The sequence below is a fragment of the Paenibacillus sp. J22P15 genome, from assembly GCF_056269345.1.
On sequence record NZ_JBWDNT010000009.1, the window covers coordinates 57,672 to 115,342 of the forward strand.

Sequence of the window (57,671 nt, forward strand, 5' to 3'; positions counted from 1 at the left end):
GACATGGTTTCTTAGTTATGCGACTATGGCTACAAGCGCGGCATATATTACGGTGTGGGTTGCCATACGTTATATGGGTATCGGCTTCAGCAACATGCCGGTGACGAATGCCGCGATGTCTGCTGTGCCAAGCGTGAACTCGGGACACGCTTCGGCAGTGATGAACTGGATTAGGCAGGGAACCTCTGCGCTATCTATTAGTTTATTCAGCTCGATATTGTCATCTCAGACGGTTGCTCATCTGCGAGAGGGTGAAACGTCCCAGACTATGGCACTTTCACTGAGCATTCAAGATGTTTTTCATTTGGGTACGATTATTATCATTGTATCCATACCGCTCACCTTATTGCTGCGGAAAAGGAAGTCAGCTGCAGTGCAATAACTAAAAAAAGAGCGCCAATTGCGGCGCTCTTTCTTATTGCATGACTGCTAAGATACAATTGCACCTTCCAAGGCGACCTTAATTTTTCCGTTAGTCTCGAGCACCTTAACCTTAACTTTACGGCCAGGCTGGTACTGAGGAATATTAACCATGTAAATGACGGTTTTAATGAGGGCGCGATACGGATCAGCATGCTCTCTTGGAATGGTTAAGCCAATGAAAACTTCGGGATGGCCGTTAATCTCCGTGTTGGCTTGTCGAATAGAGCTGACTATCGCATCAAAAGGTATGCCATATTTCAAAATATGCTTATTTTCCCGATTATCCTTAAACGAATGTCGAATGACGATGAAGGCAAGCAGGAAGAGCGGTACGGAAAGAAGAAGGACAACCACTAAGGTGATACTCTCATTTGTACTCACGAATCACCAACTTTCATGGATCATATACAGTATTGCTGCATGCTGATATTTTGCTTATATATATTCATACAAAAATCATAACACAACCTTTATTTTATGAAAATATTTCCAAAGCCTTATAACGGAATAGGTACTTTAGCAGCTATCAAAGTGGTAAATAGTTAGTTTCGTCCGAAAAAAAAGGCTGTTTCATGGGGTCATTTGACCTGAAACAGCCTTCGTGCTAATTGCTTATATATGTTGTTAAAGGAAAGTTGTTTTTCTTACAAAGCTTTGGGCGAGATGGTCAGCATGGAGATCCTTATCATTTTTCTTATAGTTTTCAAGAACATCGATCAAATAATCGTCTGCAGGATCGTTAGAGCGGAAAATAAACTGCTCTGTATTCTCAATATGTACATCATGTCCACATTGCTTCAGGCATTCCTGATAATCCTCAACAGTCGGCTTCGTGTTCTCTTCTAAGTAGATGAGCCCGGTTAGGTGCTTGGTTTCCGTTCCATGTATAATCTTAAAATGAACGGTATGTTCTTTTTTCATACCTATTTCCTCCTAAGTCTAATAACGAAGTTTTGTTATTACTATATTATGCTCCAAAAAGCTCATGAAAGTATGCAAATTGTGAAAGCTTCATGAAATTCTTACTATTGTCAGCTAGAAATACTCACCGATATGTGAAAAAAGCTGCATCGTTCTCAGACGACACAGCTTTTTGGTATGTTGTGAATTGGCAGTAGTCTATACTTGGGCAACTTTGATTAGGTTGGTAGCACCAGCTTGGCCAATTGGAACGCCGGCAGAGAGGACAATAATGTCGCCTGCCTCAATTAATCCAGTCAGCTTGGCATTGCGTGTTGCAGACTCGAACATTTCGTCAGTTGTCTTTACTGCATCACCCTTAACCGGGATAACGCCGGAGAGCAAGCAAATCTTTGGCAGTACATGATCATGCTGTGTGATAGCGATAATTGGCGCCATCGGACGATACTTGGAAACCATGCGTGCAGTAAAGCCGCTTTCCGTTGAAGTAAGAATTGCTTTGGCACTCAGCTCAAGTGAGGAGCTTACGACGCCTTGGCTAATTACTTCGGTAATATTCGTGCTGTGTTGCGATCTTCTTTTCTCGAATTGCTCTTGGTAATCGATCATAGATTCAGCTTTTTTCGCAATGGAAGCCATCATCTGTACGGACGGGATCGGATATTTTCCAGCAGCTGTCTCACCGGAGAGCATCACGACGTCAGCGCCTTGAATAACCGCGTTTGCTACGTCACTTACTTCTGCTCTGGTTGGACGAGGGTTAACCTGCATCGATTCCAACATATGTGTAGCGACGATAACCGGCTTACCTACAAGATTACATTTGTTGATCATTTCACGCTGCATCATCGGTACGTCTTCAATCGGCACTTCAACGCCCAAGTCACCACGCGCGACCATAATGCCATCGGAAGCTTCAATGATAGCATCGAGATTGAGCATACCCTCTTCATTTTCAATTTTGGAAATAATTTGCACATGACTTGCATTCGCTTCTTCAAGAATGTTGCGAATTTCCAAAATATCTTCTGCTTTTCTAACGAAGGAAGCAGCAATGATCTCAATATTATGCTTGATACCAAATTGGATATGCACCACGTCACGTTCAGTTACACCTGGAAGTGTCGTTTTGATACCTGGCAGGTTGACACCCTTGCGAGGCTTCAGCGTACCGCCGCTAATAATTTTGCAACGAATGTCATTGCCTTCTACTGACAAGACAGTGAGGTCCACGAGACCATCATCGATTAGAATCCGGTCATTTGTTTTGACAACGAGCGGAAGCTCAGCGTAATTAACAGGTAGACGAGCTGCATCACCCAGTACATCTTCAGTCGTTAGAATCAATTCTTCTCCAACAACCAGCTCGCAAGAAGCTTCTTTCAGCTTGCCGATGCGAACCTCTGGTCCTTTAATATCCATCATAATCGGCACGAAGGTATTCAGCTCGTGTGCAGCCTGTCTTATATTATTCATTCGCATGACGTGATCTTCTAATTCGCCGTGAGCCATATTCAGTCTACCAACGGTCATACCTGCTTGGATCATCTCTTTAATCGTCGAAACGGAGTCGCAAGCGGGCCCCATTGTACAAATAATTTTTGTTTTTAGCATGTTGTAGGCCTCCTCGTTTTTTCCATTGTAGCGTGAATTCTCGAAAGAGATTAAGAACTATAGTACAATGAATGTACAATAGTACGATTCAAAGGGGCGTTCATTATGCTTGCAATTTTGGATGTGCATCAAGACAATGGGGCGGATTGGTATGAAGAGGGGGCGGGGCGAAAGCTATCCTTTCATCTCTCGCTAGTGACTTATGGGAAATGTGTATATTGGGTGAACGAGGAGAAGGTGATTTTGGAGAAAGGCGATTTACTCCTTATTCCAGGCCATATTCCGTACTATGGGAAAAGCATTCCAACGGTCGTACATACGAAATATGTAGTCAATTTTTGCAAAAAAGCAGCGGAGAGCGAGCTGCCTTTGCTTCAACTGCAAGAGCCGCTTAAGCAGAAGCTTGGACGCTTTGAGGTTATACAGGAGCGGATTCGGGGGGTTATGGCACAATATAAGGAGAGACCCGCCTATTTTAAACTCATGGCAGAGGCGCTTCTGACAGAAGCCTTGGTCTTGCTAAATCAAGAGAAGGATCGCGGTATGATATCCTCTGAGAAGCATCGGCGAGTAGACAGCATGAAACAATATATTTCGACGCATTATCGCGAGAGGGTGACGAAAGAGGAGCTTGGGGATGTCATCAACACGACACCGAATTATGCTGCGACGTTGTTCAAAATGGTCACTAACCAAACGATCAGTGAATACGTGCACAATCAGCGAATGAAAACGGCGATCTACATGCTGACGGAATCGCAGCTGATGATTAGTGAGATCGCGGACTATTTGGGTTATAGCGATGTCTCTTACTTTTATCGCATATTTAAGCGTAATATCGGCAGCTCGCCATCCGATTTCTTGCATGAACGTTCTTCAACAGTTTAAAGCGGTTATCTGCCGGTATTGACTTATATATTTTTTGGAATTACACTTTATCCATAAATAGGCTTTGACCAAAGACATGATTACCTTGTGCGGGCTGTCCAGAGAGAGAGGCTAAGGCTGAGAGCTTCTCCAGCAACCGATTGTGTAATTACCCCTTTGTAGCCGTGTTATTGAACCCGCTGCTTCTACTTAGCGACTGTAAATAACACCGATTCATCCTCGTTATCGGATGCTCAATAAGGATCTTGCTTTAGCTTAGGATCTGGCTTGTTTAGCCAGTAACATACAGCAGCAGATCGAATGAGGGTGGAACCACGAGCTGAACGCACTCGTCCCTTGGTGGGAGAGATGTGTTTTTTTTGCGTTCAACTAAATTCGATCGGAGGCTGCATAATGAGTATTGCAATTACATTACCAGATGGAACAGTTAAGGAGTATCCGCAAGGGACAACCGCTGCACAAGTTGCCGAATCAATCAGTATGGGACTGAGAAAAAATGCAGTAGCCGGAAAAGTCGATGGCAAGGTTGTTGATCTGAACCAGCCGATTCTTGCAAGCAGCAGTGTTGAGATTATTACGCTCGATGGTGCGGAGGGGCTTAAGCTTTACCGTCATAGTACAGCTCATGTCATGGCACAAGCGATCAAACGCATCTACGGGGAGAAGACGGTTAAGCTCGGAATCGGCCCTGTCATTGAGGACGGTTTCTATTATGACGTTGATATCGAGAAGCCGTTATCAAGCGATGATCTTGTTGCTATTGAAGCTGAGATGAACAAAGTTATTCAAGAAAATCTGCCGATACTGCGTCGTGAGGTAAGCCGCGAGGAAGCGACAGCGCTTTTTGTGAAGTCGGATGAGCCGCTGAAGATGGAATTAATTCGTGATTTGCCGGATGAAGCAGTGATTACGCTGTATGAGCAGGGTGAGTTCGTTGATCTTTGCCGCGGTCCACATTTACCGTCCACTGGACGTATAAAGGCGTTTAAGCTGCAAAGTGTAGCAGGTGCTTATTGGCGCGGCAATTCGGATAATAAAATGCTGCAGCGGATATACGGAACGTCCTTCCCTAAGAAGTCGCAGCTTGATGAGCATTTGCAGCTGCTGGAGGAAGCGAAGAAGCGTGATCACCGCAAGCTTGGCAAAGAGCTGGAGCTGTTTATGTTCTCGGAGGAAGCGCCGGGCATGCCTTTCTATTTGCCGAACGGCATGACGATTAGAACGGAGCTGGAGAGTCTGATTCGCGAGCAGCAGCGCCAGCGGGATTATGAGGAAGTTCGCACGCCGTTTATGATGAATCAGCGTTTATGGGAGCAATCGGGACACTGGGATCATTACAAGGACAATATGTATTTTACAAATGTTGACGATACGGCTTATGCGCTTAAACCGATGAACTGCCCAGGGCATATGCTGATTTTCAAAAATAACCTGCACTCCTACAGGGAGCTGCCGATTCGCATGTCGGAATTTGGTCAGGTTCATCGGCATGAGTACTCAGGGGCGCTGAACGGTATGATGCGGGTGCGCACGTTCTGTCAGGATGATGCGCATATATTCGTCCGTCCCGATCAGATTGAATCGGAGATTAGTCATGCAATTGCCTTGATCGATTATATCTATGGTGTATTCGGTTTTGATTTCAAGATCGAGCTGTCGACTAGACCGGAAGACTCCATGGGCTCAGAGGAGCTGTGGGATCAAGCGGAGCAATCGCTGCGCAGCGTGCTTGATAGCCGCAATATTCAATATCGTGTGAATGAGGGCGACGGTGCATTTTATGGACCGAAAATTGACTTTCATATTCTCGATGCCTTGAAGCGCAGCTGGCAATGCGGTACGATCCAACTTGATTTCCAAATGCCGGAGAAGTTCGATTTGTCTTATATTGGCGAAGATAACCAGAAGCATCGCCCTGTCGTCATTCACCGTGCAGTGTATGGGTCGATTGATCGTTTTATCGGCATTTTGACAGAACATTATTCGGGGGCGTTCCCGCTATGGCTTGCACCTGTTCAGGTTAAGCTGCTGCCTGTCTCGGAGAAGTATATCGACTATGCCTTGCAGGTGAAGGAAGCACTCGCTGTTGCGGGTATTCGTACGAAGGTGGATACACGGAATGAGAAGTTAGGATACAAGATTCGCGAGGCAGGTCTGGAGAAAGTGCCTTACACGCTTGTTTTAGGAGAGAATGAAAAAAATGCGGGTACAGTTGCCATTAGGAAACGAGGCGAGGGGGACCTCGGATCACAATCGATTGCCGAGATTGTACAGCGCATAATTGATGAGATTGCAGCTAAAGCTTAGTGTGGTTTGAGAGATTTTCAGAACCATCCAATAGGATGACAAAGGGATGCTCTAAAGTAGATTTTTCTACTTGAGGGGCATCCCTTTTTCTGTTAGCTGGAACAACGCCAACGCCTTAAAGTAGGCTTACAGGGCATAAACACAAAGAGAAGCAGCTTCATATGATGAAGGGTATAGCCCCATTTAAGGATGCGCGTAGGAGGAAATAGGAGTCGTGGGAGGGATTGCAAATGGCGTTGTATCAGAATGTCCATGCACTAATTGGCAATACGCCGCTAGTTGAGCTTACAAGTTATGCGCTGCCGGAAGACGTAAGGCTTTATGCGAAGCTTGAGTATAAAAATCCGGGAGGAAGCGTCAAGGATCGGCTTGGCGTCGAGCTATTGAATGCTGCATTCGCGAGTGGACAATTGCAGCCTGGGGGTACCGTTATAGAAGCAACGGCGGGCAATACGGGAATAGGGCTCGCATTAGCCGCAATAGGTCGGGGAATTTCCACGATCTTCGTTGTTCCAGACAAATTTAGCACAGAAAAACAGCAGTTAATGAGAGCGCTTGGCGCGCGAATTGTAAATACGCCGACTGAGCTTGGCATAGTAGGTGCGGTGCAAAGAGCGGAAGAGCTTATTAAGGAAATACCGGGCGCATATTCACCTAGACAATTCTCTAATGCAGCTAACCCGCTCACATACTATAAAACGCTGGGCCCTGAGCTTTGGCAGGATTTGAATGGGGCAGTTGATGTTTTTGTTGCTGGAGCGGGAACTGGAGGCACATTCATGGGAACGGCACAATATTTGAAGGAACAGAATCCAAAAGTGAAGACAGTCATCGTTGAGCCGGAAGGCTCTATACTTGCTGGTGGAGCTCTGGGCCCCCACAGGACAGAGGGAATTGGCGTAGAGTCGCTGGCTCCGTTTATGGACAGCAGTTATTTCGATGCTATCCACACGATTAAGGATGAGGATGCTTTTGCAAGAGTGAAGGAGCTGGCACAGCTCGAGGGGATGCTTGTGGGCAGTTCATCAGGCGCTGCGCTGCATGCGGCCTTGCTTGAAGCAAAGATCGCTTCGCCGGGCAGCCGAATCGTTACTATTTTTCCAGATGGAAGTGAGAGGTACTTAAGCAAACAGATTTACAAAGGAGGTGCTTAAGCTGAGGCGAAAAACAAGGCTCATTCATGGAGGCAGCTCATTTGATCCATTTACAGGTGCAGTCAGCGTACCGATTTATCAGGTCAGCACCTATAAGCAGGACGATATAGGTGTTCATAAGGGCTATGAATATTCACGTACCGGCAATCCGACGCGTCATGCACTGGAGCAGTATATTGCTGAGCTGGAGGAAGGTGCAAGAGGATTTGCATTTAGCTCGGGCATGGCGGCTATCCATGCTGTATTTTCGATGCTGAGCACAGGCGATCATATTATTTTGACGGATGATGTGTATGGGGGGACGTATCGGATTGTTACGAAGGTGCTGAGCCGGCTTGGCATTGAAGCGACCTTTGCAGATACGACAAGTCTAGAAGAAATAGTGAAGGCGGTTCAACCAAATACGAAGGCGTTGTTTGTGGAAACACCGACGAATCCGCTGCTTAAAGTAACGGACATTGCGGCTGTAGCGACATGGGCTAAAGCTAGGCAGCTGCTATTTATCGTGGATAACACGTTTAGCACGCCCTATTGGCAAAACCCGATTGCACTGGGAGCCGATATCGTGCTTCATTCGGCTACGAAATACATCGGCGGGCATAGTGATGTTGTTGCCGGACTTGTTGTCGTTAGCAACGATAAGCTGGGCGAGGAGCTTCATTTTCTGCAAAATGCGACAGGCGGAATACTCGGTCCACAGGACTCGTGGCTGCTCATCCGCGGTTTGAAGACACTTGGACTGCGCATGGAAGCACATGAGGAGAACGCCAAGGCAATCGTCTCTTATTTATCAGGACAAGAAGCCGTTCAAAGCATTTATTACCCTGGTCTGCTGAGCCATCCGCAGCACGAGCTGACCAAGCGGCAGGCGCGCGGCTTCGGCGGAATGCTATCATTTGACGTAGGCAGTGCGGAGAAAGCGGCTGCGATGATCCGAAAGTTGAGATATTTCACACTTGCTGAGAGCTTAGGTGCAGTAGAGAGTCTCATATCTGTGCCTGCAAGAATGACGCATGCATCTATTCCTAGCGAGCGGCGTGCGCAGCTTGGCATTACGGACGGATTAGTACGCATATCGGTCGGCATTGAAGATAGTGAAGATCTGCTTGAAGATCTAGAGCAGAGCTTGAAGACATGAGGGAGCGAAACATTGTCCCTCATTGTTAATTATTCCGCAACTTATTTTCAGCTTTGTTCGTTAGTTAGAGTAAATCATATGATTAATGACAAAGAATGACAGACGGGTGACCTTTATTAATGATGTGGAACAACCCGAACGTTGACGTTCTATTTTCATCCTGGCATCCCAAATATATAACTGATGTTATAATTAGAAAGAGAAACACTAATAATGTTCTTTTCATCAAAATCCTCCATTTTTAGATAACCATACCATACCCCCAAATTTGGGGGTAGCAATTATTTAATAGAAAAATGCAGTAGTATTATGACCATACGCACCGAAAATAAACCAGGGGTTTGGCCTGGTGATACATCTTTAGCGAATATTTGTGTTCTTTTTGATGGTAAATGTAGATATTAAGTGAATTTTAATAAAAATGGGAAGGAATGTGAGAGGTAGAGCTAGAATATGGGATAATGTTCAACAAAATGGAATCTAGCTGTTCTAGAAAGGTTAGTTGGTACATCATATGATCAATAACGATTTAATTATAGAATCAAATAGACAAAGCCGGTTGAGAGGTCTGAATCCTGATGTGCTGCCTGTCTTTACACAGCGGTTCTCTGATGAGGAGCTTAAAGCCCGGCAAGGACATTACAAAGAAATTATTGAGGTTATTAGTGTTTTTGTTGAAAAGTTTTTATCGACAGTTGCAAATGACCCCTTTTTCCTTGCCATATCGGACAATGAAGGTTACATCCTTGAATTCAGAGGAAATGCCTCAATTATTAGTCAGGTTCGAACGCTGGGTGTTGTTGAAGGTGTACGATACTCTGAAGATATTGGTACGAGTGCGATTGAACTAAGCTTACGTCAGCAGCTGCCTATTCAACTTGTAGGTGATGACCATTACCATAAAGTATTGCACGAGACCGCTTGTTATACCGCGCCTTTCTTTATGGAGGACAACGGTCAGCTGCTAGGTACGGTTTCTATCATGACCACTACGGAGTTTGCTCATCCTCATTTGCTTGCGCTCTTATGTACGATTGTGGATTCTATTGAGCGTGAGCTTATATTGCGGAAGCATAATACACAGCTTCAAATCTTGAACCAGGTTCTTCTGGATACAAACTATTATGGTGTCATCATTGCAGATGTGCAGGGTGTTATTGTAGAAATCAACGATTATTGCGAATCGATATTGAACAATTCCCTTCATGAAGAGAGCAGCTGCCTAGGCACGAGTGTATTTCAAGTAGGCATCATTGGATCTTATTTCGAGCGTGTATTGAAACGTGATGAATCCTGTGTAGGCATAGAGTTATCTATTCCAGTAGAAGATAAGCTGCGTTACTTTATGCTTGATGTGGTTCCTATCTACGATAATGAGTGCAAGCTAACCCGGGTAGTCGGAAGTTTGCGGGATATTACAGAGATGAAGATAGCGGAGGAGCTGCTTCGCAATAACGAGAAGCTCGTGTTTGCAGGCCAGCTTGCTGTCAGCATTGCGCATGAAATTCGTAATCCGATGACTACGGTGAAGGGCATGCTTCAATTGTCCAGCAAAACAACCAATCCACAGCACTACAACTTGATGATGTCGGAGCTGGAGCGGATGAATGCGATTGTGGGTGAGTATTTAATATTAGGCAGACCGCAAGCGGTTCAGTATAAGGAAGAATATTGTGACGAGATTTTGCAAGAGGTCGTTTCGGTATTCGAATTGCAATTCGAGATGAACGGCATTAGGCTGCGTAGTGAGATGGTTGAGAAGGTAAAAATTATGTGTGATCGTGATCAAGTGAAGCAGGTATTTTTGAATATTTTAAAAAATGCTTTGGAAGCTCTGCCCTATGGCGGTGAAGTTAACATCGTACTTGATGTTGCGAACAGCTTTCAACGTATTCGGTTCACCGATAATGGTGTTGGAATGACGGATGAAGTGATGGAGCGTATCGGACAGCCCTTTCATACAACAAGGCGTGATGGGAACGGGCTAGGTATGATGATTGTGGATAAAATTATGTCCTCGCATGGCGGCCGCTTGTCGCTATCCAGCAAGCTTGGAGAGGGCACGATTGTTGAGGTGCAGTTCCCTGCAATATAAAGTATAGAAGACGACCAAGACGTGGCGTTCACGATCTGCGGTCGTCTTTTTTTGCTGGATGCTTATATTACTTATTGGCTGCTATTTGTGCGTCGACTTTAGCAATAATGATCTTCGTTTGCTGCTCATATGTATATGTCTTTTGCTTCTGCTCGTTAATTTGTTTCGTGTATGCGAGCATTCTAATAAAGGAGCTTAAAGTGGCTGACACGTCCCCTTTTTTCAACATCTGATTTAAAATCGAGCTCTCCGTCGCAAACTGTTTCTTTGTGCTGCTGATTACACTCTTGGAAGATTTAATTTTTACCTTAAGCGGGTCGATACCGCTCAGAAGCTCACGTAATTTTTTGATCGTTTTGGCTTTGTTCGCTTTCGCTGTCTTTAGGGCGGTCTCTTTGCTGCGTATATCCAGCTTGGCAAGCGAAACGGCAGCTTTGGTCGTTTCAACCTGAGGCTTTAGCACATTCGTCAGCATCTTATCCTTGAATGATTTGGCTATTTTAAGCTGTTGGTTCAACGTATCATAGAGATGGAACAGGGGCTCGTATTTCTTTTTTGTTTGCGTAACAGCTGCTTCTAGGCGGATCAGTTTCTCCGCGTCCACTTTTTTTATTCGCTTCCGCGTAGCGAGCACAGCCTCCTCATTCTGATAATGCAGTTTGTCTATTCGCACATCCCATTCAACGGTCTGATTCTGGCTAGCCTGCAATTCAGTGTAATGCGACGTTAATTTGGCGGAGGTCCCTTTATCCGCAGCTGCTTTCATTTTGTCAAAAGCGGTTTTGGCGGTAACGCTAAACTCAAACGATGCAGCGGCAAGAGCGGCTGGACTAACAAGCACGAGTACGAGCACAAGCAGGATTGCGGTTGCTTTGGTAACGGATTGCATGATCAATAAAACCTCCTTTGGTTTAGGCAAACAACGCAAAAAAAGCACCTGCAAGATAGGCGTAATACGCCATCTCTTACGGGTGCTTCCATCGTAAGCCGTACTTATTGAACTGGTTTCTATAAATATACAGGATGCTCCAGGCCGCAGTCAAGCGATGTTTGTGCTACAAAACTAGCGTTTTGGCATACTCATCTGGCGTTTTACCGATAATGGATTTGAAATCCTTTATGAAATGAGATTGATCATAGTAGCCGAGCTCGGCAGACAGCTTTAAAGTGTCATAATGACTGTTCTTATCGATAGCTTCTGCCGCATTTTGCAATCGATATAGCTTAATAACCCACTTTGGGCTTATGCCGATATATTGGTTAAATAGGCGCTGAAGTGTTCTTTTGTTTATATTGAAGCTCTCGCACAGCTGCTCCACCCGGGTCAGCTCATGGTCCTCTAGAATTTTTGCGATGATTGAATTTATAAACGTAATCGAATCATCCTGTTGTGGGAGATGACGTCGAAATAAAGCTTCCGTAAGTGCGACTAATTCAGCAGGGTTCACTGCGGACCGTAGCTGCTGCTCGTATTCTATAGCCTCTATACCGAAAACAGCTTCAATCGACATCGCTTGATCAGTAAGATTCGAAAGAGGTGTTTTTACGAAAGGATAAAACCCTCCAGGCTGGAATTTCACGCCGAATACTTGTCCTTTTCCTTCAATTGTCTTCGTATACATCCGGCTGGCAACGCCATAAATGCCGCTTTTATCGTTTTCTATAACTAAATTGACACAAGGATTCGGAACAACATCCTGCAAATATGGTGCTTGTTCTTCCAAATTCCAGCTCACGATCCAATAGTGCTTAACGAAATGCTGGAGAGACTCGGAAGGGGCATAACGGGCAATATGAAATTTTTTCTCGGCCTCGTTCATCTGCAAAATACCCATGCTGCGCTTTTGCTCGATAGCTTTCATCTATCAATCTCTCCTAATGATCGAATTGTCGCGTTTTTACAATACTATCCATTCAAATAGCTTTATACTACGGTTAGAAAACGTCAGCTATTTACTGCTGCAAACATGAAATGAAATCAAAAAAGGAGTGTAACACATGGAGTTTAAATATGAGTTTTATATCGGTGCAGCGCCTGAGAAGGTATGGGATGCGTTAGTATCGCCGGAGGGAACGCGGCAAACTTTTTTTGGCTGCGTCATTAATTCCGCCTTTGAAGCGGGTTCTTCCTTTCAATACGTTGGTCCCGGTACGGAAGGTGATGAGACGGTTCACATTTATGGTACTATTTTAGCATATGAAACGAATAAAATATTTAGCGTATTGGAGCATCCAGGCCCCTCTTACCGTCCGAACCATGCGGAGCTGGAGTCCAGAATTACCTTTACGTTAGAAGAGGTTGGAGCAACAACGAAATTAACTCTAGTCAATGATCAGTTTACTGAAAATCACCCTTCGCTCGCAACAGTGGATAGTCAGTGGTGGATGATTATTAGTAATTTGAAGACCTTTGTCGAGACGGGCAAAGGGCTAGACTTTGGCTGGTAACCCTATGAATAACGAAGAAGCATCAGCCGCAGCTGGTGCTTCTTTTTATTCCGGTATACGGTCAATGATTTCTTTTCCGAGTCGGATTCTTTATACTATATAAAAAGGACAGGCGCCGGACGTCTGCGACTACGGATTGGAGAGAAGAGAAGATGGGGTACAAAATTGTATTTTTTGATATCGACGGAACATTGATCAACGAGCATAAAGAAATACCAGCAGATACGATTAAGGCGATTGCTGAGCTGAAGGAAAGCGGCGTTGAGCCAGTAATTGCAACAGGCAGAGCACCTTACTTTATTAAGCCGCTCGCTGAGCAGCTCGGAATCGAGTCATTCGTATGTCTAAATGGCGGATATGTTGTCTACAAGGGAACTCCGCTTTATCGACGTGAGATTGAGAAGGGTCGACTGGAGAGACTCGTTAAGGTTGCAGCTGAGCATAATCACGGGCTTGTTTTTGAAGGGGAGCATAACTTCTTTGCTGACAAAGAGGATCATCCTTTTATTATAGATTCCGTTAATTCTTTGAAAGTGGATTTGCCGGGCTATAATCCAGAGTTCTGGAAGACGGACGATATTTTCCAAGTGTTCCTGCACTGTGAGAGCCACGATGAGCATCTGTATGATGGACTGCATGACGAGCTGAAGCTTATTCGTTGGCATCCTCAAGCCATTGATGTTCTTCCTGCTGGAGGCTCGAAGGCACAAGGAATTGAGGCTTTGCTTGATAAGCTAGGCATGACGACTGCGGATGCGGTTGCTTTTGGCGATGGGCTGAATGATATTGAAATGCTGGAAACAGTCGGCTTCGGCGTTGCTATGGGCAACTCACATCCGAACCTGCTGCCATTTGCGGATTATGTGACGACGCATGTTGATGAGCAAGGGATTCGGAACGGCTTGGTGAAGGCTGGTTTGCTCGAGAAATAATGCACGAATGAGTGTGAATCTGCTTTGTGTGTAAATATGCAAAAAAAAGATGCAGAGCTGGTCCTTATTTAAGGGTCAGCTCTTTTCTTGTTCTGTGCAGAGCAGCTATAGCTGTTCTTTACCTTGCCACCAATCCTCTCTCCATTCTAAGATGAATATGAAATATATGGATGAAGAACCCCGCTGTTTGGAGGTAATCGAAAATGAATATTCCCATGAAACAATATTGGAAATTGTTAAACACTTATTTAAAGCATGAGCGGCGCAAGTTAGTGCTGCTGTCGGGACTGCTTCTTGCCAGTATTGGTTTACAGCTTTGGAATCCACAAATCATTCGGCATTTTATTGATAGCGCCCTACAGCCAGGCGTTCAAATTAATGACCTGATAGGCAGTGCGTTGCTGTTCATTTCAGTTGCGCTTCTGTATCAGCTTGCCAGTGTTTCTTCTGGTTATATCGGAGAACAGGTTGGCTGGACAGCAACGAATGAGCTGAGAGGCGATTTGGCGAAGCATTGCCTTCACCTCGATCAATCTTTTCACAAAGAACGAACGAGCGGTGAGATGATTCAAAGGATTGATGGCGATGTGAATGAGCTGTCGCATTTCTTCTCCAACTTCATATTTATGTTGGTTGCCAACCTTTTGCTTATCGCAGGTGTACTCGTGTTGATGTTTCGGGAGGATTGGCGATTAGGAGCAGGCATGACTGTATTCGTCATATTAACGATATTTGTGCTCCAACGAATTCGGACGGCGTTCTCGCCATTTTGGGTAAAATCAAGCGAAGCACACGCAGAGTTTTATGGATTTGTTGGCGAGCATCTGGCTGGTACTGAGGATACACGGGCAAATGGAGCGAGTGAATTTGTTATGAGGCGGTTTCATGGACTGCTCCGCAAAATATTGCCGATTACTCTGAAAGCAAGTATTGGCGGTTATTCGATGTGGGTATCGACGATCTTTGTATTCACTCTTGGTCGATCGTTGGCTTTATTATATTGCGCCTATTTGTGGACAACGGATGCGATGAGCCTAGGCACGATTTATTTGGTCTTTACGTATACGGAGCTGCTCAATCATCCGCTAGAGCAAATTCGCACTCAAATTCAAGATTTACAGCGGGCGGATGCTAGTATTGTAAGGGTTAGCGGACTATTTGCGACCGAATCTAAGCTTAAAGAGAAAGAAAAAGCTGATGTATTGTCTGAAGGCGCTCTTTCTGTTGATTATCAGAATGTGTCATTTGCTTATTCTGGCGAGGGCGGCGACGGTAACGAGGAGTATGTGCTCCAAAATGTTCAGTTTGAGCTTAAGCCTGGGCGAGTGCTCGGATTGCTAGGGCGGACAGGGAGCGGAAAAAGCACATTAGCGCGGCTGCTCGTTCGTTTCTATGATGTAAAAGAAGGTGCGATCCAGCTGAATGGAACGGATATTCGACATGTTTCGTTGCCAAACCTGCGCAGCCGAATTGCAATGGTTTCTCAAAATATTCAGCTGTTTCAAGCGTCTGTGCGTGATAACCTCACCCTTTACGATAAATCGATTTCAGATGAACGGCTTCATGAAGTGCTCGATGATCTCGGGTTAGGAAGCTGGCTGGCTTCACTTGGGGAAGGGCTGGATACACAGCTTGCCTCGGGGGGAAGCGGCTTGTCGGCAGGCGAGGCGCAGCTGCTTGCATTCGCTCGTGCTTTTCTCTCTAATCCCGGTATCGTCATTCTCGATGAGGCAACTTCAAGGCTTGATCCAGCGACTGAATTGCATATTGAGAGAGCAATCGACAAGCTGCTGGCAGGTCGCACTGCAATTATAATTGCCCACCGGCTTGCCACGATTAAACGAGCAGATGACATTCTCATTCTGGATGCAGGAACGACCGTGGAATCAGGCGTAAGATCACAGCTCGCGGCTGATCCCAATTCGAGGTTATACCAATTACTACAAATCGGAGCAGCGGAGGTGCTTGTATGAACAGCAAAGAAATGTCTACGATACAAGCGATGTGGCGTCTCATTTGTTACCGCCCGGTGCTCTATACAGCAAACGCTATACTTTGGGCAGGCATTCATCTTTTCCCGCTGCTGCCCGGGTTAATTATTCAGCAGTTTTTTGATTCGCTGACAGGTCAAGCGAGTTGGTCGCTTAGCGCTTCAAACTTGGCTGTCCTGCTGATGGCCGTAGCGGTGGCTAGAATCGTCATGATCTATGGCGGCGCATTAACGGATACGATTCATCGCTTTAACATGAGCTCCTTGCTGCGGTGGAACATGCTGCGCTGGATTTTGCGACAGCCGGCAGCGGCGGCGATTCCGTGCTCGCCAGGCGAGGCGGCTACACAATTTCGCGACGATGCCAATCAAGCAGAGGACGCGATCAGCTGGACGCTTGATTTCATTGGAAAATTGTTATTTGCTGCTGCTGCAATCATTATTTTGCTGCGTGTTAACGTTAGTATTACCTGTTATGTTTTTCTTCCGCTGGTTCTCGTTGTATCGGTCACTCAGATTGCCTCAAAGCGCCTGCAATCCTACCGTGCTACCAGTCGTGATGCAACGGGCAAAGTAACGGGTATGGTGGGTGAAATGTTCAGCTCGGTGCAGGCTATTCAGCTTGCTGGTGCTGAGAATCGGTTTATCGAGAGACTGCGTCTATTAAATAAGCAGCGTAGACAGGCTGCGCTCAAGGATCGATTATTTACCTCTATACTGGATTCTGTATTTGCGAATATCGTTAATTTAGGAACAGGATTTATTTTGCTTCTAGGCGCTTCCGCCATGCAGCGCTCGGAGCTGAGTGTCGGTGACTTTGCGTTATTTGTCTACTATTTGACGTTCGTGACTGATTTCACTGCTTTTTTTGGCAGGTTTTTAGCTACTGTACAGCAAACAGGCATTTCCTTTAAGCGGATGGTGCAGTTGTTACAAGGCGCATCAACCGATAAGCTTACTGAGCATCGCTCTTTGCAGCTAAATGGTTCATTTCCGGAGGAGAGCGGGGATACAATGCAAGGTGCAAATGACGCCCGGTTTCACACACTTTCGATACGAGGACTCAGCTATCATTATAAAGATTCAGGCAGAGGAATTGAGGATATCAGCATGGAGCTTACAAGGGGCAGCTTTACTGTTGTAACAGGGCGAATTGGCTCTGGCAAAACAACGCTGCTCCGCTCCGTGCTGGGGCTGCTGCCGCTGCAAGCGGGAGAAATATGGTGGAATGATAGGCTTGTGTCGAATCCGGACACTTTTTTTGCTCCGCCGCGAAGCGCCTATACTTCGCAGGTGCCTAATTTGTTTAGCGAGACGCTGCAAACGAATATTTTGCTCGGATTGCCTGATGATCTAGACCGTAAGCAGAGAGCAATCCATACGGCTGTGCTGGACAAAGATATTTTGCAGCTTGAGCAGGGCCTCGAAACGATGATCGGCCAGCGCGGCGTGAAGCTGTCTGGGGGGCAGGCACAGCGAACAGCTGCTGCTCGGATGTTCATCCGTGAGCCGGAGCTGCTCGTATTCGATGACTTATCGAGCGCGCTGGATGTGACAACAGAGAAGCTGCTTTGGGAGCGAGTGGAGAAAATGCCGCATGCAGCATGCCTAATTGTTTCTCATCGCAAGACAGCTCTGCAGCGAGCTGACCATATTATCGTTATGAAAGATGGGAAAATAGAAGCTCAAGGAACGCTGAATCATTTGCTCGCGGTTTCCGCGGAAATGAGGCTGTTATGGGATGAAGAGAATACAGAAGAAACAGATAAATGAGCAAAGAGGTATGAACGATTCCTAGATGTTGGTACTTCCATCCTAACAAGGGCAGGTTTCCGCGAACAACAGCGATCGGAAGAACATTCGACTGTGTAGTGAATTTGGGAACCATATTTGTTCTGAATAGAAAGGGGCTATCCCATCGTCATCTTTGATGACTTTTGGGACAGCCCCTTCTGCTGCTTGTGAAACTATTTGACAGCAATCAATCTAGCTTGCTCATTCAGCTTTTTCGACGGCATGCGCGCAGGTTCAGCTTGATCACTACTCACCAATTTTTATTTTATACGTACAATAACCTATACGATTATGAATGAAATGGAGGAAACCGAAGGTGATACTTGTATCAGGCAGTCCGACGTTTACGCTTAATCCTCTAACGTTGACGGAAATTGAAAGGAAAATACTGAAAGAAAAGCAGAACAGTCAGATTGTCTATCGCTATCCGTCTGATGATGCATTGGAGTTCGAACTGAAAATGCGAATGCATACCGTTGAGGCAGCAAAAGCGCTGTATGCGAGCGGAGTGAGCTTTGCGACCTTTGCCGGCTCGAAGTGCAATGAGCAATATTGGACGCGTACGGAGAATGGCGGCTTTCAGCTAAAGGGAGGCGTGCTGCCTTCTGTTGGCATAAATGATATTTTTGAGAATGGACATTTGTACGGCTTCGAGTGTGCGGGTGCAATTATTATTATTTTTTATAAGGCGGTACTGGATACGGTTGGCGATGCTGTGTTTAACGCTTATTTTAAAAACTTATTTTTGCGCGACTGGCAATACGACCGTGATTTGAGCTTGATTACAACTTTTAATAAAAACGAAGCCTACCCCGGCGATGCACTTTATTTCAAAAACCCGGAGCATGATCCGGAAACACCTGAATGGCAGGGCGAAAACGTCATCATGCTGGACGATGACTTGTACTTTGGGCATGGAATCGGTATTGAATCCGGTAAAGATATTATTCGTGCGCTGAACCGCATGCGGTTTGAGAACGCCAGCATATCGGCATATTTGCAAGATATCGTCGTTCATCCAGACTACGAATATTTGCGCGGCTTATCGGTGAGGGACGTGTGGTGGGAGGGTGAAAGTACAGAGGAGCGGCTTGGCATTGCGGCAAGGATAGGCATAGGTACGGTTATCTATTAAAATGTTTTGTATGGGCGCTATATGCGAATGACACCGGTAGGAGATGCGTTTACCGCCTTCGAATACGGGTGTTTTCTTGTTGCTTGCATAGAGGAGTATAATAGAGCCAATAACGATAAATAAGATTATCTATAGGGAGCAAGCAAATGCGAATGCACGTGTTAATTGTAGACGATGATTCCTCCATTCGAGAGCTGCTGCGATTCGTCTTAGGGAAGGACGGCTACGTCGTGCTCGAAGCGGAGGATGGACAAGCGGCGTCTGTGCTGCTTGAGAACGAGCAGGTTCATCTTGCTGTCGTCGATATTATGATGCCTGGAAAAAATGGTTACGAGCTGTGCCGTGAAATAAGAGACCATTATGACATTCCCGTCATTATGCTGACTGCAAGAGGGGAGATGGAGGATAAGGAGCAAGGGTTTGATTCCGGAACGGACGATTATTTGGTCAAGCCATTTGAACCGAAGGAGCTTTTGTTTCGAATAAAAGCACTGCTGCGCCGCTATCGCCTTGTATCCTCCGAGGTGATCAAGCTCGGGAGCGTATCTATTGATCGCAGAGGTTATGAAATCAAAATAGGCGATGAAATAATTACGCTGCCGCTGCGTGAATTTGAGCTGCTGTCGCAGCTCGCCAGCCATCCAGGCCGTATTTATACGAGGGAGCAGCTTATTCAGCTGATTTGGAGCGCAGATTTCAAAGGGGACAGCCGCACGGTTGATGTTCATATAAAACGACTGCGCGAGCGGTTCGCGGACTGCCAGAATGATTTTACGATTACTACGATTCGAGGTCTCGGCTACAAGCTGGAGGTGCACGAGGGATGAAATCGTTATATGTACGTATCGTCTTCACGTTTGTGATGGTCGCTATGATCAGCCTCATTCTTGGTTTGCTGTTCACAAGCCTGTACTATCAAAATAATCAACAATCAAGCAATGAACAAAAAATGATCGCAATTGCCCAAAATATAAGTGCCCAATATGAGCAAAATCCGGAAATGGATTTGGATAGCTATTTGACACATATTGCCGCGCTTGGTTATCAGATTTTTTTGGTTCGAGAAGATATGCAGGAACAAGTCTATGGCTCGCCCTTTAAGCATGGGAAGCTGAGCGAGGAGCAAATACAATCCGTGTTGAACGGGACTATGTACAGAGGATTGGAGGAACAGAAGGGCAGACTGGAGCTGTTTTCCTATTTCAAAAATAGTATTTTGAATACAGCGGGTTTGAGGATTCAGACGCAGGAGGGGAAAGCAGCTCTGTTTATCCGTCCTGATTTGCAGCAGCAAATTGGAGAAATTCGTATTATTGCAGCTGTATTGATCGGCGCTACTTTTATAATTAGTTTGCTGCTTATCGTTTTCTTATCACGCCTTATTGTAAAGCCGGTCAATGAGCTGACAAGAGCAACGAAGAAGATTGTTGCAGGTGATTTTGAAGCAGGGCTGCAGCTGTCACGCAAGGATGAGATTGGAGAACTGGCACGCAATTTCTCGGCCATGGCGGTGGCAATTAAGCAGCTGGATCAGATGAGGCAAGAGTTTGTTGCGAACGTCTCCCATGAATTTCAAACGCCGCTTACTTCCATGCAGGGCTTAGCTCGGGCGGTGCTTGATAAGGAAACGACACCGGAACAGACGGATAGCTATTTGACCATTATTGAGAAGGAAAGCAAGCGTCTATCTCGTTTAAGCAAGCAGCTGCTAACGCTGGCTGCTCTAGACAAAGATAGTAAGCCGCTCCATAAGACTGACTTTCGCCTAGACGAACAAATACGCCAGCTATTAATTACGCTGGAATGGCAATGGACGGAGAAGGATCTGCAATTGGAGCTTGAACTGCCGGACATCGTCATTCATGCCGATCAAGAGCTTCTCTATGAGGTATGGCTGAATCTGATCGCCAACAGTATTAAGTTCTCTGATGCAGGGCAGCCAATTAGCATTAAAATAACGGAGAGTGACGTTATTACCGTCGTGATAGAGGATAAGGGAATGGGAATACCAGAAGAGGACCTTCCGTTTGTTTTTGATCGATTCTATAAGGCGGATAAAGCCCGTAATTATACTTCCGCAGGAAGCGGGCTAGGACTATCTATTGTGCAAAAAATGGTGGCTCTGCATCGAGGCAGCATTATTTTGCAAAGCCAGCCCGCAGCGGGTACGACGGTTACAGTCACACTGCCGCGAGCGTAATATCGTTTCCAGCAAAGTCTCATTCCTTTGAGTTTTAAGGGAATGAGTTTTTTTCTAGATTTTTGTGTTACCTCGGTTTAATCTACGGGCGCGGAATTGCTTGTAAATACAAAAGAAATACAAATAAGCAAGCAGCTGGCGCCATGGATAGGCGACGAGTGCTTGCTTATTTGCTGTTGTCTGGGAGGGAAAAGGAAGCTAAGGTTTTGTGAATATTCCGCTCTTTAATAAAAACGCACGATTAAAAGTTAAATATTTCATAGTCAACCTCCAATTAAAATAAGTGATAGCGGTTCCAAGACAGCAGCCTCTATTTAATGAAACATACATAGATGGCATAGCCGACAGCTATAGCTATCAAACCAATTGCTGCCGTGGATGAAAGAGTGCAAAAAAATATTTCCCACTTATCTTTTTTGGTGCTCCGAATGTCCTTTTCCTCATTTCCCTGCGTCTCATGATATGTTGGATTATCTCGACGAGGCTTAATGATAGGATCACCCGCTTTCTTTATTCTTTTTCTTTATTTTGCTTATAGACGACCAGAATAGTGCTGCGTTGATAGGCGTTTCCTGATGTCGTTGTTTTGATCATGGAGCCATAACAAATATTAATGACTTGATCGTCGTTCAGCTCTGCCAAAAACTCATTAGCTCTTTTTTCTGCAAAAACCGAATCTGTATCAATAAATTCTTTAACCTGAATCATACTCGAAGTATCCTCCCTTACCAACCATACAGATAGGCATCCCGCGTCAATAGCAGAATGCCTTCTGACGTCCACCATAGCATTGAGGGTCGAAAGTGTCAACCGTCATTGCCCAGTGCTTAAATCTATGCGCAAAAAAAGAGGAACGGTCTCGTAATAATGACGAAGCGTCCCTTGTTTTTTAAAGCAGCTCATATAAATTAGAGCCCTGCTTGAAATAATAGCTGTGCGGTTTCAACTGGATGTGAGAGGGGAAAGTGGTGACCGCTCGTTATAAGCTGAGTAGGGACTGTGCTATATGCTTTGGGCATTGCGTATACACGATCCTGTGTACCCCAAATAATACTAATTTGTTTGCCGTTCCACCGTTCTGGCTGGAGCTCGAAGTGTTCGGCTTTCGATAACGCAGCCATCGTATCAGCGAGCGTCGTTCTCACGCGCGGTGAGCTAAGCTCGCTCATGACATATTCGGTGTAGCTCTTAGGTATTTGATTTAAGCTCTCGAAACATCCCTGTGATACAAGCTTCTTGGTGAAGGCGGCCTGAGATAAATGGGGCAAAATCATTCGATTAACGAGCTGATTTTTAAACTGAGCGTTTGCAGGGTGAAGCGCGGGCTGCAGCAAATATACCGCATGAATGCGATCCGGCATTCGTTCCATCACCTTGGCTGCTAGTAAAGCGCCATAGGAGTGGCCAATTAAAGTAACGGATTGTTGCTGCGCCGCAACTGCCGACATAATGGCATCTACGTGACTCTCGACTACGTTTGCGGGATGATGGTGATAGGGGGAGCGCCCAAAGCCAGGCAGATCAGCAATCCACACCTGCCGACCATGCAGCTCCGAAGCTAACGGAAGAAGACAGTCCGCGCCGCTGAAGGTGCCGGGCAGCAGCAATATTGGATTCCCGCTGCCTGTTTTCTCAAGAGTAGCGAGCGGGCCTCGTTTGCTGCGTTGGAAGTGAGGGTGGTTCAGCGAGCCATGTGATAGACGATAGTCTAAGTCGGCGATCACATGCGGGAGGATTGAAGCATTCACAGATCTGGGCAGGGAATACTTTTGCTGAATATGCTGAGTGCTTTGTACCTGGAAATTGTGATCGACAATAAAGCTGAGCGACTCCTTTGGAATGCCTAGCTTGCGGCCAATACGGGTTTTTAACAGCTTTGCTAGTAGTGCAAGAGGGATAGAACTGATTGGAGCAGGAACGCGGAGTTCCTTGTTAATGAGTTTAATAAGCTGGGTCATATTAGGGCTGGCTGATTGTTCATCAAGTAAATAATAGGTTTGGTTCAAAGGATGTTGTTCGTTTGCTAGAGCTGCGATGAAAGCGGCTGTATGATCCACATGGACGAGCGGGAGCCAGTGCTTCTTGCCTCCAGGCACCCCCCCATAAGCTTTCTTCTAGATGCTGCGATTAAAATACCGAGTCCTCCGGTTTGCTCTGTGCTGCCAGTGGCAGATTCGCCGATGACCACGCTTGGATGAACGACCGAAAGTGAATATCCGCTTTGCTTAGCTTGATGACGAATGTGGAGATCGGCAGTAATCTTCATTTTCTCATAAGGCGATTCATGCTCTAACAGCTTCATTATAGCTGTGGTTTCATTTAAATTTTGATCCGTTACAGGGCTCTTGTAGCCAACGACATGGATGAAATGGCGGAAACTTCCGCTTTGGTAAAGCTCGTTTGCGAGTGTTGCTAAATAGTCAGCTGCATCCAGAAAAACCTGCTTGGCCTGCTGCTCAGTTAGCAGAATATCCATCGGTCCGCCAGCGTGAATGATGACGTCAACGCTTTGTAGGGCAAGGCGGTCGCTTGCGGACAAGCCGAGTCCTTGTTTCGTCAGGTCTCCAATAACAACGGATAGGAAGTTGTAATCCTTCGTATTGGTTTGCTCCATGAGCTTAGCGGCCTTGCTATGGGAGCGGACTAAAGCGGTAATGTGATGGCCGCTTGCTGCAAGCTGTTTGACAACCTGCGAGCCAACAAAACCAGTTCCGCCCGTAATGAATACATTTGCCATGATGAATACACTCCTTCAAATTTATTAGTAATACTACTTAGTACTAATTTGAGTAAAAAAATTACTTCAGCATAGAAGCTAAAGTATGAAGCGATTGCTGTAGGATGGTTGAATCCTGTTTGGCATGCTGCAGGAACAGTCCGCCTTCGATCGTGGACAAAATTAAGGAAGCCGTCGGCTGCGGAGACAGGTTTCTGTTAATTTCATTTCTAGCGATGCCCTCTGTAATAAGCTGTTCGAGAATCGTCAGTTGTCTGGTGAAAAAAAGGCTGATTTGTTCACGGATCGCAGCTGCTTCCATAGGTGTCTGTGTGTAAAGTGTAAGAAAAGGACAGCCTCCGAGACAATCGATGTCTTGATCGATAAGCACATGCATCAGCTTAGTGAGTCTCTCCATGATCGGCAGCTCAGTTTGGGAGGCGATATGGGCGATAAGTGTTTCGTATCGCTCAGTCATCTGCTCAATAATGGTGGACAACAGCTCCTCCTTACTCTTGAAATAGTAATAAATATTAGTCTTGGATACTTTGCTCGCAGCAACGATATCATCCATGCTGGTAACTAGATAACCTTTGCTCAAAAAAAGGCTGGTAGCTGTCTGGAGCGCAATCTCGCGATTGGATAATTTTGAATTAGTTTTCATATTAGTACTATATAGTACTAATTATTGCGATGTCAATTATAAAAAAAGAGAAGGGCTTAGCCCTTCTCTCAAATTCTGCTGTTAATTTGTTTTGGTTGGTTCTTCAAACGTCATGCCGAGCGTATCTACGGTTACTTTTTTCATGGAGATCGGTGTTTTTGGTCTATCACTTGCATCAGTCTCTTGATTGACGATTTCATCGACGGCGTCCATGCCTTCTGTTACTTTACCGAAAGAGGCGTATTCGTTATCGAGCGAAGGAGCATCTGCCACCATGATGAAAAATTGCGAACCGCCTGTATCTGGATCGTTAGTACGAGCCATGGAGAGTATCCCGCGTGTATGCTTCAATTTATTCTCGAAGCCGTTGCTTTGGAACTCGCCTGGAATGCTGTAACCTGGGCCGCCCATTCCGGAACCTTCGGGATCCCCGCCTTGAATCATGAAACCTGGAATAACACGGTGGAAAATAACGCCGTCATAAAAGTTTTTGTTAATAAGGGAGATAAAGTTGTTTACGGTATTAGGTGCAACCTCTGGATATAGCTCAAGTTTAATGATTTTGTCATTGCTTAGTTGAATGGTTACAACGGGATGCTTGTCCGAGCCAAGAAGCTCAGGGCCGTCCTCCGCAGGTGTTTCCGTCGGGGTAGTTGTGTTTGCGCTGCCGCCCCCTGATCCGGCGTTTTTGTTCCCTTCTTTACTTCCATTAGCGCCGCAGCCCGATGCCACAACGAGCAGGGCGAGCATGAGGAGCATCATCATCCCTAGACGTTTGTTTTTAAACAACATTTCAATATCCTCCTTAAATTTGCGAATGCAAATGACTTCGGATCGAACCGATTTGCGCAGCATCCGCCTTGGTTTTCCAACTTTTATAATAGCATATAGATTGATTTAAATGCGAATCCATCGTAATTACCTGCTGCTAGATAGTTAAGGGTATAATTAGCTGAATTTATATTTCATTGAGTTAGTTATTAACCTAACAAAATAACAAAAGGCTACCGTTGTTTAAGAGAGCGGCGAAGATACTGCGCTCAGTACTGTGGAACGAAGGTGTTGCACGATAAGCGATGATTCGCTATAATCACATTAATTCAGTCGAAGGGATTGGGTCATATGTACACATTCCAATTGAATCAGCTTCATCATTTCACCAAGCGTTAGCACCCCTGATCAACATTCAGGGTGGGCTAGCGCTTCTCGCGTTGGCCTCCCTGCAGCATACGATGCGCGCAGGACCATGAGGTCCTGCGCGTTTTTTTTATTCCAATAAACCGAGAGAGGAATGATCGTGATGCAAAATGTAAAAGGGACCTATAATTATTTTGGCAAAGAGCAGGCGATTAGAAGGAAGATACAGGAGACGTTATGGGAAAAGTTTGAGCTCTATGACTTTGATGAAATGGTGACTACTGAGCTAACTGATCTTGTTGAATTGCCCTTTAAACGATATGTAATGGGAAAGGTTTTCCGAGATGGACCTGTTAAGCGCGGGAGACTGCGTGAATTTATGCAATGTGATGCAGACGTTGTTGGGGTGAGCGGCCCGCAGGCTGAGGTAGAATTGATGCAGCTGGCGGTTGATGTGTTTAGTACGCTCAAGCTGGATATCCAATTGAAATGGAATAATAGGCGATTTCTAGGCGAGGTGCTCACTGCCATTGGTATTCCGGACAAGGACTCTCTGTCTGTCATGCTGTCTTTAGATAAGCTTGCGAAAATCGGAGATGATGGCGTGAAGGAGGAGCTTATCGCGAAAGGGTTGGCTTTCGAAATGACTGCTTCGATTATGGAGTTGATTACGATGGAGGAACCGACTTTGGATGCGGTGCTGGACAAATATGAGCTGCAAAACAGTGCGGGGGCGCAAGAGACCATTGCTGTACGAGATATTCTTCGTAAGCTCGGATTAGAGTCGGTCTGTACGTTTGATCCTTTTCTTGCGTGCGGGTTATCGTTCTACACGGGTACGGTTTATGAAGTATTTGATGTATCAAAAGGTTTTTCATCGAGCTTGGGCGGCGGCGGACGTTATGAAGCAATAATTGGACAACTAGTCGGCACAGACGATGTTGAATATGGTGCGGTCGGATTATCGTTTGGCATGGAGTCTATGATGGCATTGCTTGAGGAACGTGAAAAAGAAACGGTTGCAGCAGCAGCTTCCGTTATTCTTATTCCTATAGGAGTGACAGCTGCGGAGCTGCTGCAAACTGCAGCGGAGCTCCGCGCTGGCGGCATTAGAGTGAAGATAGATACAAGCGGGCGGAAACCTGAAAATATTCTTGCATCGGCAGCGAGCAGCAGAACTCGTTATGCGCTGATGGTAGGAGAAACAGCATGGCAGGCCGGCTTGGTGCGGCTGAAGGATATGAAGGAGCAGGTAGAGCGGGAGATGAGCGTGGATGAGGTTATTTATATTTTAGAGAATCAATGAGAATGGGCTTAATTTAGAATTAGAAATCAAAAGTTAAGATATTTGCAGCAGCTTCTGGATATGGCCTTCGATTTTCTCGGGCGTATCCTTGGAGCCGAAGCGCTTTAATACCTTTCCGTTCTGATCGACAAGAAACTTAGTGAAATTCCACTTGATTGATCTTGTACCTAGAAAACCGCGCGCTTCATTCGTTAAATGCCGGAAAAGAGGGTGGGCAGTACTGCCGTTTACATCGATCTTTGCGAATAACGGGAACGATACTCCGAAATTGAGCTCACATGCTTCTGCGACCTTGCTATCGTCGGCTAATTCTTGGTTAGCGAATTGTGAGGAGGGAAAACCAAGGACGGAAAATCCCTGCTTGTTATACGTATCGTGTAGCTTCTGAAGACCCTTGAACTGCGTCGCGAAGCCGCATTTGGTTGCGGTATTCACGATCAGCATCACTTGTCCTTTATAGGGAGCGAGTGTCTGAGCTTCACCTCTAATAGTCGATACTTCGATATTGTATAAGGACATTTGAAAACCTCCAAAAACCGAATTTTATATTTTTTAATCGAGAGGATGACTTACCGAGCTGCTAATTTTGAAGCTTCGCTGATTTCACGGATTTCATCTGCTGTCAGCTTGAAGTGCATTGCTTTCACGTTCTGCTCGGCATGATGAATTTTTGATGCTCCCGGAATAGCAAACACCGTGTCGCCATGCGCGTGGATAAGCCAGTTTAGCGCGACTTGTGTTGCAGTAGCCTCGTAACGGACAGCCACCTGCTCTAATGAATCGATCAACGGCTTTGAGCGTTTGAGGCCGCTGGCTTGAAATGCAGGTGTCCATTTGCGAGGGCCGCTAATAGCACTGATCAGTGCGGGATCATGATGAAACTTTCCGCTTAATATGCCCTGCTCCAGCGGAGAATAAGCGATAATCGCACAACCTAGCTCTTGTGCTGTTTCGAGTATGCCGTTGTGCTCAATGCGACGATCCAGCAAATTATATTTCACTTGATTTGAAGCGAGCTGCAAGCCGTGCTCCCGAAGTACTCGGTCAGCCTCGCGCATTTGCTTAGCGGAAAAATTACTTACACCGACATGCTGGATTTTACCGGCAGCAGCCAGCTTCGCCATTTCCTTCATCTCGCTGCTCACGGTGGAGAAGGAGAAGGGCTGATGCACCTGATGAAGATGGATGGTACGCCCTTCAAGCAGCTTAATTCTTTCATCAATCGTACGTCCGATGCTGCTGGCGGTACGCAGGATTGGCCACCATTTTGTTGCGATAAAGACGGGATCATCCGCAGGAATCGTCTCCCGTAAGGCTTGAGCGAGCAGCTGCTCAGATTGGCCATTTCCGTAAATTTCAGCGGTGTCGAACCAGTTAATACCGCCTTCATAGCTTGTTTTGACGATATCATTAATGATTTCGCCCTTCAGAACAGGCCAAAACCTTCCGACAAGACCTTTGCCATTGCTGAATTGCCAGCAGCCAAGGCCAAGTGGAGATAACTGCAAATCCGTCTGGCCAAAGCGCCGGTGAATAGGTGTAGCCATGGTTAAATCCCTCCTGAATAGGTGGTGTGGGAGCGAATATTTTACTGTTAGTCTTTGACTGGGCCTTGCTGTATTCGGTGTAGGAACTGATGCATGAGCTCAAGCATAGCAGCGCCTTCTTGAGGTGTGCCGTCCAGCTTGCATGCAAGCTGGTAAGGAATGTCGATGGCTTGCTCCTTCAAAGCTCGGCCCTGCTCTGTAAGCTCCACCAGCACGCTGCGCTCATCGTTGCGGTCACGCGTACGAGTGAGGTGTCCGGCAGCTTCAAGCTTCTTAAGCAATGGCGTCAAGGTGCCGGAATCGAGATAAAGCCTGTTGCCGAGCGCAGTTACGGTCACGTGGTCCTGCTCCCAAAGAGCAAGCATTGTGACATATTGCGTGTAGGTTAGGTCGATCTTCTCCAGCATTGGGCGATACAACTTTGTGATCTCTCTAGAGCAGGCATAAAAGGCGAAGCAGATTTGATTGTCGAGTTTTAAAATATCGTTGCTATCCATGCTGTTGTCCTCCGTAGGAAGGTGAATTTGTTTGTGTATGTCATACATGCGCTAATTCTAAATTTAACAAAATTAAATTGTGATAAATATAATATAGAGGAAATTACGATAGACTGTCAATTCGCTTGGAAATGTGCCTTTATTGAAGAATGACATCGAAGTATGCTATAGTTACAGCGTTTATTTGATGAAGGGGTGAGCGTAATGTCTTATACCGCTAATGAGGTTGCAGATTGGATGCTGAACGAATTAAAGGAAAAAGGAATATTGCATCAAAGTGCTGCAGTTGAGCATATTAAGAGCCATTTTGGCGAATCGTTTATATATGTGAATGAGCATGGCAATGCTTCGATCGACAAAGAAGTAAAGAAAGTCTTCCGTAAGCTGCATAAGGGGAAGGCTGCTTGGGAAAGAGACGGCTTCTTCTGGGGCTGGAGCTAAAACAAGCGGTTCGGCGAAAAGAGAGGCGTTATAGTGTGTTGGGTTAAGGAAAGCCGACTATTTGCAGCTAATAACGCCTTATTTTTGAGATGAAGTTTTTCGACATTACTGTTTGCTGCCGATAATAATGCAGTGATTATATAAGAAATCAGATGCTATCCAATCGTATAAGAAATAAAACTAAGTTTAGGTCAAAAGAATACAGGCATCATTGTTATGGAGAACAGTCCAATTATGATGAATACCTTGACAAAGGTAACTGTAATTATTAAACTTACAGTATGGAAGTCACCAATAGGACGTTACTTGTGATCATGAATGTGAATGAGTCGTCTACTTTTTTGAAGCAAGTGTACCGAAAAAAGTTACAGTTAACGGGTATTCTTACTATTAGGGGATAGGTGGTGTTTGAAGATGAAATTCAACATAAGCGACTGGGTACAGGGGAAAACGAAAGATGGCGAGCTAATTCACGGATTTGTCGAAACCGTCGATATTTTGCAAGGATTTGTAACTGTGAATGTTGTGAAATCGGATAACGAGGAAGTCATAGGGAAAATTGTTGCCGTGCGCTCATCTTGGCTCAAAAACATATCCGGCATTACTATAAATGACGCTCAGGTTTTTCAAAACTCAATTGACTTAGCTTTGGATACATGGGATGAGGCTTGGTTTATGGAGCTGACGAATTCGAAGAAAGCGAGCGAGGATGCAGCTCAAGCTGGAGATCGTTCAAAGCTCTATTCATTTCCTGTCAATCGATTGGGGCAGTCTGCTTAAACCAAGCGGGCTTGTCTGTTAAAACATAATGGAACGTAAAAAAGATGATGTCATTGCTGGCATCATCTTTTTTATGCGAGAGCGTCCTAAATTAGTATCGATGGGGAAAGAGGATGCTTAGTCCGCTGTTGTTAATGGAGCGTTATTTAAGCTGTAGTCCTATCCCGAGCGCTTTCGCGCGTTCTACGAAATAATCAGCCACCGCCATATCAAATACTGCCATACCCATCGGGCAAAATAATACGGTTTCTGCGGCGGAGAATTTCTCCAATGCTCCGCGGCATACGACATCAGTTAAGGAGTTAGTTTGTGCCTTGGTTAAGCCTTGTTCGAGATGCAGCAGCTCAATGTCGGTATTCTCGCGGCAAACCTCATCCCAGTCGTCAACGATAATCGCATGAATACCTTTTAAAGCCGTTGAAGTGTAATCCCGCAAGGACACATCGAGCAGAAGACTGCCTCCAGCCGGAGGGATATCGATATAGCGCTGGTTACTCACGGTACAAGTGATAATGATGTCGCAATCGTTATATAATTGCTGCCAGCTGCTGACTAGTCGCGTTCGGCTGAGCAGAAGGTCATCCACATGAGTGAGATCAGGATGCGCGAGTTCACATCCTCGTATATCGTAGAGCTGCACCTCCTCAAGCTGTGCCCCGAATAATCGACAGCACATGTCGTAATGAAGCCGCCCAACAGGTCCGAAGCCAATAATTCCGAGTTTTAGATGTTTCCTTGCGCTGTTCACCTTTAAATATTGGCGGATAAGCAAACCGCTGACCGCCGCAGTTCGAGCAGCACTTGGCGTAGTGGTGCACAGCATGGCATAGGGGATACCTGTGTCAGCGTTGTTTAGCAGCGTAACGCTGTGCGCACGAGGCAAACCTGCGTCGATATTGCCGGGAAAGCTAGCAATCCATTTAATGCCGGCAGTCTGCACGGAGCCGCCGATGTAAGCGGGCATAGCGATGATTCGATTGGCTGGATTGTGGTAACGCAAGTATGGTTTTATCGGCTGCGCATAGTCGCCTGAATCGATGATTCGCACCGCATCCTCTATGCTGTCTACTAACTCTCCCCAGTGCAAGCCGATGTTGCGAATATGATCATCGCCGAGATATAGCACGTACATTATCCTCTCGTTGTTTAGAATATATGATTGCAGTAACGTCCTATAAGTCAGTTGGTAATGGGATGTCGCCGAATTGCTGTGCCACCCATTCATCATTGTATACGGTATCCATATAACGTTCGCCGCGATCATGCAAAATAACGACGCATACCGATTCATCCGGCAGCTCATGCTCGATCGATTTTAACGCATGGATCACTGCGCCTGAGGAGGGTCCAGTCAGTATTGACTCATTCGCAGCGAGCAGTCTGCAGCCCTCGACCATGTCCTTATCAGCTACCTTAATGGCATAATCCATAAACTTCGTGTGGCCAAAAGGAGGGATAATCCCTGTGCCTAGGCCGGGAAATCGACGATTGCCGTTGACTCCGCCAAAAATAACACTGCCGGCTGCATCGACAGCGACGATTTTAGTGGTAAGCATGTGATCGCGCACATATTTGGAGCACCCTAGCATGGTGCCGCAGGTGCTGACCCCGCCGACAACGTAATCGACATGGTCAAGAGCATTAACAATCTCGGACATTGTTCCTTCATAGTGAGATAGGTAATTGTCCTTATTAGCATATTGATTAGGCCAGAAGCTATTCGGAATACGCTCTACTAATTGCTGTACTCGATGTAATCTTGCCGGAAGGAACTCCCCTGTTTCAGGGTCGGGTTCTTCCACAAGTTCAATTTCAGCACCGTAAGCACGCATAATACGAATGTTCTGCTGTGTTGTCCTTGGATCAATGACACTTATGAATCTCATACCGAGATAGGAGCTGATTGCCGCTAGGCTGATAGCCATATTCCCAGAGCTGGACTCAACAATGACGGAGCCTGGACCGATTAGACCTTCATCCCAAGCATTCTGAATAATGCGCACGGCGGATCGGTCTTTTGCACTGCCTCCTGGGTTGAGTAATTCAAGCTTAGCATATACCTTTATGCCGCGATTATTTGCGAACAGCTTCGTGAGCTGAACGAGCGGCGTGTTTCCGATGATAGACAACCAATTTCCTGTCATGGGCTAGCACTCCTTAAAAATAAATTTTTTTGGATTTCACCGTCCCTCGCTCAAGCTGCTCGTTTTCTGCTGCGCGTGTTACTGTAATTCCTTCCAACATACGGTTTTGAATCATTTGTCCAATCTCCCCAATTTTATGCTCAATAGCATGTTGAATATGAACAAGCATCTCATCTTTCAGCGATTTACTTCGGATATGAACGGAGAGACTGTTGCGGATGAGTTTTACTCGAAGCTCTGCATCGTGAACGAACTGGTGCACCACACTCTCGATATCGTAAAGGCTAATTTTCTCTCCATGCTTCAGATCAGTGCCGATTCGTTTAGAGAGGCAGCTGAAGCATTGTCGTTCCCGGCCATCTATGATGACGGTTTGAAAATCACGCACGACGTCATAGGTTACGTAACGAATGGCAGGAAATAACGAGCGGACAAAAGAGGTTAATACGAGAACCGATTCGTTCTCTTGGAGCGGCTCAAAGCGATCATCAATTTGCTCGGCAGGCAGAGCCTCGGCAAATAAGTTGTCATCGATGATGTATTGCCCGAGCGCATGAGAATAGGAGGCGATAGCTCCGATCTCAATCGATCCATAAGTGTCTAAAATATGCTGCGGCTCAATTCCGAAACGTTCCGCTATGTTGAGCTGCCAGTGCAGCGGTGCGATTTCGCCGACCAATATTATTTTTTGGATGCCAAAATGCCGGGGCTCTTCGGAGTTGGATACGATGGCGTCCAAAATCGACGGCATTGTATATAGAAGTTCGGGCCGAGTCGATTCCAGCTTGGCGATATGTTGTTCGATTGGGAGGGAGAAGGATAGGGAGTCTGCCTGCAAGCCAAGTCTATTAAAGATGATCATCGCGGTATTGGCTGCATGCCCAGTTCCCATGTCGGCTAATGCTTTGTGAAGGGCCGCTGGCTGATGCTTAGAGGCGTTTAAAGTTGAAAGCCATTCCCGAAAACAAGCTGTTTTTGCCTCGATATAGTGCTCGTCATCTTCTTCTGAATAATAAATGGCTTTGCGAATACCTGATGAGGTGCCAGAGGTTTTGTAAATGGATAACCCATCCTCGGTTCTTGCTTCCTGTGTGAAATAATATTTCTCTAAAATGTCTGACGTGATAAGTGGCAGTTCGGACAGCTGACACGCTTGCGGCTCTATTCCATCCTGTACGAGCAGAGTTTCATACCAAGGGTGAAGCTGGCTTATACGCCTGATTTGTAGCGGAAGACGTGTTAATGGTGACATTCGGACTTGAGCCTCCTATAAGACAAACCTCTTGGGTGAATGTGTTAATAAAGCATATGTGGCTTGCGCTTACAGGTTCGGATTATGCCGACAACAGCCTAAATCCATTTCGATTAAGGTTCGTATGCTATTAGGGGAAGAAGACAGGAGGATGGGATATTGTGAGAAAAAAGCATGCTGCTATTTCGTCTGCCCAAAAATATAGCCGCAGTGTAGCGAGTAAGTGGGCAAAGGAAAACGTGTTGAAACGCGATTCAAAGCTAAAGAAGCACCTGCCGCGAGCTCATCTGATGACAAAGAAACGTTTGTTTGTAATGCTGCAACAGTTTGGAATGGTATACGTAAAGCCGACCAGAGGATCACAAGGAATCGGCGTGATGAAGGTAGAGAGGAGCCGGAAAGCAAGACGTTATAGATACCAGCTTGGGGTGAAAAGGTTGTCTTTCTCCTCGTACAATGCAGCCTACCGTTCTATCTTGAAGGACACTAAAGGTAAGGTGTATCTCGTTCAGAAGGGCATTAATCTGCTTAGGCATAAGGGGAATTCTTTCGACATTCGTCTCGTTATCCAGCGATCGCCGCGCGGAGTTTGGGAAGCTACGGGAACATTAGGCAGAGTAGCTCATCCTCGTAAAGTTGTAACGAATGGCAGCCAAGGTGGATCGATATACCCGACCGCGTATTTGTTGAAGCGCTATACGACTGCTTCGAAGAGGCGGAGTATGCTGAGGGGAATGGATAGGATCGGCATCTTAACAGCGAAACGGCTCCATCGTGTTTATCCGCGAATAAGGGAGTTAGGGCTTGATCTGGCCGTTGATCGTCATCGTAAGACTTGGATACTTGAGGTGAATACTTCACCTGATCCCTGTCCGTTCTCGCTGCTCGCTGACCAGTCGATGATCCGCAAAATTGTACGATACGGCAAGTCTTACGGAAGAATCTACAGGTTAAACTGTAAAAAAGCGAAGCGAGGGAAGCCGCTGTAAACACAAATGTGCTCTAACGGCGTAAAACAAACCCGAGTTTGTGGTCTGTAAGCACATATAGGTGCTTATTAGGGTGCGTTGGCTGTTGAGCCGGCTCAGGAATGTGCTGTAAGCGCACATATGCGCTTACAGCACCAAAGTAACCCGAGTTTATGGCCTGTAAGCACATATAGGCGCTTATTAGGTTGCGTTGGCTGGTGAGCCAGATCAAGAATATGCTGTAAGCGCACATATGCTCTAACAGCCCCAAAGTAACCCGAGTTTGTGGCCTGTAAGCACATATAGGTGCTTATTAGGGTGCGTTGGCTGGTGAGGTAGCTCGAAATAACGCTGTAAGCGCACATATGCTCTAACAGCCCTAAAGTAACCCGAATTTGCTGCCTGTAAGCACATATGGGTGCTTATTAAGGGGTGTTGGCTGGTGAGCCAGCTCGAAATAACGCTATAAGCGCACATATGCGCTTACAGCACTAAAGTAACCCGAATTTGCTGCCTGTAAGCACATATAGGCGCTTAATAGGGGGAAATGGCTGGTGAGTCAGCTCGAAATAAAGCTGTAAGCGCACATATGCGCTTACAGCACTAAAGTAACCCGAATTTGCTGCCTGTAAGCACATATAGATGCTTATTAGGGTGCGTTGGCTGGTGAGTCAGCTCGAAATAAAGCTGTAAGCACACATATGAGCTTACATCCCCAAAGTAACCCGAGTTAGTGGCCTGTAAGCACATATAGGTGCTTAATAGGGGGGATTGGCTGGTGAGCCAGCTCGAAATATCACTGTAAGCGCACATATGCTCTTACAGCCCCCAAATAACCCGAGTTTGCTGCCTGTAAGCACATATGGGTGCTTATTAGGGGTGCGTTGGCTGGTGAGCCAGCTCGAAATATCACTGTAAGCGCACATATGCTCTAACAGCACCAAGGAATTCTCCCTCCTCATAGCGTAGAAACGAAAAAAACGTCCCAATGCCACGAGGCAGAAGGACGTTCTTCGTCGTTTTCCTATTAATGAATCCTATTGATGAAAATTAGTTGTTAATATAACGCTCGAAAATAGCACCAAAATCTTTGATGCGGTATTGTTTGTGCGTGTTGACGAGCCAGTTGAATGCGGATTTGTTCAGTCCGTCGAATTGCTCGACGACATTGAAGTCACCTTTGTGGATTTGCTGAAGTGTCGTGGATGCGAGATCGAGACTGCGTCTAGCATATTCGAGCGTGATTTCGTTCTCGCGTGTAATTTCAGAAATTTTAATAAGTGCTTTATAAAGATCCTTCAGTTCTTCGATGTGCTTCTTATTCACGTCGATAGAGAAAGGGACAGAGCCAATTGAGAACTTGATCTCGACATCAAGATCGACAGTGCCTGCTGTTTCTAGTGCTACCTGAGAGATTTGGTTAGCGCTGTAGGAATAACGTTTCAATATCCGTTTTTTGCTTAGGGCGCTTTTGCCATCTAGATGAATGAGTGCAATGTTAGTGAAGCAATATTCGTCAGTCTTTGATTTGATGAGAAAATAAATTTTCTCATTATCCTCGTGCATCACATAATCGTCTGCATCGGCTTTGCTGAAATCTGCCGGTTTGATGATCGCGCCAATATCACTTATTCCAAGCGCGTCTGCAGCTAATTTCCCAAACATTGTACCATTCCTTTCATGATTGCATTGGATTCTTACCTACTCATTATATATTTAATAATGGAAATTATGATAGTCCATTTGTCGTATTTTGGTGCCGTGTATTCGCATCCAAAGTTACATTGTACTTTGTACAACGTAGCGAACTCTACTAAGCAGTTGCTCTTGCTACGTTGTAGTTTCTACAATAGAAAGCTCCGAATCCCGTCCATTTAGCACATGGGAGGCTTTTTCTGCTGCATTTCTGCAATGTAGCCTCAAAACGAGGCACTCATGTAAGGTTTCTGTTGTACAAAGTACATTGTAGCGAGTCTTCACGAGCTGAGCGCGTAAGCTTAGCTGTACTAAACGCAACTTAGCGAGTTGTCACGGGCAGATCACGCCTATGGCTGAGCATGCGAACTTAGCTACACTAATCACAACTGAGCGAGTCACCTGAAGCTGCAGTCGCCTAAGGCTTAGCGCGTGGGCTCAGCTTTGCTAAACACAAATTTGAGAATCGTTGGTGCTGCGGATGGATAAAATACGGGGAATTCACGAAACTTAGGAGATGGAATGTACACCTGCACAGGAAAAAAATGTTGTGTTGCGGAGCAGCCCGACTCAGCTAAGTCTAACTAGACCCTGCAAAGTCCAGCTAGGTCTAACTAAGTCTAACTAAGCTCAGCAATACAGCATTAACGATATAAGTTACGCACGAAAAATGGAGGATTGCGCAAATGAGTGAGCAACAAGAAGATACGAACAAGCTGCGCAGAGGGTTAAAGGCTCGGCATATGACAATGATTTCACTGGGAGGCTCTATCGGTACGGGGCTTTTTCTGGCGAGTGGAGGTGCGATTCATTCTGCTGGCCCGGGAGGCGCAGTGTTAGCCTATTCGCTGATCGGTGTTATGGTTTATTTTCTAATGACAAGCTTGGGGGAAATGGCTACCCATATGCCGGTATCGGGGACGTTCAGTACCTACGCGACCCGCTTTGTTGATCCCTCGCTTGGCTTTGCCTTGGGTTGGAACTATTGGTACAACTGGGCGATTACGATTGCAGCGGAGCTGTCTGCGGCTACGCTTATTATGAAGTTTTGGTTTCCGAACAGTCCTTCTATATTATGGAGTGCTTTATTTCTCATACTGATGCTAAGTTTAAATCTCTTGTCTGTTAAGGGATACGGCGAATCGGAATATTGGTTTGCCATGATCAAAATTGTAACGGTGATCGTGTTCATCGCTATAGGCTTGATGATGGTGGTCGGTATTTGGAGCGGGAAGGCGGTTGGCATCAGCAACTTGACCGATAATCCATTTCCAGCTGGATTTTTAGCTACGCTAGGTGTGTTCATGGCAGCTGGCTTCTCGTTTCAAGGTACGGAGCTGATCGGGGTGACGGCTGGAGAAAGCGAGAATCCTCGTGAAAATATACCTCGGGCAATCCGTACAATTTTTTGGAGAATTCTCTTGTTCTACATATTATCTATATTGCTTATCGGTATGCTGATTCCGTACACGAATGAGCAGCTGGCGAGCGGTGACATTTCGACGAGCCCGTTTACGATTATTTTCGAGAGAGCGGGGCTTGCGGTTGCTGCTTCTATTATGAATGCTGTCATTTTAACTTCGGTATTGTCAGCGGGAAATTCAGGGATGTATGCTTCTACGCGCATGCTCTGGGTGCTGGCGAAAGAGGGCAAAGCACCTCGCTTCTTAGCTCGGCTTAATGCACGGGGTGTTCCGGTAGCGTCGCTGCTAGTGACAGGGGCGCTCGGTATGCTGGCTTTCCTGGCATCCTTCTTCGGTGACGGCACCGTCTACATCTGGCTGCTCAACGCGTCGGGCATGTCTGGTTTTATCGTCTGGCTTGGTATCGCGATTAGTCATTATCGCTTTCGCAAGGCTTATATAGCGCAAGGATACAAGCTTGAGAATCTAGCCTATTTAGCAAAATGGTTCCCTTTTGGTCCGATTCTCGCTATGCTGCTCTGTATCGTTGTGATTTTTGGTCAGTTCGTTGGCGCTCTAAATGATGGCCGTATCGATTGGGCGTATATCGTTGCTTCCTATGTCGGAATCCCGCTATTCCTCGCCATCTTTATCGGACACAAATGGAAGTATCGTACTCGAATGCTCACACTTGCAGAGTGCAAGATCGATCCGGAGGAGTAGAAGGTTGCCGCTATAGATTGCTTTTATTTTTTGGTGACACGCTCCAGCTTATCGCGAGCGCCGAACATTTAAGTAAATATAAAAAAGCTCTCAACCTTACGCGCGACGGCGCAGGGCTGAGAGCTTTGTTTTTTAAAAATTTCAACGAAAAATATTAGTCAAGTACAGCTGCGATATGAGCTTTTGTAACCGACCAGTGGGACGTCGTCCACACTTTTTCTTTTTTCTCGATAAACATAATTTGCGGAGATTCATGCTTCACAGACGTGTCTTCAGCAATTTGGTTGGAGACTGGACGTGATTCGATGACCTTCACAAGTACGTATTCAACATCTTCTCTTGGTTTCCCGTCTAGATATTTAGTAAACTCATCGTGAGCGTTAGCGCTGACCGGACAAGTTGTGCTGTGTTTGAAAACAACGAGCGGACGAGTGGCAGAAGCCTCGTAAACGTTGTTCCATTCTTCAATCGTTGTAATCTCTTTGTATGACATAAGGGAAACACTCCTTTTAGCTAAGTTTGGACAGGCCATGATGACCGTGTTCACTTATTATATCGCTAATCAAAGTGTAAAGTCACCTCGCTCTGTAAAAAGTTGCAATGCAGCTATTGCAATATGGAATTCGCCATGCTAAGATACGTTATACGAAATGACCGAAATGGTTTTTTGGTCAGTTATTCAGGAGGTGACAAAATGGCAGTTGACCGACGGCAGCAAATTATCGATGCAGCGGCTAAGTCGTTTGCATTATTCGGATATAAGGCGACGACAATGGACCAGGTAGCAAAGATTGCTAACGTAGGCAAGGGCACCATTTACACATTTTTTGCGAATAAGGAAGTGCTGTTTCAGGAAATTATGAATCGAATGATTCAAGATTTGAAGCATGTTGCGGAGCAGGTTGTTGATCGTGATCGGAAATTTTTCGACAATTTGAATGCTGTGCTTGAGCGAATGTTTGATTTTCGTGAGGAGCATGAGCTGGCGATGAAGCTGGCGCATGAGGTGAGAGAGATTGGTACGCCGATGGCGCGTGAAGGTATTGAGCAGCTGGAGCGTGCGGTTGTGAATTACATTCAGCATGAGGTGCAGCTCGCGGTTGACAAGGGAGAAATTAAACCGTGCAATCCTCAAATGACAGCCTTTATTATGCTGAAGATGTATATGGCGCTCACCGTGGACTGGAAGCAGAGATATGAACCGCTGGATAAGCGCGGGGTTTCAGAGCAGATGAGTTTTTATTTGCAGGGAGGATTGGCTCCGGAGTAGGTCAGGTGCCTTTTTTTTTCGCCATAAAATGACCGTATGAGGAAAATGGTCAATTAGTTAGTAGGAGGGTGAAGGACTTGAAGTTGAAAGGTATACAGCAATTTGGTCAGGAACTAGCGTCAATCGTTCGTAATAAGAAGGTACTCATCGCAGTTATTGGGGTACTAGCGATTCCGGTATTGTATACGGCGATGTTTCTTATGGCATTCTGGGATCCCTACGCGAAGCTGGCTGATTTGCCGGTCGCCATCGTAAATGAAGATAGAGGTTTCGAGTTTAATGGTACGGAAATGCAAGTCGGTGCAGAGTTCGAGGAGCAGCTGAAGAAAAATCCTAAGTTTAACTGGGTATTTGTAAGTAAAGAAGAAGCGCAGAAAGGTCTTGAAGGCAACGACTATTATATGGCGATAGAAATTCCAGCGGATTTCTCCGAGAAGACAACTTCGCTTACTTCTGATAAACCGATGCCAGCTGAGCTCAAATATGTTCCGAATGAGGGCTATAACTTCCTAGCCTCGCAAATCGGTACTTCAGCTATCGATCAGCTTAAAGCGTTGCTTAACAAAGAGGTAACGTCAGCTTATACACGTACCGTGTTCGAGCAAATGGAAGAACTGGTTGATGGTATTGGTCAGGCAAGCGATGGAGCAGGTGAGATCGCGGATGGCACAACAAAAGCGAAGGATGGCGCAGTGCTTATCGAGCAAAATCTTAGCAAGCTCGTTAGCGGCTCACTGACGCTGCAAGAAGGTGTAAGCAAACTTGAGGCAGGCGGTCAGAAATTGGCGACAGGAAGTGCTGAGCTTAACACGGGTGCTGCTAATCTTGCGAGCGGGCTAGGTCAGCTTGGCGAGGCACAGAAGCAGCTTGGTGACGCGGCTTCATCGCTTGGTGAAGGTGTGAATCGTGTAGGAACCGGCGCAGAGAAGCTGAGCGCAGGTTTGTCAGAGCTGTCGGGCGCTGGCGGTCAACTGGCGACAAGCGCATCGAGCGCACAGCAAGCGGCGGAACAGCTGTCTGGCGGGCTTAAAGAGTCGGCAGCGGGTACTGCTGAGCTGGAGAGCGGTGCAACGAAGCTGGCGAAGGGACTTGAGCAGCTGGCTCAGTCGAATTCGGAGCTGGCACAGGATGCGAACTTTAGTGCTTTGCTAGCTGCAAGTAAGCAGCTAGAGGCGGGATTAGCGAAGTCCGCTGAAGCGCAGAAACAATTAAACGGCGGTGCAAGCCAGCTGAACGAAGGACTTGTGAAGCTTTCGACAGGTCTAGGTACTTTCGATACGAAGTTGAAAGATGCTGCGACAGCTGGTAATCAACTGGGTGCAGGCGGCAAACAGTTAGTTGAGGGTTCGGCTAAATTTACGAGCGGAATGGAACAATTCGGCGTGAAGTTTGGCGAGGCAAGTGCTGGCGGTACGAAGCTGGCGGCAGGCGCTAAACAGTTGAACAGCGGTGTTTCTGAGCTGACAGCCGGTCTAGGTCAATTGTCAACAAACGTTGTTCCTTTCGTAGATGGAACGTCGCAGCTTGAGGATGGTGCACAGCAGGTTTCATCTGGTTTGCTTAAGCTTGATGAAGGTACGCATGAGTTGTCTGGCAAGCTGAGCGAGGCTTCAGACAAGACAGCGGGTCTAGAGCTTACTGACGACATGGTAGATATGTTTGCAGATCCAATTAAGCTTGATGTGGAGAGAGTAAATGAAGTTCCGAACTATGGTACAGGTTTTGCGCCATACTTCCTGTCACTTGGTTTGTTTGTAGGTGCACTATTGATTACAATCGTTTATCCAGTACGTATTCCGGCTATTCGTCCGCCGAATGCGTGGAGCTGGTTTGCGAGTAAGGCGTTAATGCTAGCTCTAATTGGTACGATACAAGCGCTCATCGCTGACGCAGCACTTTTCTTCATTCTTGATCTCGAGGTGCAAAGTGTACCATTGTTCATTATGTACTCAATCTTGGCTAGTATTACATTTATGATGCTCGTACAGTTCTTTGTGGCAACGCTCGGTGATCCGGGACGCTTCGTCTCAATCATTATATTGATATTCCAATTGACGACTTCGGCTGGCACGTTCCCGCTAGAGCTTATTCCAAATTGGCTTCAAAAGGTAACGCCTTGGCTGCCTATGACTTATACAGTTGCGGGCTTTAAGGATGTTATCTCCACCGGAGATTTCGATTCCATGTGGAAATACGCTGCTTTGCTGGTTGGCTACGCTGTATTGTTCGGAGCATTGACGCTTACGTTTTTTACCGTATCCTACCGCAAAGAGAAGAATGCAGACGGTGCAGTAGCGCCGGCAATATCTTAATAGAAATAAAATAATGAAAAGTACGATTAAAACCGGCCCTAGCGGCTGGTTTTTTTTCGTGCGCGGATACATTGCTAATGAAGGTCATATTTATAGTGGGAAAAGTAGGTAGAAGATAGCTGGTACTGGATTTACATCTATCCATAACTTTCTATTAATGGCTGTCTTTCCGCTTATTCTGTGTGAAAAAACGTAATAAGCTGCGTTTTCCTCTTTTAGTGTTGCTGATTTTCGGGGATGCTGTATAATCACTATTGTTTCTTCTAACAAATGCAAAGGGGAATGCGATATGCAAGACCAAACGATTATTCGCTTTGAACATGTGACAAAGCAATATGCTCATAATGCTGCGGCTGTCCTGAAGGATGTCAGCTTTACAATAGAGCGAGGAAAATTTTATACGCTGCTTGGTCCTTCCGGCTGTGGGAAGACAACGGTGCTCCGGTTGATTGCGGGCTTCACTGAGCCTTCTGAGGGACAAATCTATTTCCACGGGAAAGTCATCAACCGCGTACCTGCGAACGAGCGCCAAGTGAATACCGTCTTCCAAGATTACGCGCTGTTCCCTCATCTTAATGTATTCGAGAATGTTGCCTTTGGCCTTCGGATTAAAAAGATGAAAAACGCCGATATTGCAGCTAAAGTAAAAGATGCGCTGCGCTTCGTCAATTTGGGCGGATACGAATCGCGGGAAATTTCTGAGATGTCCGGCGGTCAGCGCCAACGTGTGGCGATCGCTCGTGCGATCGTGAATGAGCCGGAAATTATTTTGCTAGATGAGCCGCTCTCTGCGCTTGACCTTAAGCTTCGTACGGAAATGCAATACGAGCTGCGCGAGCTGCAGCGCCGCCTTGGAATCACGTTTATTTTTGTTACACATGATCAAGAGGAAGCGCTGGCGATGTCTGACGAAATTTTCGTTATTAATGAAGGAAAGATTCAACAAAGCGGAACGCCTACCGACATTTATGATGAGCCGATCAATCGCTTCGTCGCTGATTTTATCGGAGAATCCAATATCGTACCTGGCCGAATGGCACGCGATTTCGAAGTTGAGTTTGCGGGTCGTTCTTTCGTATGTGTTGACCAAGGTTTGATGCCGAACGAAGCAGTTGATATTGTGATCAGACCAGAGGATTTGGAGATTACTTCATCGGAGAACGGCAAGCTGCAGGTGCGTGTCGATTCACAGCTGTTCCGCGGCGTACATTATGAAATTTGCTGCTACGATGAATCTGGCAATGAGTGGCTAGTTCATTCTACTCGCAAGGCAACGGTCGGGGAACAGATCGGTCTAACCTTTGATTCAGAAGCAATCCATGTCATGAGGCTTGGTGAGACGGAAGAGGAATTCGACAAGCGTCTTGAAGCGTATAGCGAGGCCGCAGATGACGAATAAATCACGCAGTTTTTATCTCATTCCATATATGGCCTGGATCGTATTATTCGTTATCGCTCCCATTGTCTTGATCGCGTATTACTCCTTCTTTGATGTGGAGGGCAACTTCACACTCGGGAATTACGCGAAGTTTTTCACACCGGTTTATATGAAAATGACGCTAAGCTCTTTCTGGTATGCGTTTCTCATAACCGCAATATCCTTGCTCGTAGCTTATCCTGCTGCCTATTTATTAACGAAGACTAAGCATAAACAGCTTTGGTTGCTGCTCATTATTTTGCCGAGCTGGATCAATCTTCTTCTCAAAGCTTATGCATTTATTGGTTTGTTCGGTACTTACGGCTTGGCGAACTCGGTTCTGGATGCGATCGGTATCGGGAAACAGCAAATTTTGTTCACGGATTTCAGTTTTATATTCGTATCGGTCTATATCTTTATACCGTTTATGATTTTGCCGATTTTTAATGCGCTGGAGGAAATGAATCCGACGCTTGTGTATGCTGCGCGTGATCTTGGCGCATCGTCTTGGACGACATTTCGTCGTGTCATCTTTCCGCTTACGATCAGCGGTGTAAAGTCTGGTTGTATGGCTGTGTTTATTCCGGCGCTGTCACTGTTCATGATTACGAGACTGATTGCGGGCAATCGGGTGATAACACTCGGGACGGCTATCGAGCAGCATTTCCTTGTGACACAGGACTGGGGCATGGGTTCGACTATTGCGGTATTCTTGATCCTTGCGATGGCTGCTATGATGCTGCTGACCGGCAATCGAAAGCGAGGTGCGGCAGATGCGCCGAAAAAATAAATGGTCGAACATCTATTTGGTTCTCGTATTCGCTGTGCTCTATGCGCCTATTTTCTATTTAATGTTCTATTCATTCAATAGCGGCGGATCAATGCGTAACTTCGAGAGCTTTACGCTCGATTACTACAAAGAAGTATTCGAGGATACGAGGCTGCTTATCATCGTGCTGAATACGTTCATAATTGCGCTGTTGTCCGCTGCGATTTCGACGATTTTGGGCGTTATTGGTGCGATCGCTATTCATCACATACGAAACAATCGGCCGAAGCAAACGCTTCTGACACTCAATAACGTGCTTATCGTCAGCCCGGACGTTATCATCGGAGCTTCCTTTCTTATCTTGTTTACGATGATCGGCATTAAGCTTGGCTTCGTCTCGGTATTGCTGTCGCATATCGCATTCAGCGTGCCTATTGTCGTCATTATGGTGCTTCCGAAGCTTCAAGAAATGAGCTCGACGTTGATTGATGCAGCGCGTGACCTTGGCGCAAGCTCATGGCAGGTGTTGATGCGCGTCGTGCTGCCATTCATTAAGCCGGGCATATTCGCAGGCTTCTTCATGGCGCTGACGTACTCGCTCGATGACTTCGCAGTGACGTTCTTCGTGACTGGCAATGGTTTCTCGACGCTGTCAGTCGAAATTTATTCGCGGGCACGCCAAGGTGTTTCCTTGTCGATCAATGCGTTATCGACACTTATTTTCCTATTTACGATCATCCTGGTCATTGGCTATTACTTTATTAATCAGCGGAATGTGAAGCCGTCTGGCAAGGAGGGACACTAATGTCACAGCTAGTGCGTATGTTTGTAGTCGTGTTTGTTGTTTCATTCGGTCTCATCTACTTGACTGCGTACCTGAACGATAGTGAGGGCTACTCAGGTGACAACACGCTGACGATTTATAACTGGGGCGATTATGTCGATCCTGAGCTGCTTGAACGTTTTGAAGACGAGACAGGTATTAAGGTCATTTATCAGACTTTTGATTCGAATGAAGCGATGATGACCAAAATTGGGCAAGGTGGAACGACGTTTGATGTGAGTATCCCCTCCGAGTATGCCATTAGCAAAATGAAAGAGGAAGGTTTGCTGCTAGAGCTCGACCATTCGAAGCTTCCCAATTTGAAAAATATTGATCCGAGCTTTATGAATTTGTCGTTTGATCCCAATAATGCTTATTCCATCCCATATTTCTGGGGAACGGTTGGTATTGTGTATAACCCTGAGCTTGTTGGTGATCTCACCTTCTCCAGCTGGGATGATCTATGGGATAAGAGTCTGAATAACCAAATCCTCTTGCTGGACGGTGCGCGCGAGGTGATGGGCATGGGACTGAATTCCTTGGGTTACTCGTTAAATGATACAGATGAGGCTCATTTGCAAGAAGCGAAAGCGAAGCTTCTTCAGATGACTCCTAATGTTAAAGCCATCGTTGGTGATGAGATCAAGATGCTGCTTGCCAATGAAGAAGCGGCAGTAGGGCTTGTCTGGTCAGGGGATGCATCGGAAATTATGGATGAGAACGATAAGCTTGATTATGTCGTTCCGGATGAAGGCTCGAACCTATGGTTCGATAATATGGTTATTCCCAAAACAGCCAAAAATATCGAGGGTGCCCATCAATTCATTAATTTTATGCTGGATCCTGAGGTAGCTGCACAGAATGCGGAATATGTGGGCTATTCGACTCCGAATGATGCTGCGCTGGCTTTGCTGCCGGAGGATATTTCGACCGATGAACGTTTTTATCCTAGTGAAGAGCTGACCGGCAGGCTTGAGGTTTATGACAATCTCGGCAAAAGGATGCTGGCTCACTATAACGAGTTGTTCCTTGAGTTCAAAATGCATAAGAAATAAATCAAATAAAAGGCATTTTTTCCTGCTCTCTCCCATGCTATGATGGGTGGTGTATTTCCAGTGTAGTCGACTATTGTTAATAGATGGGGCGGAGAGCATGAATAACAAGTGGATGAATTACGGCGGTCTTATTCTAATCGCTGTTGTGTGGGGAGCAAACTTTGGTATATCGCGGCTCGCGATGGAGTCGTTTAATCCGATCGTTTTCTCGTTTTTGAGATTTGGGTTGGCTGTTCCGTTTTTCTTTCTCATTCTGAAATTGACTGAGGGCAGTATTGGAATACCGTGGCGAATTGTGCCTAGGCTTATTATAATCGGGGCTGTCGGCATTACGTTGCTCGAGATTACGGTGATGTATTCGATTAAATATACGACACTAGCGAACGCTTCTCTGCTGAATGTAGCGCCTTGGCCGATTTTCGCTGCGTTGTTTGCGCCGTTGTTCCTGCGTGAAACGATAACGAAACGTCTCGTTGTAGGCGGAGTGATATCCATTATAGGTGTTTGCTTCGTCATTCTTGGCGGCGGCGAGAGCTTCAGCCTTTCTTCAGAGAATATGCTGGGCAACGCAATGGCGCTTGGCATCAGTATCGTAGGGCCGTTATTTAATCTGAGCTCCATGTCGCTGATGAAGCAATACTCGGCACTTCGTGTAAGCACTTGGACAATCGCATTTGGATCGTTATTCATGCTTCCGCTTACCTTTGGTGCGTGGGGGCAGACCGATTGGTCGGCTCTAAATACAGGACATTATTTATCCATTGGATATAATGTGTTGTTATGCACGGTACTGGCCTTTGTGGTTTGGAATGCTTGTATGTTCAAGGTTGGAGCGACGCGTTCAAATTTCTTTCGTTATGCGGTTCCAGCAGCGGCTGTCGCGGCGGGCTACTTCATGTTCGATGAGAAAATCGCACTGCTTCAAATATGCGGGGCAGGCTGTATGGCAGCGGGATTGATTTGGATCAGCTTTGAACGTAAGCAGCGAACGGATCTGGCTGTTCAAACGGCGAAGATTGACGGCCAAATGCTATAATCATTGTTTAAAATCGAAGTGGATGCGGACAGGAAATTTAATAAATGGAAATTAAATACAAGGATTGTTCGGTGATCTGTGACAGATTACCGAACAATCCTTTTATTTTTTGGTAAAAAAAGGTAGATTTATGCTAGTTTTACGTTAGAATCCCTAACATTACGTGAAACAAAACATTACAATAGATAAAAATGTCGAATTTTTGCACTAAATAACGAAATTTTTCTTTTAAAATAGCATAGATATAAGGTAAAATACTTACAGCGGCTAATCCATGCAATGGGAGTCGGACTCTACGATGAAGGAATGAACTAAAAATGACAGTAAGTACAGTTCAAGAAACATTAAATCCTTACCAAATCGCACAACAGCAAATCGATACTGCAGCAGCGCATCTCTCATTGCCGAAACATGTTACGGACATCTTGAAGCAGCCGCGTCGCGTGCTTTCAGTTAATTTCTCTGTTCGTATGGATGATGGCTCTATTCGCGTGTTCGAAGGGTATCGTTCCCAACACAATGACGCAATTGGACCAACTAAGGGCGGCATTCGTTTTCACCCCGATGTAACTCTTGATGAAGTAAAAGCACTTTCCATGTGGATGAGCTTCAAGTGCGGCGTTGTTGGTCTTCCATACGGCGGCGGTAAAGGCGGCGTTATTTGTGACCCTCATTTGCTTAGCAAAGGTGAGCTAGAGCGTGTTAGCCGTGCTTTCATGGAAGCTATTGCTGATTTTGTAGGTCCTGACAAAGATATCCCTGCACCAGACGTATACACGACTCCGCAAATCATGGGCTGGATGATGGATACGTACAGCAGATTGAAAGGTGTTAATTCACCTGGCGTTATTACTGGTAAACCGCTTATTCTTGGTGGCTCACAAGGTCGTAATGAAGCAACAGCTCAAGGCTGTGTTTATACGATTCTTGCAGCACTTGAAGATAAGGGTATTCCGGTTCAAAATGCGACAGCAGCGATTCAAGGATTCGGCAACGCAGGCCGTATCGCAGCGCGCTTGCTTAGCGAAGCTGGTATTAAAGTAGTAGCAGTCAGCGATTCCAGAGGCGGAATTTACGATCCGAATGGATTGGATATTGAGCAAGTATCCATACTAAAGGATACGTCTAACATCCGCGAGTATGGCGAAGCTAACTACATTTCAAACGAAGATCTGCTTGAGCTTGAAGTTGATGTATTGGTACCAGCAGCTCTAGAGAATGTTATTACAGCTAAAAACGCTGATCGCATCAAAGCGAAAATTGTTGCAGAAGCTGCAAACGGTCCAACAACACCAGAAGCGGATCGCGTACTTGCTAGCCATGGCATCACAGTAATTCCTGACGTACTAGCGAATGCTGGTGGCGTAACGGTTTCTTATTTCGAGTGGGTACAAAACTTGGCTAACTACTACTGGAGCGAAGCAGAAGTACTTGAGAAGTTGGAGAAGAATATGATTCTATCTTATGTAGCTGTTCGTGACCTTGCTAAAGAGCACGGTACAGATCTTCGTACGGCTGCTTACATGATTTCAATCAAACGGATCGCAGCAGCAATGGAAGCTAGAGGCTGGATCTAATATTTATATAAAATAAGAAAAGGTGGCTGCATCATGTCAGAACAGATTCGCATCGGAATTGTAGGTTACGGGAATCTAGGACGGGGCGTAGAGCTCGCGATCAGACAAAGTCCGGATATGAAGCTGGATGCGATATTTACTCGCAGAGACCCGGCGTCTATCCCGTCTGATACAAAAGCATATACCATTGAAGATGCTGAGCGCTTTGTTAATGATATCGACGTAATGATTTTATGCGGTGGATCAGCAAAGGACCTGCCAGAGCAAGGTCCTGCTTTTGCCCGTTTGTTCAATACGGTAGACAGCTTTGACACGCATGCGCGTATTCCTGAATATTTCGATCAGGTTGATGAAAAGGCTAAAGTCGGCAATAAAGTAAGTGTTATATCAACGGGCTGGGATCCAGGCTTGTTTTCATTAAACCGTCTGCTTGCAGAAGCTATTTTGCCAGAGGGTAATGAGTACACGTTCTGGGGCAAAGGCGTAAGCCAAGGCCATTCGGATGCGATTCGTAGAGTGAAGGGTGTAAAGAACGGCGTTCAATACACAATTCCAAGCGAAGAAGCAGTGGCGCGAGTTCGCGGAGGGGAGAACCCTGAGCTTACAACACGTGAGAAGCATGTTCGTGATTGCTACATTGTAGCAGAAGAAGGCGCTGATCAAGAAGCAATTGCTGAAGAAATTCGTACTATGCCGAACTATTTCTCTGATTATAATACGACAGTTCATTTCATTGATGAAGCGACGATGAGGGCTGAGCATTCCTCTATGCCTCATGGTGGTATGGTGCTTCGCAGTGGTAAAACGGGTGAAAATAGCACGCAGATTATTGAGTTTGGTCTGAAGCTCGACAGCAATCCTGAGTTTACAGCAAGTGTGCTCGTTGCTTATGCGAGAGCTGCTTATAAGTTTGCTCGTGAAGGTCAAGCTGGAGCGAAGACTGTGTTCGACATTCCGTACGGCTACCTTTCACCAAAATCCGCAGCAGATCTGCGTAAAGAATTACTGTAAAACTGAGGTTCTTCTAAAAAGCCCATAGATTGACAAAAATTTACTTACACTTTTGGTAATAGTAGGATATAATGAAAAAAGTGAGAGTAAATACTGTCGATTTATAGCGAGAAGTGCTGAAAGTTCTATTTTCCTATGGTAGAATAGGTGCGAGACTGCCTATCAGGCGCTTTCGATCAAATTCTACTGGGAAGTGAATTCAGCATGATAGACATCCATACACATATTTTACCTGGATTGGATGATGGTGCGGCGAGTTTTGATGATACTTTGAATATGGCCCGGGCAGCTGTATCAGAGGGAATTACAACAATCATCGCAACTCCGCATCATGCCAATGGAACTTATACTAATAAAGCGGATGACGTAGCTAAGCACACTCTCTCTATTAACGATCGGTTAATAACTGCGGGTGTGCCTCTTGCTGTGTGCACAGGTCAAGAAATTCGTGTTCATGATGACCTGCTTGATGCTTGGTATAGGAATGAATTGCTTCCCTTAGCCGGCTCTAGTTATGTATTAATCGAGATGCCATCCTCGCGTATTCCGAAGACGATGATTGAACTCGTCCATGAGCTTAATGTGTTGAAGCTGAAACCCATTATCGCTCATCCCGAGAGAAATGCAGAGGTTGTGCAGCACCCGGATCGACTAGCCGAGCTCGTAGAGGCGGGAGCATTCGCACAGGTTACAACCCATTCTTTGCTTGGGGGCTTCGGCAAACGCATTGAACAATCCGCATGGTCATTGCTCAAAGCAGGCCATATCCATTTCGTTTCTTCCGATGCTCATCATATTGAGCGCCGCGGCTTTCGTATGGGTGAAGCTTATGATGCCATTGATAGGCGGATGGGAGAACAGTGGGTGAATTATTTGCAGCGGAACGCTCAGTCTGTGTTAGAAGACAAGTCCATACATAATCAGCCTGTCCAATCGTCATCTTCAGAGGGAGCTTTGCGTCGTTTCTTTTCCTATTTTAACAAAAAATAGAACGAACTAGAAATGATGTCAGTTAAAGGGAACGTGTGCTATGCTGTAATGCTACTGGCTTTATTAGTCATTCATCTATTAGATGGGTGCAACTATTATCATATAATTGGAGTGATAGAAAGTGACATTAAGAAAAAAACTAGCAGTATCTACGATCGCAGCAAGTGTAGCTCTTACGGCTCTTGCTGGTATTCCGCTAAGTAGCAAGGGTTTGGCTGAGAAGCTAGGAGTAAATGGGGTTGTTTATGCATCGACAGGTGACAATGCGGATTTCTTGACAGAAGCAGGTAAAATTTATACTGCACTAGCTAACATTACTGGCGGAGTTGAAGCAGTAGATGCTTTCCGTGCAGAAATCGCTGCAGCTCTAGCAGTTAGCGGTAACTCCATTCTAGTACCAATCACAAGACACCTTCCTGCAGATAAACAAGCAGGATTTAAAGCAGTGATTGAGGATTTGCTTTCAGTTCCAGTTAGTTCTGGATGGGAAGCAGCGCTTGGACAAAAACGTGAGCAACACAAAGCATTTTTGAAAGAAGTATCGGCTGCTGCTGGGGTAACCTTAACAGTTGATGACATTGCACAAGTTGCACTTGAGCTAGAGTACAAATTGGCAGCAATAGCGGCTAACATAACTAGCTTAGGAGATGTTGATGCTTCTTTGAAGGATCAAATTCGTGATGCTGCGAAATCGGCAATTGCGACAAATGCTAATGTTAAAGCAATAGTCGCACACTATGAAATTACAACTGAGGATTTTGCAAACGTATATACAGAACTTCAAGCTAGCCCTAAAGTGAGTGCTTTGACTGCTTTTGCAGCGTTTATTGCACTAGACAAAGCATACAAAGCTGCACATCCATCTACAGGTGGCGGCGGTGGCGGCGGTATTGTTATACCAGAAACTCCGCTTCCAGAATCAACTGATAAATTGCTAAACGCTTTTAAAGAAGCGTTTGATAAAGCGACTGACGCTGAGAAGGCTGCTCTTATTACCAAATTTGTTGCAGATGCAACTGCAGAAGTTGCTAAACTAGCAACAATTAGTGCATCTTCAAGTGTTAGCACTGTAAACGGACAAGCTGTTCTTCAATTGGATGAGAAAAGTGTGTTGTCTGCGATTGCTGGAATTAATGCTGTTGCAGCTAAAGTTAAAGAAGTAGCACCAACTAATGCGCTTTCGAAATCTGCTTTGAAAATTGACCTAGGCTCAGTAACACAGAAGGATGTTGTTCTGAATCTTTCTGATGCAGTTGTGAAGGCAGCGGCGGCAGGTAATATTTCAGGCGCAACATTTATAATTGGCAAGTTTGAAGTAACTGTACCGGTTGGTGGTGCGTTCTCAGCTGCTATTGCTCTTACAATTAAGAAAACCGATGCAACTGCAGAGGTTGTTGGTACTTTGAAATCAGTCTCGGAAGTATATGACTTCGGCTTGACTGTTGGCGGTACTGCAAAAACTTCATTCGATCAACCAATCGTTATCAACATCCCGCTTGGTGACACAACTGGCCTTGATAAAGAGCTGCTATCTGTAGCAAAAATTGTTGATGGCAAGCTTGTATTCCACGGTGGTCGCGTTTCTGGTAACTCGATTATCGAATCACGTGATTCGTTCTCTTCTTATGTAGTTGTAGAAAACAAAGTAACATTCAGCGATATTGCTTCCGTAGAAGCATGGGCTGGCCGCGAAATCGGTGTAGTAGCCGCTAAAGGGGCAATCGAAGGTAAATCGGAAGGTCTGTTTGTACCAAAAGACAAAGTGACTCGCGCTGAATTTGCGAAAATGCTTATCCGTGCACTTGATCTAGAAAATGGTTCAGCGACAGAAGCATTTACTGATGTGGATGCAAGCGCTTGGTATGCTCCATACGTAGCTGCTGCAGCGCAATTGGAAATCATTAACGGTCGTTCGGCTACGAAGTTTGATCCGAATGCGACGATTACTCGCGCTGAAATGGCAACAATGATTGCTCGTGCTTTGAAGGTATCACAAGGTGCGAAAGACGTGGCTGATGTGAATGCTGCACTTAAGGGCTTCGCAGATGCTGGTAAAATTAACGCATCATTGAAAGACGGCGTTGCTTTTGCCGCAACTCACAAGATCGTAATTGGAGACGCAGGCAAGTTCTTGCCAAACAACAATGCAACTCGCGCTGAAGCTGCTGTAATTATTTACCGCGCGCTTAATTTTAACGCATAAGTTACAATAATAGTCACAATCTTCCTCTCATCTACATGAGAGGAAGATTTTTTTCGGAAACTATGTGTAAAGAAACACAAAAACATCAATGAAGATGTAAAATAAGGGATTTTATGTTTGTCATATGACATTTTTAATGACACTAGTAACTACTAACCGATAAAAAAAGGTGCTAGACTTGTAAGGAATTAGGGGATGCACTATAAATTTGTCGAAGAGAGTATACGAGGAGAGAGTTTTTAGTATATTATGTAATAGGTTATAGTTCTCGAGAATCACGAACTAATTCCAGAAGACTATATCCGGTGGAGGAGATAGAAGTGTCTAACGATCTAGATTTGCGGCAGTACATGGCAATCATTAAGAAAAGATTAGTGCTTATTATAGTGTTTATTCTTATTTGTACAGTGGCAGCAGCCGTTGTAAATAAGTTTTTCAAAGATCCTGTCTATGAGGCTTCTACGAAAATCATTGTGAATCAAACGGCTGCACAAGTGACTACGGGGCAGCTTGATCTCAATCAAATTAACTCGAATATTAAGATGATTGATACTTATAAAGAAATTATTAAGACACCAGCTATATTGGATAAAGTGGCTGAACAGTACCCGCAGCTTGGGCTGTCAGCAGCTGAGCTTTCTCGCAAGATTCAGGTTAGCTCCGTAAACAACACACAAGTAATGACATTAGTCGTACAAGATGTGGATTATAAGCAAGCCGCTCAAGTGGTAAATGCGGTGTCGAACGTTTTCCGGGATGAAATCCAACATATATTTAAGGTTGAGAATGTATCCATTCTGAATGAAGCTGTCGTAGACGCAAAGCCGAGCCCAGTATCACCTAATGTTCCGCTTAATATCGCAATTGCGTTTATTGTATCCTTGATGATTGCTATAGGTATTACATTCTTGCTTGAGTATATGGATGACACGATTAAGACGGAGGCGGATGTGCTGCAGTTTTTGGGCCAGCCTACGCTTGCGATGATCTCAAGAATGAATGCGGAGGATGCTAACTCGAACCAAAGAAGAAACACTAATCAAACATACAAGGCAGGTGAATTAGAGCGTGTCTCGATTGAAAAATAAGCGTCAGATCATTACGCTGACGAATCCTCGTTCTCCCATATCAGAATCCTACCGCGCGCTGCGGACTAATATTGAGTTTTCATCCATAGATGAGAAGCTTCAAGTGTTAATGGTTTCCTCAGCAGGTCCTGGTGAAGGAAAGTCGACTACGATAACGAATCTGGCAGTAACTTTTGCCCAGTCGGAGAAGAAGGTTGTCCTTATCGACGCTGATCTTCGTAAGCCTACTGCTCATCAAACGTTCTCAATCTCTAATCGCTTTGGGTTATCTTCTGTTATTTCACAGCAATGCTCGCTAGAGGATGGAATACAAGCTACAAATATTCCTAATCTGAATGTGATGACATCAGGTGCCATACCGCCGAACCCGGCAGAAATGATGAACTCCAAGCGAATGACTTCTATTATTGAGCATCTAAGACAGATGTACGACATTATCTTAATCGATACGCCTCCGCTGCTTGCGGTAACAGATGCACAGATTGTAGCTACGAAGAGTGATGGTGTCATTCTTGTCGTTGATCAAGGCAAAGTGAAGAGGGATATCGCGAGCAAAGCAGTAAAGAGCCTAGAAAGTGTGAATGCTCGTATTCTGGGTGTCGTGCTGAATAATGTGAAGCGTAAGGCAAATGAAGAGGCTTACTACTATTATTATGGTGTACAAGATAAATAATGGAATATATTCGTAGATGTCTTGTTGTGGAGGGATGAGTTAGTTGAGTAATAAAAATAGAATGCTAGTCATACTGGTGGTAGATATTTGTATTATATGGATAGCAATTGGGATATCCTATCTCTTTCGCTTTAATGCGAATATCCCTCCCATCTACGAAAAGCAGATGCTTCAGTTCGCTTTCTTAACAACCGTAATATGCGGGAGCAGTCTAGCATATTTCCGAATGTATAGACGAATGTGGCAATATGCCAGTATTGGGGAAATTATAGAGCTTGTAAAGGCGATTGTAATCGGTCTTGTCTTGTCTTATGGGGCAACCTACGCATTAAATGGGGAAAGAGTTCCTATCGCTATTACTTCACGTACACTTGAAATTATGCTGCTGTTAATGGGCGGCTCGCGCTTCCTTTGGCGTCTAATTAGAGTAAACAGAACTAAGAAAACTGAACTAACGAATAATGTACTTGTTGTCGGTGCCGGTGATTGTGGTGCGCTGATCGCGAAGGAAATTATGACAAGCAATAGCTTCATAGGCAACCGCATTGTAGGATTTATTGATGATGATCCACATAAACGCAATATGCATGTAGTAGGGTTGTCAGTATTAGGAACCCGCATGCAAATTGAAGAAATTGTACATAAACATCATATCCATGACATTATCATCGCAATGCCTTCGGTAAAGCGAGTGCAAATATTAGAAATTATAAATATATGTAAGCTAACCGGAGCAAAGGTTAAGATTATTCCTTCTATTAATGACTTCATTAAAGGGCGTCTCGGGGTAAAGGCATTGCGCGATGTAGAAGTGGAGGATTTGCTCGGGAGAGAACCTGTGATCACAGATCTAGAAGGTATAGCTAACTACGTATCGGATAAAGTCGTTCTTGTCACAGGTGCTGGCGGTTCGATTGGTTCAGAGCTTTGCAGGCAAATTTCTTCCTTTAAACCAGCTAGCTTGTTGCTGCTGGGACATGGAGAGAACAGTATTTATACGATTGAGATGGAGCTAAGAGCGAAGTTCCCAGATGTGCATCTGGAGACAGTCATTGCAGACATTCAGGATCGAAGTCGTTTGGATGATGTATTCCGTAAGTTCAGGCCACAGGTTGTATTCCATGCGGCAGCGCATAAACATGTGCCTCTTATGGAACGTAATCCATCAGAAGCAGTGAAAAACAATGTGTTCGGAACGAGAAACGTAGCGGATTGTGCTGATAAATATAACGCGGAACGATTCGTTATGATATCCTCCGATAAAGCTGTTAATCCTTCAAGCATTATGGGGGCAACCAAGAGAATTGCAGAGATGTACATACAGAGTATCAACACAATAAGCGAGACCCAGTTCGTAGCAGTTCGATTTGGCAATGTGCTCGGCAGTCGGGGAAGCGTTATCCCAAGGTTCAAGCAGCAAATTGCTGTGGGTGGACCTGTAACCGTAACCCATCCAGATATGGTCAGATATTTCATGACAATTCCTGAAGCGGTTCAGCTCGTTATTCAAGCGGGATCGTTCGCCAAAGGCGGAGAAATCTTCGTCTTAGATATGGGTGAACCCGTTCGAATTCTGGATTTAGCTCAGGATCTCATTCGATTGTCAGGTTATGAGCCTAATGTGGATATTGAGATCAATTTCAGCGGTATGCGTGAAGGTGAGAAGCTATTCGAGGAGCTGCTTACGGATGAAGAAGCAGTATCGTCTACTCAACATGAACGGATTTACATAGGCAAGCCAACACAAATTAATAGAGTAGAATTAGAGCTTCAGTTCAAGCGAATTGAGAAAGTACTTGGTGAGAACCAAAGTTCGATCAAGGATGTTATTGAGCATCTTGTTCCTTTTTATTCACATGTATCCTAACAGACAGTTTAATATAACGGAGGACATTACATATGCGTAAGAAAAGATGGAAGAAGATATTAATCTGGCTTGTATCGATCATCGTTATTCTAGGAGTAGGGGGCTTGTTTGCAGCTAATTATGCTGTAGATAAGCTCATTTCTACGTTAGCAGCTGACCTTGAGGGTGAGTTGTTGAATGAAGTGGTAACTCCTGATGCGAAGCCAGATCAACAGGGCGCGGAACAGACAGGCGGCCAAGATGATTCAGTTGGCACAGACGAGAAAGTGATAGACTCTACAGAATCTACTGAAAAGCCAGAGCTAGAAGGTTCGAACACGACAGATAGTAGCTTGAACGAAACTAAAGAAGAAGATAAATCAAAAGACGAATATAGCGCAGAGATATCCGTTGATAAAGCTAAAAATCTTCAAGAAAAAATAACGGTTGCTGAGAAAGCGCAGGTTTCATCTACTTTGCTTAAAGAACTTAGTATGTCTGACATAAAAGAATTACAAGCGCTCGCAAGCGGAGGCCTTAGTGTTGAGGAGAAGAAACAAGCGCGTACTATTATTTTAGGTAAGTTATCTTCTGAACAATATAATGATTTGATTCAGGTAGCTAAGAAGTATGGGATGAGTAAAGGGAAGTCTTACGATGAAGTTATAAAAGAAAAATAAAATAACAACGATATACGTTGCAAATTCTAGGAGGAATCTAGATGAAAGTTCGTAAGGCGATCATTCCGGCAGCTGGACTTGGAACAAGATTTTTACCAGCGACAAAGGCGATGCCGAAAGAGATGCTGCCAATCGTTGATAAGCCAACTATTCAATACATTGTAGAAGAAGCGATAGAGTCGGGAATTGAAGACATTATTATTGTTACGGGCAAAGGGAAAAGAGCAATTGAGGATCATTTCGATAACTCATTCGAATTGGAACAAAACTTATTTGAAAAAGGGAAATTTGAGTTGTTAAGTGAAGTGCAAAAGTCTTCCAAAATGGTAGATATACATTATATTCGTCAAAAGGAAGCGAAGGGCTTAGGCCATGCAATATGGTGTGCTCGTAAATTCATAGGTGACGAACCTTTTGCTGTTTTACTGGGTGATGATATTGTACAGGCAGAGAAGCCTTGTTTAAAACAGATGATTGAGCAGTATGATCGTTATAAATCATCGATTATAGGTGTACAGAGCGTTTCTGAAAATGAGGTTTCAAGATATGGCATTATAGACGGGAAGGAAATTCATGATCGTCTTTATAGTGTGAATAACTTAGTAGAGA

52 protein-coding genes (2 of these 52 cut by a window edge) are annotated in these 57,671 nt (G+C 45.3%); 34 read left to right on the plus strand and 18 right to left on the minus strand.

Going from position 1 to position 57,671, the window contains the following annotated elements; all coding sequences use genetic code 11:
* A protein-coding gene (locus tag AC0YN6_RS18855) for a DHA2 family efflux MFS transporter permease subunit (RefSeq protein WP_475748687.1) crosses the window boundary here: on the plus strand, positions 1 to 382 show its end. It extends 1,037 nt beyond the left edge of the window; 382 of the gene's 1,419 nt are visible here — the last part of the coding sequence; its start codon lies beyond the left edge, outside the window; it ends in the stop codon at positions 380 to 382.
* Positions 383 to 429: 47 nt separating this feature from the next.
* On the opposite strand, the gene AC0YN6_RS18860 is transcribed toward AC0YN6_RS18855, so the two are convergent.
* From AC0YN6_RS18860 to pyk, 3 genes are all read right to left on the minus strand, one after another.
* Entirely contained in the window at positions 430 to 804 is a 375-nt protein-coding gene (locus AC0YN6_RS18860; protein ID WP_475748688.1) for a hypothetical protein, read from the minus strand.
* 243 nt (positions 805 to 1,047) lie between these two features.
* A complete protein-coding gene (locus AC0YN6_RS18865; protein ID WP_475748689.1) occupies positions 1,048 to 1,344 on the minus strand; it encodes a hypothetical protein in 297 nt (98 codons plus the stop codon).
* A 198-nt stretch (positions 1,345 to 1,542) separates the two neighbouring features.
* Positions 1,543 to 2,958: a pyruvate kinase gene (gene pyk / locus AC0YN6_RS18870; RefSeq protein ID WP_475748690.1), complete on the minus strand. Its 1,416-nt coding sequence runs from the start codon at positions 2,956 to 2,958 to the stop codon at positions 1,543 to 1,545.
* Positions 2,959 to 3,063: 105 nt separating this feature from the next.
* On the opposite strand from pyk, the gene AC0YN6_RS18875 reads away from it, so the two are divergent.
* From AC0YN6_RS18875 to AC0YN6_RS18895, 5 genes are all read left to right on the plus strand, one after another.
* Positions 3,064 to 3,846, plus strand: a complete 783-nt coding sequence (locus AC0YN6_RS18875; RefSeq protein ID WP_475748691.1) for an AraC family transcriptional regulator — start codon at positions 3,064 to 3,066, stop codon at positions 3,844 to 3,846.
* Positions 3,847 to 4,239: 393 nt separating this feature from the next.
* Positions 4,240 to 6,153 (plus strand): threonine--tRNA ligase, encoded by a 1,914-nt coding sequence (thrS, locus tag AC0YN6_RS18880; RefSeq protein WP_475748692.1) that lies wholly within the window; start codon positions 4,240 to 4,242, stop codon positions 6,151 to 6,153.
* Positions 6,154 to 6,383: 230 nt separating this feature from the next.
* On the plus strand, positions 6,384 to 7,307 hold the full coding sequence (locus tag AC0YN6_RS18885; RefSeq protein ID WP_475748693.1) for a PLP-dependent cysteine synthase family protein: 924 nt from the start codon (positions 6,384 to 6,386) through the stop codon (positions 7,305 to 7,307).
* Between the two features lies 1 nt (position 7,308).
* Positions 7,309 to 8,445 (plus strand): bifunctional cystathionine gamma-lyase/homocysteine desulfhydrase, encoded by a 1,137-nt coding sequence (locus AC0YN6_RS18890; protein ID WP_475748845.1) that lies wholly within the window; start codon positions 7,309 to 7,311, stop codon positions 8,443 to 8,445.
* A gap of 514 nt (positions 8,446 to 8,959) precedes the next feature.
* Complete coding sequence (locus AC0YN6_RS18895; protein ID WP_475748694.1) at positions 8,960 to 10,540, plus strand: ATP-binding protein; 1,581 nt, start codon at positions 8,960 to 8,962, stop codon at positions 10,538 to 10,540.
* A gap of 67 nt (positions 10,541 to 10,607) precedes the next feature.
* Here the strand turns inward: AC0YN6_RS18895 and AC0YN6_RS18900 are convergent, their stop codons facing one another.
* Both AC0YN6_RS18900 and AC0YN6_RS18905 read right to left on the minus strand, forming a co-directional pair.
* The gene (locus AC0YN6_RS18900; protein ID WP_475748695.1) at positions 10,608 to 11,429 is read right to left on the minus strand and encodes a hypothetical protein; all 822 of its coding nucleotides are present in this window, start codon (positions 11,427 to 11,429) and stop codon (positions 10,608 to 10,610) included.
* A 166-nt stretch (positions 11,430 to 11,595) separates the two neighbouring features.
* A complete protein-coding gene (locus AC0YN6_RS18905) occupies positions 11,596 to 12,402 on the minus strand; it encodes a DUF6597 domain-containing transcriptional factor (protein ID WP_475748697.1) in 807 nt (268 codons plus the stop codon).
* A 136-nt stretch (positions 12,403 to 12,538) separates the two neighbouring features.
* On the opposite strand from AC0YN6_RS18905, the gene AC0YN6_RS18910 reads away from it, so the two are divergent.
* The 7 genes from AC0YN6_RS18910 (at position 12,539) to AC0YN6_RS18940 (ending at position 21,039) form a co-directional block, all read left to right on the plus strand.
* Positions 12,539 to 12,988, plus strand: a complete 450-nt coding sequence (locus AC0YN6_RS18910; RefSeq protein WP_475748698.1) for an SRPBCC family protein — start codon at positions 12,539 to 12,541, stop codon at positions 12,986 to 12,988.
* 152 nt (positions 12,989 to 13,140) lie between these two features.
* Positions 13,141 to 13,920, plus strand: coding sequence for a Cof-type HAD-IIB family hydrolase (locus AC0YN6_RS18915; RefSeq protein ID WP_475748700.1), 780 nt, complete (start codon positions 13,141 to 13,143; stop codon positions 13,918 to 13,920).
* A 203-nt stretch (positions 13,921 to 14,123) separates the two neighbouring features.
* Complete coding sequence (locus AC0YN6_RS18920) at positions 14,124 to 15,893, plus strand: ABC transporter ATP-binding protein (RefSeq protein WP_475748701.1); 1,770 nt, start codon at positions 14,124 to 14,126, stop codon at positions 15,891 to 15,893.
* A complete protein-coding gene (locus AC0YN6_RS18925) occupies positions 15,890 to 17,683 on the plus strand; it encodes an ABC transporter ATP-binding protein (protein WP_475748702.1) in 1,794 nt (597 codons plus the stop codon). Before AC0YN6_RS18920 ends, AC0YN6_RS18925 begins: the two co-directional genes overlap by 4 nt.
* 337 nt (positions 17,684 to 18,020) lie before the next feature.
* On the plus strand, positions 18,021 to 18,839 hold the full coding sequence (locus AC0YN6_RS18930; RefSeq protein WP_475748703.1) for a protein-glutamine gamma-glutamyltransferase: 819 nt from the start codon (positions 18,021 to 18,023) through the stop codon (positions 18,837 to 18,839).
* Between the two features lie 146 nt (positions 18,840 to 18,985).
* Positions 18,986 to 19,666 (plus strand): response regulator transcription factor, encoded by a 681-nt coding sequence (locus AC0YN6_RS18935; RefSeq protein ID WP_475748704.1) that lies wholly within the window; start codon positions 18,986 to 18,988, stop codon positions 19,664 to 19,666.
* Positions 19,663 to 21,039 carry a sensor histidine kinase gene (locus AC0YN6_RS18940; RefSeq protein WP_475748705.1) on the plus strand — a complete coding sequence of 459 codons (1,377 nt, stop codon included), beginning with the start codon at positions 19,663 to 19,665 and terminating at the stop codon, positions 21,037 to 21,039. Before AC0YN6_RS18935 ends, AC0YN6_RS18940 begins: the two co-directional genes overlap by 4 nt.
* Before the next feature lie 510 nt (positions 21,040 to 21,549).
* Here the strand turns inward: AC0YN6_RS18940 and AC0YN6_RS18945 are convergent.
* The 5 genes from AC0YN6_RS18945 to AC0YN6_RS18965 all read right to left on the minus strand — a co-directional run bounded on the left by AC0YN6_RS18945 (position 21,550) and on the right by AC0YN6_RS18965 (position 25,211).
* Positions 21,550 to 21,747 carry a sporulation protein Cse60 gene (locus AC0YN6_RS18945; protein WP_475748706.1) on the minus strand — a complete coding sequence of 66 codons (198 nt, stop codon included), beginning with the start codon at positions 21,745 to 21,747 and terminating at the stop codon, positions 21,550 to 21,552.
* Positions 21,748 to 21,947: 200 nt separating this feature from the next.
* Complete coding sequence (locus tag AC0YN6_RS18950; RefSeq protein WP_475748707.1) at positions 21,948 to 23,135, minus strand: alpha/beta fold hydrolase; 1,188 nt, start codon at positions 23,133 to 23,135, stop codon at positions 21,948 to 21,950.
* Positions 23,063 to 23,776 carry an SDR family oxidoreductase gene (locus tag AC0YN6_RS18955; protein ID WP_475748709.1) on the minus strand — a complete coding sequence of 238 codons (714 nt, stop codon included), beginning with the start codon at positions 23,774 to 23,776 and terminating at the stop codon, positions 23,063 to 23,065. The genes AC0YN6_RS18950 and AC0YN6_RS18955 overlap by 73 nt, the downstream gene beginning before the upstream one ends.
* A 61-nt stretch (positions 23,777 to 23,837) precedes the next feature.
* Positions 23,838 to 24,419, minus strand: a complete 582-nt coding sequence (locus AC0YN6_RS18960; protein WP_475748710.1) for a TetR/AcrR family transcriptional regulator — start codon at positions 24,417 to 24,419, stop codon at positions 23,838 to 23,840.
* A gap of 81 nt (positions 24,420 to 24,500) precedes the next feature.
* On the minus strand, positions 24,501 to 25,211 hold the full coding sequence (locus AC0YN6_RS18965; RefSeq protein ID WP_475748711.1) for a peptidylprolyl isomerase: 711 nt from the start codon (positions 25,209 to 25,211) through the stop codon (positions 24,501 to 24,503).
* Positions 25,212 to 25,719: 508 nt separating this feature from the next.
* Here AC0YN6_RS18965 and AC0YN6_RS18970 point away from each other — a divergent pair.
* Positions 25,720 to 26,862, plus strand: a complete 1,143-nt coding sequence (locus tag AC0YN6_RS18970; protein ID WP_475748847.1) for an ATP phosphoribosyltransferase regulatory subunit — start codon at positions 25,720 to 25,722, stop codon at positions 26,860 to 26,862.
* 33 nt (positions 26,863 to 26,895) lie between these two features.
* On the opposite strand, the gene AC0YN6_RS18975 is transcribed toward AC0YN6_RS18970, so the two are convergent.
* From AC0YN6_RS18975 to AC0YN6_RS18985, 3 genes are read right to left on the minus strand one after another with little or no spacing between them, the layout of a single operon-like run.
* Positions 26,896 to 27,381: a glutathione peroxidase gene (locus AC0YN6_RS18975; protein ID WP_475748713.1), complete on the minus strand. Its 486-nt coding sequence runs from the start codon at positions 27,379 to 27,381 to the stop codon at positions 26,896 to 26,898.
* A gap of 50 nt (positions 27,382 to 27,431) precedes the next feature.
* A complete protein-coding gene (locus AC0YN6_RS18980; protein ID WP_475748714.1) occupies positions 27,432 to 28,409 on the minus strand; it encodes an aldo/keto reductase in 978 nt (325 codons plus the stop codon).
* Between the two features lie 47 nt (positions 28,410 to 28,456).
* A complete protein-coding gene (locus tag AC0YN6_RS18985) occupies positions 28,457 to 28,906 on the minus strand; it encodes a MarR family winged helix-turn-helix transcriptional regulator (protein ID WP_475748715.1) in 450 nt (149 codons plus the stop codon).
* Between the two features lie 204 nt (positions 28,907 to 29,110).
* Here AC0YN6_RS18985 and AC0YN6_RS18990 point away from each other — a divergent pair, with 204 nt between their 5' ends.
* Together AC0YN6_RS18990 and AC0YN6_RS18995 are read left to right on the plus strand one after the other, a co-directional pair.
* Positions 29,111 to 29,347, plus strand: coding sequence for a DUF6953 family protein (locus AC0YN6_RS18990; RefSeq protein ID WP_475748716.1), 237 nt, complete (start codon positions 29,111 to 29,113; stop codon positions 29,345 to 29,347).
* Positions 29,348 to 29,761: 414 nt separating this feature from the next.
* Positions 29,762 to 30,127: a hypothetical protein gene (locus AC0YN6_RS18995; protein ID WP_475748717.1), complete on the plus strand. Its 366-nt coding sequence runs from the start codon at positions 29,762 to 29,764 to the stop codon at positions 30,125 to 30,127.
* Positions 30,128 to 30,269: 142 nt separating this feature from the next.
* On the opposite strand, the gene AC0YN6_RS19000 is transcribed toward AC0YN6_RS18995, so the two are convergent.
* The 3 genes from AC0YN6_RS19000 to AC0YN6_RS19010 are packed head-to-tail and all read right to left on the minus strand — an operon-like array spanning position 30,270 to position 33,523.
* On the minus strand, positions 30,270 to 31,259 hold the full coding sequence (locus tag AC0YN6_RS19000) for a 2,3-diaminopropionate biosynthesis protein SbnB (RefSeq protein WP_475748718.1): 990 nt from the start codon (positions 31,257 to 31,259) through the stop codon (positions 30,270 to 30,272).
* 40 nt (positions 31,260 to 31,299) lie between these two features.
* Entirely contained in the window at positions 31,300 to 32,271 is a 972-nt protein-coding gene (gene sbnA, locus AC0YN6_RS19005; RefSeq protein WP_475748719.1) for a 2,3-diaminopropionate biosynthesis protein SbnA, read from the minus strand.
* 13 nt (positions 32,272 to 32,284) lie between these two features.
* Positions 32,285 to 33,523 carry a phenylacetate--CoA ligase family protein gene (locus AC0YN6_RS19010; RefSeq protein ID WP_475748720.1) on the minus strand — a complete coding sequence of 413 codons (1,239 nt, stop codon included), beginning with the start codon at positions 33,521 to 33,523 and terminating at the stop codon, positions 32,285 to 32,287.
* Between the two features lie 161 nt (positions 33,524 to 33,684).
* On the opposite strand from AC0YN6_RS19010, the gene AC0YN6_RS19015 reads away from it, so the two are divergent.
* A complete protein-coding gene (locus AC0YN6_RS19015) occupies positions 33,685 to 34,512 on the plus strand; it encodes a YheC/YheD family protein (RefSeq protein WP_475748721.1) in 828 nt (275 codons plus the stop codon).
* A gap of 1,029 nt (positions 34,513 to 35,541) precedes the next feature.
* Here AC0YN6_RS19015 and AC0YN6_RS19020 read toward each other — a convergent pair.
* The gene (locus AC0YN6_RS19020) at positions 35,542 to 36,156 is read right to left on the minus strand and encodes a PH domain-containing protein (protein ID WP_475748722.1); all 615 of its coding nucleotides are present in this window, start codon (positions 36,154 to 36,156) and stop codon (positions 35,542 to 35,544) included.
* A 716-nt stretch (positions 36,157 to 36,872) separates the two neighbouring features.
* Between AC0YN6_RS19020 and AC0YN6_RS19025 the strand changes: the two genes are divergently transcribed.
* The gene (locus tag AC0YN6_RS19025) at positions 36,873 to 38,312 is read left to right on the plus strand and encodes an amino acid permease (protein ID WP_475748723.1); all 1,440 of its coding nucleotides are present in this window, start codon (positions 36,873 to 36,875) and stop codon (positions 38,310 to 38,312) included.
* 154 nt (positions 38,313 to 38,466) lie between these two features.
* Here AC0YN6_RS19025 and ytxJ read toward each other — a convergent pair whose 3' ends face one another.
* Positions 38,467 to 38,805, minus strand: a complete 339-nt coding sequence (gene ytxJ / locus AC0YN6_RS19030) for a bacillithiol system redox-active protein YtxJ (protein ID WP_475748724.1) — start codon at positions 38,803 to 38,805, stop codon at positions 38,467 to 38,469.
* Between the two features lie 201 nt (positions 38,806 to 39,006).
* Here ytxJ and AC0YN6_RS19035 point away from each other — a divergent pair, with 201 nt between their 5' ends.
* The 16 genes from AC0YN6_RS19035 to galU form a co-directional block, all read left to right on the plus strand.
* A complete protein-coding gene (locus AC0YN6_RS19035) occupies positions 39,007 to 39,582 on the plus strand; it encodes a TetR/AcrR family transcriptional regulator (RefSeq protein ID WP_475748725.1) in 576 nt (191 codons plus the stop codon).
* A 77-nt stretch (positions 39,583 to 39,659) separates the two neighbouring features.
* Positions 39,660 to 41,894 carry a YhgE/Pip family protein gene (locus AC0YN6_RS19040; RefSeq protein WP_475748726.1) on the plus strand — a complete coding sequence of 745 codons (2,235 nt, stop codon included), beginning with the start codon at positions 39,660 to 39,662 and terminating at the stop codon, positions 41,892 to 41,894.
* 289 nt (positions 41,895 to 42,183) lie between these two features.
* Positions 42,184 to 43,293, plus strand: coding sequence for an ABC transporter ATP-binding protein (locus AC0YN6_RS19045; protein ID WP_475748727.1), 1,110 nt, complete (start codon positions 42,184 to 42,186; stop codon positions 43,291 to 43,293).
* Positions 43,283 to 44,101, plus strand: a complete 819-nt coding sequence (locus AC0YN6_RS19050; RefSeq protein ID WP_475748729.1) for an ABC transporter permease — start codon at positions 43,283 to 43,285, stop codon at positions 44,099 to 44,101. Before AC0YN6_RS19045 ends, AC0YN6_RS19050 begins: the two co-directional genes overlap by 11 nt.
* Positions 44,085 to 44,885 (plus strand): ABC transporter permease, encoded by an 801-nt coding sequence (locus tag AC0YN6_RS19055; RefSeq protein ID WP_475748730.1) that lies wholly within the window; start codon positions 44,085 to 44,087, stop codon positions 44,883 to 44,885. The genes AC0YN6_RS19050 and AC0YN6_RS19055 overlap by 17 nt, the downstream gene beginning before the upstream one ends.
* Positions 44,885 to 45,958: an ABC transporter substrate-binding protein gene (locus AC0YN6_RS19060; protein WP_475748731.1), complete on the plus strand. Its 1,074-nt coding sequence runs from the start codon at positions 44,885 to 44,887 to the stop codon at positions 45,956 to 45,958. Before AC0YN6_RS19055 ends, AC0YN6_RS19060 begins: the two co-directional genes overlap by 1 nt.
* Positions 45,959 to 46,055: 97 nt before the next feature.
* On the plus strand, positions 46,056 to 46,994 hold the full coding sequence (locus AC0YN6_RS19065) for a DMT family transporter (protein ID WP_475748732.1): 939 nt from the start codon (positions 46,056 to 46,058) through the stop codon (positions 46,992 to 46,994).
* Positions 46,995 to 47,311: 317 nt separating this feature from the next.
* Positions 47,312 to 48,571, plus strand: coding sequence for a Glu/Leu/Phe/Val family dehydrogenase (locus AC0YN6_RS19070; RefSeq protein WP_475748733.1), 1,260 nt, complete (start codon positions 47,312 to 47,314; stop codon positions 48,569 to 48,571).
* A gap of 33 nt (positions 48,572 to 48,604) precedes the next feature.
* Positions 48,605 to 49,582 (plus strand): diaminopimelate dehydrogenase, encoded by a 978-nt coding sequence (locus AC0YN6_RS19075; RefSeq protein WP_475748734.1) that lies wholly within the window; start codon positions 48,605 to 48,607, stop codon positions 49,580 to 49,582.
* A gap of 204 nt (positions 49,583 to 49,786) precedes the next feature.
* Positions 49,787 to 50,572 (plus strand): tyrosine-protein phosphatase, encoded by a 786-nt coding sequence (locus AC0YN6_RS19080; protein ID WP_475748735.1) that lies wholly within the window; start codon positions 49,787 to 49,789, stop codon positions 50,570 to 50,572.
* Positions 50,573 to 50,693: 121 nt separating this feature from the next.
* Complete coding sequence (locus AC0YN6_RS19085; RefSeq protein ID WP_475748736.1) at positions 50,694 to 52,775, plus strand: S-layer homology domain-containing protein; 2,082 nt, start codon at positions 50,694 to 50,696, stop codon at positions 52,773 to 52,775.
* 320 nt (positions 52,776 to 53,095) lie between these two features.
* Positions 53,096 to 53,863, plus strand: a complete 768-nt coding sequence (locus tag AC0YN6_RS19090) for a YveK family protein (protein ID WP_475748737.1) — start codon at positions 53,096 to 53,098, stop codon at positions 53,861 to 53,863.
* Complete coding sequence (locus tag AC0YN6_RS19095; protein WP_475748739.1) at positions 53,844 to 54,536, plus strand: CpsD/CapB family tyrosine-protein kinase; 693 nt, start codon at positions 53,844 to 53,846, stop codon at positions 54,534 to 54,536. The genes AC0YN6_RS19090 and AC0YN6_RS19095 overlap by 20 nt, the downstream gene beginning before the upstream one ends.
* Before the next feature lie 43 nt (positions 54,537 to 54,579).
* The gene (locus tag AC0YN6_RS19100) at positions 54,580 to 56,403 is read left to right on the plus strand and encodes a polysaccharide biosynthesis protein (protein WP_475748740.1); all 1,824 of its coding nucleotides are present in this window, start codon (positions 54,580 to 54,582) and stop codon (positions 56,401 to 56,403) included.
* 32 nt (positions 56,404 to 56,435) lie between these two features.
* Entirely contained in the window at positions 56,436 to 57,062 is a 627-nt protein-coding gene (locus AC0YN6_RS19105; RefSeq protein ID WP_475748742.1) for a hypothetical protein, read from the plus strand.
* A gap of 41 nt (positions 57,063 to 57,103) precedes the next feature.
* Positions 57,104 to 57,671, plus strand: the 5' portion of a protein-coding gene (gene galU / locus AC0YN6_RS19110; RefSeq protein ID WP_475748743.1) for a UTP--glucose-1-phosphate uridylyltransferase GalU. 320 nt of this gene lie beyond the right edge of the window; the window shows 568 of its 888 coding nt (coding positions 1-568); its start codon is at positions 57,104 to 57,106; the stop codon falls past the right edge of the window.

Bases quoted from the DNA above. Each gene is read 5' to 3' on its own strand.
- AC0YN6_RS18865 (WP_475748689.1), bottom strand. From the start codon at position 1,344: ATGAAAAAAGAACATACCGTTCATTTTAAGATTATACATGGAACGGAA.
- pyk (WP_475748690.1), bottom strand. From the start codon at position 2,958: ATGCTAAAAACAAAAATTATTTGTACAATGGGGCCCGCTTGCGACTCC.
- AC0YN6_RS18875 (WP_475748691.1), top strand. From the start codon at position 3,064: ATGCTTGCAATTTTGGATGTGCATCAAGACAATGGGGCGGATTGGTAT.
- thrS (WP_475748692.1), top strand. From the start codon at position 4,240: ATGAGTATTGCAATTACATTACCAGATGGAACAGTTAAGGAGTATCCG.
- AC0YN6_RS18885 (WP_475748693.1), top strand. From the start codon at position 6,384: ATGGCGTTGTATCAGAATGTCCATGCACTAATTGGCAATACGCCGCTA.
- AC0YN6_RS18895 (WP_475748694.1), top strand. From the start codon at position 8,960: ATGATCAATAACGATTTAATTATAGAATCAAATAGACAAAGCCGGTTG.
- AC0YN6_RS18900 (WP_475748695.1), bottom strand. From the start codon at position 11,429: ATGCAATCCGTTACCAAAGCAACCGCAATCCTGCTTGTGCTCGTACTC.
- AC0YN6_RS18905 (WP_475748697.1), bottom strand. From the start codon at position 12,402: ATGAAAGCTATCGAGCAAAAGCGCAGCATGGGTATTTTGCAGATGAAC.
- AC0YN6_RS18910 (WP_475748698.1), top strand. From the start codon at position 12,539: ATGGAGTTTAAATATGAGTTTTATATCGGTGCAGCGCCTGAGAAGGTA.
- AC0YN6_RS18915 (WP_475748700.1), top strand. From the start codon at position 13,141: ATGGGGTACAAAATTGTATTTTTTGATATCGACGGAACATTGATCAAC.
- AC0YN6_RS18920 (WP_475748701.1), top strand. From the start codon at position 14,124: ATGAATATTCCCATGAAACAATATTGGAAATTGTTAAACACTTATTTA.
- AC0YN6_RS18925 (WP_475748702.1), top strand. From the start codon at position 15,890: ATGAACAGCAAAGAAATGTCTACGATACAAGCGATGTGGCGTCTCATT.
- AC0YN6_RS18935 (WP_475748704.1), top strand. From the start codon at position 18,986: ATGCGAATGCACGTGTTAATTGTAGACGATGATTCCTCCATTCGAGAG.
- AC0YN6_RS18940 (WP_475748705.1), top strand. From the start codon at position 19,663: ATGAAATCGTTATATGTACGTATCGTCTTCACGTTTGTGATGGTCGCT.
- AC0YN6_RS18945 (WP_475748706.1), bottom strand. From the start codon at position 21,747: ATGATTCAGGTTAAAGAATTTATTGATACAGATTCGGTTTTTGCAGAA.
- AC0YN6_RS18955 (WP_475748709.1), bottom strand. From the start codon at position 23,776: ATGGCAAATGTATTCATTACGGGCGGAACTGGTTTTGTTGGCTCGCAG.
- AC0YN6_RS18960 (WP_475748710.1), bottom strand. From the start codon at position 24,419: ATGAAAACTAATTCAAAATTATCCAATCGCGAGATTGCGCTCCAGACA.
- AC0YN6_RS18965 (WP_475748711.1), bottom strand. From the start codon at position 25,211: ATGTTGTTTAAAAACAAACGTCTAGGGATGATGATGCTCCTCATGCTC.
- AC0YN6_RS18970 (WP_475748847.1), top strand. From the start codon at position 25,720: ATGCAAAATGTAAAAGGGACCTATAATTATTTTGGCAAAGAGCAGGCG.
- AC0YN6_RS18975 (WP_475748713.1), bottom strand. From the start codon at position 27,381: ATGTCCTTATACAATATCGAAGTATCGACTATTAGAGGTGAAGCTCAG.
- AC0YN6_RS18980 (WP_475748714.1), bottom strand. From the start codon at position 28,409: ATGGCTACACCTATTCACCGGCGCTTTGGCCAGACGGATTTGCAGTTA.
- AC0YN6_RS18985 (WP_475748715.1), bottom strand. From the start codon at position 28,906: ATGGATAGCAACGATATTTTAAAACTCGACAATCAAATCTGCTTCGCC.
- AC0YN6_RS18990 (WP_475748716.1), top strand. From the start codon at position 29,111: ATGTCTTATACCGCTAATGAGGTTGCAGATTGGATGCTGAACGAATTA.
- AC0YN6_RS18995 (WP_475748717.1), top strand. From the start codon at position 29,762: ATGAAATTCAACATAAGCGACTGGGTACAGGGGAAAACGAAAGATGGC.
- AC0YN6_RS19000 (WP_475748718.1), bottom strand. From the start codon at position 31,259: ATGTACGTGCTATATCTCGGCGATGATCATATTCGCAACATCGGCTTG.
- sbnA (WP_475748719.1), bottom strand. From the start codon at position 32,271: ATGACAGGAAATTGGTTGTCTATCATCGGAAACACGCCGCTCGTTCAG.
- AC0YN6_RS19010 (WP_475748720.1), bottom strand. From the start codon at position 33,523: ATGTCACCATTAACACGTCTTCCGCTACAAATCAGGCGTATAAGCCAG.
- AC0YN6_RS19020 (WP_475748722.1), bottom strand. From the start codon at position 36,156: ATGTTTGGGAAATTAGCTGCAGACGCGCTTGGAATAAGTGATATTGGC.
- AC0YN6_RS19025 (WP_475748723.1), top strand. From the start codon at position 36,873: ATGAGTGAGCAACAAGAAGATACGAACAAGCTGCGCAGAGGGTTAAAG.
- ytxJ (WP_475748724.1), bottom strand. From the start codon at position 38,805: ATGTCATACAAAGAGATTACAACGATTGAAGAATGGAACAACGTTTAC.
- AC0YN6_RS19035 (WP_475748725.1), top strand. From the start codon at position 39,007: ATGGCAGTTGACCGACGGCAGCAAATTATCGATGCAGCGGCTAAGTCG.
- AC0YN6_RS19045 (WP_475748727.1), top strand. From the start codon at position 42,184: ATGCAAGACCAAACGATTATTCGCTTTGAACATGTGACAAAGCAATAT.
- AC0YN6_RS19050 (WP_475748729.1), top strand. From the start codon at position 43,283: ATGACGAATAAATCACGCAGTTTTTATCTCATTCCATATATGGCCTGG.
- AC0YN6_RS19055 (WP_475748730.1), top strand. From the start codon at position 44,085: ATGCGCCGAAAAAATAAATGGTCGAACATCTATTTGGTTCTCGTATTC.
- AC0YN6_RS19060 (WP_475748731.1), top strand. From the start codon at position 44,885: ATGTCACAGCTAGTGCGTATGTTTGTAGTCGTGTTTGTTGTTTCATTC.
- AC0YN6_RS19065 (WP_475748732.1), top strand. From the start codon at position 46,056: ATGAATAACAAGTGGATGAATTACGGCGGTCTTATTCTAATCGCTGTT.
- AC0YN6_RS19070 (WP_475748733.1), top strand. From the start codon at position 47,312: ATGACAGTAAGTACAGTTCAAGAAACATTAAATCCTTACCAAATCGCA.
- AC0YN6_RS19075 (WP_475748734.1), top strand. From the start codon at position 48,605: ATGTCAGAACAGATTCGCATCGGAATTGTAGGTTACGGGAATCTAGGA.
- AC0YN6_RS19080 (WP_475748735.1), top strand. From the start codon at position 49,787: ATGATAGACATCCATACACATATTTTACCTGGATTGGATGATGGTGCG.
- AC0YN6_RS19105 (WP_475748742.1), top strand. From the start codon at position 56,436: ATGCGTAAGAAAAGATGGAAGAAGATATTAATCTGGCTTGTATCGATC.